The 55,629-nt window shown below is 68.3% G+C and carries 61 protein-coding genes, 2 tRNA genes and 1 pseudogene (1 of these 64 only partly in view); 32 read left to right on the top strand and 32 right to left on the bottom strand.

Annotated features, from left to right (window positions below):
- The 3 genes from ABZU75_RS17910 to ABZU75_RS17900 all read left to right on the top strand — a co-directional run.
- A protein-coding gene (locus ABZU75_RS17910; protein ID WP_355555211.1) for a PLP-dependent aminotransferase family protein crosses the window boundary here: on the top strand, positions 1–138 show its 3' portion. The gene continues 1,095 nt to the left of window position 1, outside the view; only the last 138 of its 1,233 coding nucleotides appear in the window; its start codon lies off the left edge, out of view; it ends in the stop codon at positions 136–138.
- Positions 139–326: 188 nt separating this feature from the next.
- Positions 327–1,280 carry a D-alanine--D-alanine ligase gene (locus tag ABZU75_RS17905; RefSeq protein ID WP_350913709.1) on the top strand — a complete coding sequence of 318 codons (954 nt, stop codon included), beginning with the start codon at positions 327–329 and terminating at the stop codon, positions 1,278–1,280.
- Positions 1,281–1,526: 246 nt separating this feature from the next.
- Positions 1,527–2,585 carry a beta-eliminating lyase-related protein gene (locus ABZU75_RS17900; protein ID WP_355555198.1) on the top strand — a complete coding sequence of 353 codons (1,059 nt, stop codon included), beginning with the start codon at positions 1,527–1,529 and terminating at the stop codon, positions 2,583–2,585.
- Between the two features lie 456 nt (positions 2,586–3,041).
- On the opposite strand, the gene ABZU75_RS17895 is transcribed toward ABZU75_RS17900, so the two are convergent.
- From ABZU75_RS17895 to rpmH, 8 genes are all read right to left on the bottom strand, one after another.
- A complete protein-coding gene (locus ABZU75_RS17895; RefSeq protein ID WP_350913713.1) occupies positions 3,042–4,016 on the bottom strand; it encodes a ParB/RepB/Spo0J family partition protein in 975 nt (324 codons plus the stop codon).
- A 42-nt stretch (positions 4,017–4,058) separates the two neighbouring features.
- Complete coding sequence (locus tag ABZU75_RS17890) at positions 4,059–4,982, bottom strand: ParA family protein (protein ID WP_350913716.1); 924 nt, start codon at positions 4,980–4,982, stop codon at positions 4,059–4,061.
- Positions 4,983–5,178: 196 nt separating this feature from the next.
- The gene (gene rsmG / locus ABZU75_RS17885) at positions 5,179–5,874 is read right to left on the bottom strand and encodes a 16S rRNA (guanine(527)-N(7))-methyltransferase RsmG (RefSeq protein WP_350913718.1); all 696 of its coding nucleotides are present in this window, start codon (positions 5,872–5,874) and stop codon (positions 5,179–5,181) included.
- Positions 5,875–6,066: 192 nt separating this feature from the next.
- Complete coding sequence (locus ABZU75_RS17880) at positions 6,067–6,570, bottom strand: R3H domain-containing nucleic acid-binding protein (protein WP_355555194.1); 504 nt, start codon at positions 6,568–6,570, stop codon at positions 6,067–6,069.
- Positions 6,571–6,605: 35 nt separating this feature from the next.
- Positions 6,606–7,556: a membrane protein insertase YidC gene (gene yidC / locus ABZU75_RS17875; RefSeq protein WP_355555192.1), complete on the bottom strand. Its 951-nt coding sequence runs from the start codon at positions 7,554–7,556 to the stop codon at positions 6,606–6,608.
- A gap of 4 nt (positions 7,557–7,560) precedes the next feature.
- Positions 7,561–7,836: a membrane protein insertion efficiency factor YidD gene (gene yidD, locus ABZU75_RS17870; protein ID WP_343970413.1), complete on the bottom strand. Its 276-nt coding sequence runs from the start codon at positions 7,834–7,836 to the stop codon at positions 7,561–7,563.
- Complete coding sequence (gene rnpA, locus ABZU75_RS17865) at positions 7,833–8,255, bottom strand: ribonuclease P protein component (RefSeq protein WP_350956037.1); 423 nt, start codon at positions 8,253–8,255, stop codon at positions 7,833–7,835. Before rnpA ends, yidD begins: the two co-directional genes overlap by 4 nt.
- A 61-nt stretch (positions 8,256–8,316) precedes the next feature.
- Complete coding sequence (rpmH, locus tag ABZU75_RS17860) at positions 8,317–8,454, bottom strand: 50S ribosomal protein L34 (protein WP_010849920.1); 138 nt, start codon at positions 8,452–8,454, stop codon at positions 8,317–8,319.
- Between the two features lie 533 nt (positions 8,455–8,987).
- Here rpmH and dnaA point away from each other — a divergent pair.
- The 10 genes from dnaA (at position 8,988) to ABZU75_RS17810 (ending at position 21,879) form a co-directional block, all read left to right on the top strand.
- On the top strand, positions 8,988–10,718 hold the full coding sequence (gene dnaA / locus ABZU75_RS17855; RefSeq protein ID WP_355555188.1) for a chromosomal replication initiator protein DnaA: 1,731 nt from the start codon (positions 8,988–8,990) through the stop codon (positions 10,716–10,718).
- 571 nt (positions 10,719–11,289) lie between these two features.
- Complete coding sequence (gene dnaN, locus ABZU75_RS17850) at positions 11,290–12,429, top strand: DNA polymerase III subunit beta (protein ID WP_355555186.1); 1,140 nt, start codon at positions 11,290–11,292, stop codon at positions 12,427–12,429.
- Complete coding sequence (locus ABZU75_RS17845; protein WP_355555184.1) at positions 12,429–13,184, top strand: 3-keto-5-aminohexanoate cleavage protein; 756 nt, start codon at positions 12,429–12,431, stop codon at positions 13,182–13,184. Before dnaN ends, ABZU75_RS17845 begins: the two co-directional genes overlap by 1 nt.
- A 32-nt stretch (positions 13,185–13,216) precedes the next feature.
- Entirely contained in the window at positions 13,217–14,161 is a 945-nt protein-coding gene (gene gnd / locus ABZU75_RS17840; RefSeq protein ID WP_350913738.1) for a phosphogluconate dehydrogenase (NAD(+)-dependent, decarboxylating), read from the top strand.
- Positions 14,162–14,346: 185 nt separating this feature from the next.
- Positions 14,347–15,522, top strand: a complete 1,176-nt coding sequence (recF, locus tag ABZU75_RS17835; RefSeq protein ID WP_355555182.1) for a DNA replication/repair protein RecF — start codon at positions 14,347–14,349, stop codon at positions 15,520–15,522.
- Complete coding sequence (locus tag ABZU75_RS17830; protein ID WP_355555180.1) at positions 15,512–16,066, top strand: DciA family protein; 555 nt, start codon at positions 15,512–15,514, stop codon at positions 16,064–16,066. The genes recF and ABZU75_RS17830 overlap by 11 nt, the downstream gene beginning before the upstream one ends.
- 299 nt (positions 16,067–16,365) lie before the next feature.
- Complete coding sequence (gene gyrB, locus ABZU75_RS17825) at positions 16,366–18,312, top strand: DNA topoisomerase (ATP-hydrolyzing) subunit B (protein WP_355555178.1); 1,947 nt, start codon at positions 16,366–16,368, stop codon at positions 18,310–18,312.
- A gap of 31 nt (positions 18,313–18,343) precedes the next feature.
- A complete protein-coding gene (gyrA, locus tag ABZU75_RS17820) occupies positions 18,344–20,875 on the top strand; it encodes a DNA gyrase subunit A (RefSeq protein WP_355555176.1) in 2,532 nt (843 codons plus the stop codon).
- On the top strand, positions 20,872–21,666 hold the full coding sequence (locus tag ABZU75_RS17815) for a DUF3566 domain-containing protein (protein ID WP_355555175.1): 795 nt from the start codon (positions 20,872–20,874) through the stop codon (positions 21,664–21,666). The genes gyrA and ABZU75_RS17815 overlap by 4 nt, the downstream gene beginning before the upstream one ends.
- A 139-nt stretch (positions 21,667–21,805) precedes the next feature.
- Positions 21,806–21,879, top strand: a tRNA-Ile gene (locus ABZU75_RS17810).
- Between the two features lie 69 nt (positions 21,880–21,948).
- Here ABZU75_RS17810 and ABZU75_RS17805 read toward each other — a convergent pair.
- The 3 genes from ABZU75_RS17805 to ABZU75_RS17795 form a co-directional block, all read right to left on the bottom strand.
- Complete coding sequence (locus tag ABZU75_RS17805) at positions 21,949–23,115, bottom strand: site-specific integrase (protein WP_355555173.1); 1,167 nt, start codon at positions 23,113–23,115, stop codon at positions 21,949–21,951.
- A 607-nt stretch (positions 23,116–23,722) separates the two neighbouring features.
- On the bottom strand, positions 23,723–24,007 hold the full coding sequence (locus ABZU75_RS17800) for a hypothetical protein (protein WP_355555171.1): 285 nt from the start codon (positions 24,005–24,007) through the stop codon (positions 23,723–23,725).
- Positions 24,007–24,351, bottom strand: a complete 345-nt coding sequence (locus tag ABZU75_RS17795) for a hypothetical protein (RefSeq protein WP_355555169.1) — start codon at positions 24,349–24,351, stop codon at positions 24,007–24,009. The genes ABZU75_RS17800 and ABZU75_RS17795 overlap by 1 nt, the downstream gene beginning before the upstream one ends.
- A 189-nt stretch (positions 24,352–24,540) precedes the next feature.
- Here ABZU75_RS17795 and ABZU75_RS17790 point away from each other — a divergent pair, with 189 nt between their 5' ends.
- Both ABZU75_RS17790 and ABZU75_RS17785 read left to right on the top strand, forming a co-directional pair.
- Positions 24,541–25,290 carry a DUF5919 domain-containing protein gene (locus tag ABZU75_RS17790; protein ID WP_355555167.1) on the top strand — a complete coding sequence of 250 codons (750 nt, stop codon included), beginning with the start codon at positions 24,541–24,543 and terminating at the stop codon, positions 25,288–25,290.
- Positions 25,291–25,761, top strand: a complete 471-nt coding sequence (locus tag ABZU75_RS17785) for an NUDIX domain-containing protein (RefSeq protein WP_355555165.1) — start codon at positions 25,291–25,293, stop codon at positions 25,759–25,761.
- Between the two features lie 953 nt (positions 25,762–26,714).
- Here the strand turns inward: ABZU75_RS17785 and ABZU75_RS17780 are convergent.
- On the bottom strand, positions 26,715–27,437 hold the full coding sequence (locus ABZU75_RS17780; protein ID WP_355555163.1) for a leucine-rich repeat domain-containing protein: 723 nt from the start codon (positions 27,435–27,437) through the stop codon (positions 26,715–26,717).
- A 321-nt stretch (positions 27,438–27,758) separates the two neighbouring features.
- Between ABZU75_RS17780 and ABZU75_RS17775 the strand changes: the two genes are divergently transcribed.
- Complete coding sequence (locus ABZU75_RS17775; RefSeq protein WP_355555161.1) at positions 27,759–28,199, top strand: hypothetical protein; 441 nt, start codon at positions 27,759–27,761, stop codon at positions 28,197–28,199.
- A gap of 148 nt (positions 28,200–28,347) precedes the next feature.
- On the opposite strand, the gene ABZU75_RS17770 is transcribed toward ABZU75_RS17775, so the two are convergent.
- The gene (locus ABZU75_RS17770) at positions 28,348–29,172 is read right to left on the bottom strand and encodes an SDR family oxidoreductase (protein ID WP_355555159.1); all 825 of its coding nucleotides are present in this window, start codon (positions 29,170–29,172) and stop codon (positions 28,348–28,350) included.
- 303 nt (positions 29,173–29,475) lie between these two features.
- Positions 29,476–29,853, bottom strand: coding sequence for a signal peptidase I (locus ABZU75_RS17765; RefSeq protein WP_350964975.1), 378 nt, complete (start codon positions 29,851–29,853; stop codon positions 29,476–29,478).
- Positions 29,854–30,184: 331 nt separating this feature from the next.
- On the opposite strand from ABZU75_RS17765, the gene ABZU75_RS17760 reads away from it, so the two are divergent.
- The gene (locus ABZU75_RS17760; RefSeq protein WP_355555156.1) at positions 30,185–30,934 is read left to right on the top strand and encodes a TetR/AcrR family transcriptional regulator C-terminal domain-containing protein; all 750 of its coding nucleotides are present in this window, start codon (positions 30,185–30,187) and stop codon (positions 30,932–30,934) included.
- 157 nt (positions 30,935–31,091) lie between these two features.
- Here ABZU75_RS17760 and ABZU75_RS17755 read toward each other — a convergent pair whose 3' ends face one another.
- Positions 31,092–31,859: an IclR family transcriptional regulator gene (locus ABZU75_RS17755; RefSeq protein WP_355555155.1), complete on the bottom strand. Its 768-nt coding sequence runs from the start codon at positions 31,857–31,859 to the stop codon at positions 31,092–31,094.
- 123 nt (positions 31,860–31,982) lie between these two features.
- Between ABZU75_RS17755 and ABZU75_RS17750 the strand changes: the two genes are divergently transcribed.
- The 3 genes from ABZU75_RS17750 (at position 31,983) to ABZU75_RS17740 (ending at position 35,446) form a co-directional block, all read left to right on the top strand.
- Positions 31,983–34,190 carry an FAD-dependent monooxygenase gene (locus ABZU75_RS17750; protein ID WP_355555154.1) on the top strand — a complete coding sequence of 736 codons (2,208 nt, stop codon included), beginning with the start codon at positions 31,983–31,985 and terminating at the stop codon, positions 34,188–34,190.
- Positions 34,191–34,219: 29 nt separating this feature from the next.
- Positions 34,220–34,525, top strand: coding sequence for a Dabb family protein (locus tag ABZU75_RS17745; RefSeq protein ID WP_355555152.1), 306 nt, complete (start codon positions 34,220–34,222; stop codon positions 34,523–34,525).
- A 135-nt stretch (positions 34,526–34,660) separates the two neighbouring features.
- Complete coding sequence (locus tag ABZU75_RS17740) at positions 34,661–35,446, top strand: DUF72 domain-containing protein (protein ID WP_355555209.1); 786 nt, start codon at positions 34,661–34,663, stop codon at positions 35,444–35,446.
- 72 nt (positions 35,447–35,518) lie between these two features.
- Here ABZU75_RS17740 and ABZU75_RS17735 read toward each other — a convergent pair whose 3' ends face one another.
- Positions 35,519–36,733, bottom strand: a complete 1,215-nt coding sequence (locus ABZU75_RS17735) for a HAMP domain-containing sensor histidine kinase (RefSeq protein ID WP_355555150.1) — start codon at positions 36,731–36,733, stop codon at positions 35,519–35,521.
- A complete protein-coding gene (locus ABZU75_RS17730; RefSeq protein WP_350913772.1) occupies positions 36,730–37,386 on the bottom strand; it encodes a response regulator transcription factor in 657 nt (218 codons plus the stop codon). Before ABZU75_RS17730 ends, ABZU75_RS17735 begins: the two co-directional genes overlap by 4 nt.
- Positions 37,387–37,522: 136 nt before the next feature.
- Here ABZU75_RS17730 and ABZU75_RS17725 point away from each other — a divergent pair, with 136 nt between their 5' ends.
- The 4 genes from ABZU75_RS17725 to ABZU75_RS17710 are packed head-to-tail and all read left to right on the top strand — an operon-like array spanning position 37,523 to position 41,068.
- Complete coding sequence (locus tag ABZU75_RS17725; RefSeq protein WP_355555147.1) at positions 37,523–38,044, top strand: hypothetical protein; 522 nt, start codon at positions 37,523–37,525, stop codon at positions 38,042–38,044.
- Positions 38,041–39,138 (top strand): peptidoglycan-binding domain-containing protein, encoded by a 1,098-nt coding sequence (locus ABZU75_RS17720; RefSeq protein WP_355555145.1) that lies wholly within the window; start codon positions 38,041–38,043, stop codon positions 39,136–39,138. Before ABZU75_RS17725 ends, ABZU75_RS17720 begins: the two co-directional genes overlap by 4 nt.
- Positions 39,135–39,830 (top strand): ABC transporter ATP-binding protein, encoded by a 696-nt coding sequence (locus ABZU75_RS17715; RefSeq protein ID WP_355555143.1) that lies wholly within the window; start codon positions 39,135–39,137, stop codon positions 39,828–39,830. The genes ABZU75_RS17720 and ABZU75_RS17715 overlap by 4 nt, the downstream gene beginning before the upstream one ends.
- On the top strand, positions 39,827–41,068 hold the full coding sequence (locus ABZU75_RS17710; protein ID WP_355555141.1) for an ABC transporter permease: 1,242 nt from the start codon (positions 39,827–39,829) through the stop codon (positions 41,066–41,068). Before ABZU75_RS17715 ends, ABZU75_RS17710 begins: the two co-directional genes overlap by 4 nt.
- A gap of 10 nt (positions 41,069–41,078) precedes the next feature.
- Here the strand turns inward: ABZU75_RS17710 and ABZU75_RS17705 are convergent, their stop codons facing one another.
- A complete protein-coding gene (locus ABZU75_RS17705; RefSeq protein WP_355555139.1) occupies positions 41,079–41,390 on the bottom strand; it encodes an HAD-IA family hydrolase in 312 nt (103 codons plus the stop codon).
- Positions 41,359–41,493 carry a hypothetical protein gene (locus ABZU75_RS17700; protein WP_355555137.1) on the bottom strand — a complete coding sequence of 45 codons (135 nt, stop codon included), beginning with the start codon at positions 41,491–41,493 and terminating at the stop codon, positions 41,359–41,361. The genes ABZU75_RS17705 and ABZU75_RS17700 overlap by 32 nt, the downstream gene beginning before the upstream one ends.
- 96 nt (positions 41,494–41,589) lie before the next feature.
- Between ABZU75_RS17700 and ABZU75_RS17695 the strand changes: the two genes are divergently transcribed.
- The gene (locus tag ABZU75_RS17695) at positions 41,590–42,270 is read left to right on the top strand and encodes a hypothetical protein (protein WP_355555135.1); all 681 of its coding nucleotides are present in this window, start codon (positions 41,590–41,592) and stop codon (positions 42,268–42,270) included.
- 138 nt (positions 42,271–42,408) lie between these two features.
- On the opposite strand, the pseudogene ABZU75_RS17690 reads toward ABZU75_RS17695, so the two are convergent.
- Positions 42,409–43,674: pseudogene (locus ABZU75_RS17690) on the bottom strand (serine hydrolase domain-containing protein).
- 241 nt (positions 43,675–43,915) lie between these two features.
- On the opposite strand from ABZU75_RS17690, the gene ABZU75_RS17685 reads away from it, so the two are divergent.
- A complete protein-coding gene (locus ABZU75_RS17685; protein ID WP_355555207.1) occupies positions 43,916–44,098 on the top strand; it encodes a pectinesterase family protein in 183 nt (60 codons plus the stop codon).
- Between the two features lie 10 nt (positions 44,099–44,108).
- Here the strand turns inward: ABZU75_RS17685 and ABZU75_RS17680 are convergent, their stop codons facing one another.
- Entirely contained in the window at positions 44,109–44,438 is a 330-nt protein-coding gene (locus ABZU75_RS17680) for a putative quinol monooxygenase (protein ID WP_350913790.1), read from the bottom strand.
- A gap of 284 nt (positions 44,439–44,722) precedes the next feature.
- Between ABZU75_RS17680 and ABZU75_RS17675 the strand changes: the two genes are divergently transcribed.
- A complete protein-coding gene (locus ABZU75_RS17675; protein ID WP_355555132.1) occupies positions 44,723–45,436 on the top strand; it encodes a DUF2071 domain-containing protein in 714 nt (237 codons plus the stop codon).
- Positions 45,437–45,443: 7 nt separating this feature from the next.
- On the opposite strand, the gene ABZU75_RS17670 is transcribed toward ABZU75_RS17675, so the two are convergent.
- From ABZU75_RS17670 to ABZU75_RS17645, 6 genes are all read right to left on the bottom strand, one after another.
- A complete protein-coding gene (locus ABZU75_RS17670) occupies positions 45,444–46,664 on the bottom strand; it encodes a cytochrome P450 (protein WP_355555130.1) in 1,221 nt (406 codons plus the stop codon).
- Positions 46,665–46,692: 28 nt separating this feature from the next.
- A complete protein-coding gene (locus ABZU75_RS17665) occupies positions 46,693–48,078 on the bottom strand; it encodes an FAD/NAD(P)-binding oxidoreductase (RefSeq protein WP_355555128.1) in 1,386 nt (461 codons plus the stop codon).
- Positions 48,075–48,275 (bottom strand): ferredoxin, encoded by a 201-nt coding sequence (locus ABZU75_RS17660; protein WP_350913799.1) that lies wholly within the window; start codon positions 48,273–48,275, stop codon positions 48,075–48,077. The genes ABZU75_RS17665 and ABZU75_RS17660 overlap by 4 nt, the downstream gene beginning before the upstream one ends.
- Before the next feature lie 622 nt (positions 48,276–48,897).
- A complete protein-coding gene (locus tag ABZU75_RS17655; RefSeq protein WP_355555125.1) occupies positions 48,898–49,350 on the bottom strand; it encodes an ATP-binding protein in 453 nt (150 codons plus the stop codon).
- A 127-nt stretch (positions 49,351–49,477) separates the two neighbouring features.
- Positions 49,478–49,867, bottom strand: a complete 390-nt coding sequence (locus ABZU75_RS17650) for an STAS domain-containing protein (protein ID WP_355555123.1) — start codon at positions 49,865–49,867, stop codon at positions 49,478–49,480.
- A 151-nt stretch (positions 49,868–50,018) separates the two neighbouring features.
- Positions 50,019–50,372, bottom strand: a complete 354-nt coding sequence (locus ABZU75_RS17645) for an STAS domain-containing protein (RefSeq protein WP_355555121.1) — start codon at positions 50,370–50,372, stop codon at positions 50,019–50,021.
- Between the two features lie 280 nt (positions 50,373–50,652).
- On the opposite strand from ABZU75_RS17645, the gene ABZU75_RS17640 reads away from it, so the two are divergent.
- The 4 genes from ABZU75_RS17640 (at position 50,653) to ABZU75_RS17625 (ending at position 52,423) form a co-directional block, all read left to right on the top strand.
- Entirely contained in the window at positions 50,653–50,937 is a 285-nt protein-coding gene (locus tag ABZU75_RS17640) for a GNAT family N-acetyltransferase (RefSeq protein ID WP_355555119.1), read from the top strand.
- A gap of 385 nt (positions 50,938–51,322) precedes the next feature.
- On the top strand, positions 51,323–51,442 hold the full coding sequence (locus tag ABZU75_RS17635; protein WP_211264163.1) for a DLW-39 family protein: 120 nt from the start codon (positions 51,323–51,325) through the stop codon (positions 51,440–51,442).
- Between the two features lie 29 nt (positions 51,443–51,471).
- Entirely contained in the window at positions 51,472–52,209 is a 738-nt protein-coding gene (locus tag ABZU75_RS17630; protein ID WP_355555117.1) for an HAD family hydrolase, read from the top strand.
- 138 nt (positions 52,210–52,347) lie between these two features.
- Positions 52,348–52,423: transfer RNA gene (locus tag ABZU75_RS17625), tRNA-Ala, on the top strand.
- 102 nt (positions 52,424–52,525) lie between these two features.
- On the opposite strand, the gene ABZU75_RS17620 is transcribed toward ABZU75_RS17625, so the two are convergent.
- From ABZU75_RS17620 to ABZU75_RS17610, 3 genes are all read right to left on the bottom strand, one after another.
- Positions 52,526–52,984 (bottom strand): hypothetical protein, encoded by a 459-nt coding sequence (locus ABZU75_RS17620; protein ID WP_355555115.1) that lies wholly within the window; start codon positions 52,982–52,984, stop codon positions 52,526–52,528.
- A gap of 46 nt (positions 52,985–53,030) precedes the next feature.
- Entirely contained in the window at positions 53,031–53,378 is a 348-nt protein-coding gene (locus ABZU75_RS17615; protein ID WP_355555113.1) for a hypothetical protein, read from the bottom strand.
- Positions 53,379–53,487: 109 nt separating this feature from the next.
- Positions 53,488–53,814, bottom strand: a complete 327-nt coding sequence (locus ABZU75_RS17610; protein ID WP_355555111.1) for a hypothetical protein — start codon at positions 53,812–53,814, stop codon at positions 53,488–53,490.
- Positions 53,815–53,942: 128 nt separating this feature from the next.
- On the opposite strand from ABZU75_RS17610, the gene ABZU75_RS17605 reads away from it, so the two are divergent.
- Positions 53,943–54,788 carry a hypothetical protein gene (locus ABZU75_RS17605; protein ID WP_355555109.1) on the top strand — a complete coding sequence of 282 codons (846 nt, stop codon included), beginning with the start codon at positions 53,943–53,945 and terminating at the stop codon, positions 54,786–54,788.
- A gap of 362 nt (positions 54,789–55,150) precedes the next feature.
- On the opposite strand, the gene ABZU75_RS17600 is transcribed toward ABZU75_RS17605, so the two are convergent.
- Both ABZU75_RS17600 and ABZU75_RS17595 read right to left on the bottom strand, forming a co-directional pair.
- Positions 55,151–55,411 carry a hypothetical protein gene (locus ABZU75_RS17600; RefSeq protein WP_355555107.1) on the bottom strand — a complete coding sequence of 87 codons (261 nt, stop codon included), beginning with the start codon at positions 55,409–55,411 and terminating at the stop codon, positions 55,151–55,153.
- Positions 55,408–55,629: hypothetical protein (locus tag ABZU75_RS17595; RefSeq protein ID WP_355555105.1), on the bottom strand; the 222-nt coding region annotated here is incomplete at its 5' end. The genes ABZU75_RS17595 and ABZU75_RS17600, both read right to left, overlap by 4 nt.

Here is a 55,629-nt window from a genome sequence, read left to right as displayed (position 1 = left end):
GAGCCCGACCGCATCCGCGAGGGCGTCCGCCGCCTGGCCGGGGTGATCGAGCAGGAGCTCCGTGTCCGCGACACGTTCGGAACCGGCTCGTCTCCGGACCGCGTCGGGGTCGACACCCCGGGCCCCGATCTCGCGTAACCATGCCGCACGGTAGGTGTCCCGTGACGACGGGACACCTACCGGCATGATCTCCTCCCACCCGGTACCGTACGGTGACTTCCTGTGCCGGTGCGCGGCGATAGATCCGGTCCGCCGGGAAGGCCGGGCCATGCGCGACGAGAGCGACAGAACAGGCTCGGAGCGGGCCTTGACGAGAGGTATGTCGGATGAGTGACCTGGGCCATGTGCTCGTCCTGGCGGGCGGACTCTCCTACGAGCGGGAGGTCTCACTGCGTTCGGGGCGACGGGTGAGTGAGGTGCTGCGAGGGGCCGGCATCTCCGTGGAGACCCGCGACACCGACGCGTCGCTGGTTCCCTCCGTGCTCGCGGACCCGCCGGACGCGGTCTTCGTCACCCTGCACGGCGGGGCGGGCGAGGACGGCGCCATCCGCACGGTGCTCGAACTCCTCTCCGTCCCGTACGTCGGTGCCGGCCCCGACGCCTGCCGGGTCGCCTACGACAAGCCCACCGCCAAGACCGTCGTCCGCTCCTTCGGTCTGCGCACCCCCGAATCGGTGACGCTGCCCAAGGAGACCTTTCATGACCTCGGCGCCTCCGCGGTGCTGGCCCGCATCGTGGAGCGCCTCGGCCTGCCCCTGTTCGTCAAGCCGTCCCGCGGTGGCTCCGCGCTCGGTGCGTCGATAGTCCGCAGCGCGGAGGAACTTCCCGCCGCCATGGTCGGCTGCTTCGCCTACGGCGACACCGCGCTGATCGAACGCTGCGTCGACGGCGTCGAGGTCGCCGTCTCCGTGGTCGACCTCGGGAACGGGCCGGTGGCCCTGCCTCCCGTGGAGATCGTCCCCGACGAGGGCGTGTACGACTACGCGGCCCGCTACACCGCCGGGCACACCGAGTTCTTCGCCCCTGCCCGCCTCTCGCCCGAGGTCTCCGCGGCCTGCGCCGAGATGGCCGTGACCGCGCACACCGCCCTCGGCCTCCGGGACATCTCCCGCACCGACCTGATCGTCGACGCGGACGGCCTGCCGCACTTCCTCGAAGTCAACGTCGCCCCCGGCATGACCGAGACGTCCCTCCTCCCCATGGCCGTGGAGGCCGCCGGCGACGACCTCGGCACCCTCTGCCGGATCCTCCTCGAACAGGCCGCCGCCCGCGGCGCCTGACCTCCGCTCGCTCCCCTGGGAATGGCCGAAGCGCGCGACAGGGGCCGGGCGGGGAGCCTGGAGCGCGGCCCTGGCGGGGACGCCGCCGGTCCGATCATCAGCCGATCGCGGGCCGGTAAGGGCCCGACGCGGGTGAGCGCGGCGGTTCGGTGGAGGGCCGCCGAGAGCCCCGGGGCCGGCGGGAAGCCGGCCGGAGCGGACCAGGGGGCGTACCCGGTGAGCGGACCGTCCCCCTACGCTGGCCGTGTGCTGACCTCCACCCCATTTCCCAAGAGCTTCGCCAGTGACAACCACGCGGGCGTGCACCCCGCGGTGCTCACCGCCGTCCTCGAAGCGAACACCGGAGACGCCCCCGCTTACGGCGAGGACGTCTGGACCGCCGCGATGGAAGACGCCTTCGGCGCCGAGTTCGGCCCCCAGGCGACCGTCTACCCGATGTTCAACGGCACCGGAGCCAACGTCGTGGGACTGGGACTCGCGCTGCGGCCGTACGACGCGGTGCTCTGCCCGGTCACCGCCCACATCAACACCAACGAGTGTGGCGCGGCCGAACGCGTGCTCGGTGTCAAGCTGGTCACCATCCCCACCGATGACGGCAAAATCTCCGTGGACGACATCCGGGGCCGGCTGTCCGTGCTGGGGGATGCGCACCACTCCCAGCCCAGGGTCATCTCCATCTCCCAGGTGACCGAGTGTGGCACCTGCTACACCGCCGACGAGGTCGCCGAGCTCGCGGAGTTCGCGCACGCGCACGGCCTCTTCCTGCACATGGACGGCGCCCGGCTGGCCAACGCGGCGGCCGAACTCGGCTGCTCGCTCCGCTCCCTCACCACGGACGCGGGCGTGGACCTGCTCAGCTTCGGCGGCACCAAGAACGGCGCCATGGGCGCCGAGGCGCTCGTGGTCCTCCGCCCCGAACTGGACGCCCCGACGCCGTTCCTACGCAAGCAGGGAATGCAGCTCGCTTCCAAGATGCGCTTCGTCTCCGCCCAGCTGACCGCGCTCCTCACCGATGACCTCTGGCGCGAGAACGCCGCCCACGCGAACGCCATGGCCCACCGCCTGGCCGAGGGCGTCGCCGACCTCCCCGGCGTCTCCCTGCGTTACCCGGTGCAGTCCAACGCGGTCTTTCCCGCCCTCCCGGAGAAGGTCATCGCGGAGTTGCAGCAGCGCTATCTCTTCCATGTCTGGGACGCGGCCGAGAACGTGGTCCGCTGGGTGACCTCCTTTGACACCACCCCCGAACATATCGACGCCTTCGTCGCCGACATCCGGCTCGCCGTCCAGGAGGCGGCCGGCTCCTGAGTGACGGCTGTTTCACGTGAAACAGCCGTCCGCGCGAGCCTGCCATCCCCGAATGCGAACCTCGGCGTTCCGGTACGGCACCCCTGCCCGCTCGATGTTTCACGTGAAACGGCGCCGTCTCCGTCGCGGCGACAGGGAGCCGCACCGGCCAACCTCGGCGCGCCGGCGTCAGGGGCGGAACACTTGGCAGCCGTACGGCCCTGAGGCCTCGCGTGCGCGTGCGGCAAGGCGCATTGAACCAGAGGGCTTCACTCGACCGTCGCGGCGGCGTACGACGGCCAAGGAGGGGTGTCGGACGAAGGCGGCGCCGGGAACATGAGAACGGCCTCCCTGTTTCACGTGAAACAGGGAGGCCGTTCGAGCGGAGAACCCTCCGGGAGAGGGGAGCAGGGTCCGGGATTCACCGGCTCACAACGGGGGCGCCATTGACCCCGCGTTCACGAGCCCTGCCGGAAATCATCCTTCCTGCACCTGCAGCGATCCCGGGGCCATCGTGCTGATGATGCGCTCCAGGTCGTCGATGGTCGCGAACTCCACCACGATGCGACCCTTACGGCGGCCGAAGTCGACCTTCACCCGGGTCTCGAAGCGGTCGGAGAGACGATCTGCCAGCTGCCGGAGGACGGGCTCCTCGGTGGGCTTCGCCCGAGGGGTTCGCGGGGCCGGTGCCGGAGCCGCCTTGGCGTCGCCCACGGCGACGATCTCCTCGACCGCGCGGACCGACAGCAGCTCGGCAACGATCCTGCGGGCGAGATGCTCCTGGGCGGCGGGGTCGTCCAAGCGGAGCAGGGCCCGCGCGTGACCCGCGCTGATCGTGCCGGCCGCGACGCTGAGCTGCACGCCGGGCGGCAACTTCAGCAGGCGGAGCGTGTTGGTCACGTGGGAGCGGGAGCGGCCGATGCGGGTGGCGAGCTGCTCGTGGGTCGCGCCGAAGTCGTCGAGCAGTTGCTGATAGGCCGCCGCCTCCTCCAGAGCGTTGAGCTGCTCGCGCTGGAGGTTCTCGATGAGCGCGTCAAGCAGGAGCTTGTCCTCCTGAGTGCTCCGCACGATCGCGGGGATCTCGGAGAGGCCGGCGAGCTTGGAAGCGCGCCAGCGGCGCTCGCCCATGACCAGCTCGTAGCGCCCCTCGCCTGTCGCGCGCACCACGACCGGCTGGAGCAGGCCGACCTCGCCGATCGAGGTGGCCAGCTCCTTCAGGGCCTCCTCGTCGAAGACGTCGCGGGGCTGGCGCGGGTTGGGCGCGATGTCGTCGACGGGGATCTCAAGGAAGTAGGCGCCCGCGACCGGCTTGGGGCCGGGCTGCTCCGGCACCGCCGGCTCCGGGGCGACCATCGTCACGGTCATCGACACGGGTGTCTCGGCGACGACGGCCGGGCCCGTCGGGATGAGGGCCCCCAGTCCCCTGCCCAGCCCTCTCGGCTGCTTACTCACTGCCCCTCCCGAGGCTCAAGATGCCGCCCTCATTCGCGGTACTCATACGGCCACACCGCGATAAGCGATCTCACGAGCGGCGTCCATATAGGCCATCGCGCCGCTGGAGCCCGGGTCGTACGTCATGACCGACTGACCGTAGCTCGGGGCCTCGGAGACGCGCACGCTCCGGGGGATCAACGTGCTCAACACCGTCGCGCCGAAGTGGGAGCGGACCTCGTCGGCCACCTGGGAGGCCAGGCGGGTGCGTCCGTCGTACATCGTCATGAGAATGGTGGAGAGGTCAAGCGTGGGGTTCAGATGGGCACGGACCAGATCCACGTTTCTCAACAGCTGCCCAAGACCCTCCAGCGCGTAGTACTCGCACTGGATGGGAATCAGCAACTCGTTTGCGGCCATCAACGCGTTGACGGTGAGCAGGCCGAGCGAGGGAGGGCAGTCAATGAGGATGTAGTCGAACTCAACGGCGTCGTACGCGGTCAGCGCGCGCTGCAGGCGAGCCTCACGGGCGACCATGGAGACCAACTCGATCTCGGCACCGGCCAGGTCGATCGTGGCGGGAGCACAGTAGAGCCCCGGCATGTCCGGGACCTCCTTCACCACCTCCGCGAGCGGCATGTCCTCCACGAGCACCTTGTACATGTCCGGTACGTCGCCGCGGTGCTCGACGGCCAGGGCCGTCGAGGCGTTGCCCTGGGGGTCGAGGTCGACCACGAGCACCCGCTGGCCATGCATGGACAGCGCTGCCGCCAGGTTGACCGACGTGGTGGTCTTACCGACGCCGCCCTTCTGGTTGGCGACGGTGAAGATCCGGGTTTTGGGAGGGCGGGGCCAATCTCCATCTCGGACCCCGGTGGAACCTCCGGGAGCGGCGGTCTTCCGGGTCGATGTTTCACGTGAAACCACTGAGCTGAGTGCCTCTCGTACCAGCGGCGAGTCGCCGGGATTAAGGGGGGTCTGGGTCACGGTCGTCGTCCTTTCAACCGGCCTGACTACGGCACCGGGAGCCGGTGCCGGCCAACCCAGACCGGAAAGGCGTCCATGTGGCAAAGCGGCCGGATCCTCGGGCCAGCCGAGACCGCTCGTCGCGCTGGCAATCGCACCTGTACGGTCGTCCACTGGCCTCGTACTCGCTTTGCTCGGTTTGTCTACTGGCCTCGCGCTACCTGCCTCGCGAGGCGCGATCCTTCCGGCGAGCGGTCTTCCGCGCTCCTTCTGGAGCTCGACCGGCGACCACCCGGATGAGAGTTGTGGGCGGCTCGACCTTACCGTGCCCGACCGATGTGAGCTCAGCGGTTTGAACCCCACTCGACCGCAATTGCCGTTCGGCGTCCGCCAATTCCTCCGCGGCACGCTCGCCCTTCATGGCCAGCAGTTCGCCCCCCTCGCGCAGCAGGGGAAGCGCCCACTTCAGCAGGCGGTCGAGCGGTGCCACCGCACGGGCGGAGGCGACGTCGAACTCCCGCCTGCCCGCGAACTCCTCCGCCCGGCCGCGCAACACCTCGACGTTGCCGAGCTTCAGCGACTCCACGCACTCCTCCAGGAAGACCGTCCGGCGAAGGAGCGGCTCCAGGAGGGTGACGGTGATGTCCGGCCGTACGATCGCCAGGACCAGGCCCGGCAGTCCGGCACCGGAACCGATGTCGACCAGGCGCGCGCCTGCGGGCACCGCCTCGGCGACCACCGCGCAGTTGAGCAGGTGGCGGTCCCAGATGCGCGGTACCTCCCGCGGACCGAGCAGCCCGCGCACCACCCCGGGGCCGGCCAGCAGTTCCGCGAACGCCTCCGCCCTGGCCCAGGCGTCACCGGCGAACACCTCGCGCGCGACCTCGGGCGGCTCAGGGATCTGGTCACTCACTCGACGCTCACTCTTCCCTCGGAAATGTCGGGGTCAGGCCGGTCTTAAGGCTAACGGCCCGCCTCGACGGCACCGCACGGCGCGGGCCCCGAACTCGTATGCCACCGCCGACATCGTACGGAACAGGCCGCGAAAAAGGCCGCCGCCCCTGGAAGAACCAGGGGCGGCGGCCTCTGCCCGTCCGCGCCGTCGCTAGACGGGGAGGACCACCACGAAACGGCGGGGCTCCTCGCCCTCGGACTCGCTCCGCAGGCCCGCCGCCGCGACGGCGTCATGCACGATCTTCCGCTCGAACGGGGTCATCGGCTGCAGCGACTTGGGCTCGCCATCCCGCTTGACGTCCGCAGCGATCTTGGTGCCGAGCTCGCTCAGCTCGCTCCGGCGGCGGTCGCGGTAGCCGCCGATGTCGAGCATCAGACGCGACCGCTCACCCGTCTGGCGGTGGACCGCGAGACGCGTCAATTCCTGGATGGCCTCCAGCACCTCGCCGTTGGGGCCGACCAGATCACCGCCCTTGATATCGACCACCGACACCACGGCGCGATCACCTTCGACATCCATGTCGATGTCACCGTCGATGTCGGCGATGTCGAGCAGACCCTCGACGTAATCCGCCGCGATCTCGCCTTCCTGCTCCAGGGCGGCGAGATCGGGAGCCGCCTTCGCGGGCTCCCTCTCGGCCTCGGCCTCGGTCACGTCCGGCCACTCCTTCGTGCTGTCGGGATGAGACGTCAGGACTTCTTGCTACCGGTCCGCTTGCTGCGGGGCTGGCGGGTGGGCTGCTGGCGAACCACCTTGGGCTCCGGCGCGGGCGGCGCCTCAGGCTCGGGGACGGTCTTCTTGACCTTGCTCAGCAGGCTCGGCTTGGGCTCGGGGGTCGTGACGTTGCCCTTCGCGTCGACCACCGGGGAGGGGTTGCGGCTGTAGAACCAGTGCTGCTGGCCGAGGGTCCAGAGGTTCGTGGTGACCCAGTAGAGGATCAGGCCCAGGGGGAAGTTCAGCGAGAAGATGGCGAACAGCGGCGAGACGTACATCAGGATCTTCTGCTGCTGCGCCATCGGGTTGTCCGGCATCTGGGCCATCGAGCGGGTCACGCTCTGCCGGACGGTAAGGAAGGTGGTCAGCGAGCTGATCGCCACGAAGACGGCGAGAACGACCTTGGTGACGATGGGGTCGGCATTCAGCGCGATGATGTCGTTCGCACTGGTGAAGAAGGTCGCCGGGATCGGCGCGCCGAAGATGTGGGCCGCCCTGGCGCTGTCCATCAGCTGCTGGGTCATGCCGAACTTGGGAACCGGGCTGTTGGCCATGGCCTGGAGCACGGTGAACATCGAGATGAAGATCGGGAACTGCGCCAGAATCGGCAGGCAGCCACCCAGCGGGTTGGCGCCCTGCCCCTGGTACAGCGCCATGACCTCCTGGTTCATCCGCTGCTTGTCGTTCTTGTAGCGTTTGCGGATCTCCTGGACCTTTGGCGCCAGTTCCTGCATCTTCTTCGAGGAGCGCATCTGCTTGAGGAAGAGCGGGAAGATCAACAGCCGCATCAGCACGGTGAGCGTGATGATGGTCAGCGCCCAGTTGAGCCCGCTGTTCCTCGGGATGAAGGTGCTGTAGCCCTCGTGAATCCAGGTGATCACTTGGGCGACGGCCGTGTAAAGCCAGTTCAGCCAGGACAGCTCCACCGAGCTAGCTCCCTTGCGTTTCGTCGGACCGGCCCGGGGGAACCGGGTCAAAGCCTCCGGGATGGAATGGGTGGCAACGCCCGATTCTCCGGATCGTCAACCATGTGCCGCGTAGCGCGCCGTGAACAGCTACGGCTTCGAGGCCATAGGCACTGCACGAGGGGTGGAAACGGCAACGGGGACCCAGCAAAGGGCTCACGAAGGCCCGGTAGAACCGGATCGGAGCCATCAGGATCCTGGCAGCCGGAGAAATCCCGGCGATCTGCTGCGCCGTCATCATCGCCCATCCATGCGAGCCCCCGGGGGCTCTAGCCGCCTGAGTAAACGATCCAGCGCGACGTCGAGTTCGGCGGCAATGCGCTCGCTTCGCGCGGACGCGGCCGGTGGATTGGCGCGTACAACAAGCAGGCTACCTCGCGGAAGCCGGTCGAGACGGTCTCGCATGAGGTGTCGCAACTGACGTTTGACCCGATTTCTGATGACCGCGCCTCCCACGGCGCGACTCACCACGAATCCGACCAGGGGGGGATCGTCAGTGTCAGGGCGCATGCCAAAGTGCGCGACCAGGGTGGGGCGGCCTGCTCGGCTTCCCCTTCTGATCGCGCCGGCGAAATCGTCGCCCCGGCGCATGCGGGACCCGGACGGCAACACGAGAGATCTTCGTGACCCTGGGCAGGTACGCCTGTCGCCCGTCGGCATCGCTGCCGACGGGCGACGGGCTCTGCTGCCTTGGCCCGGCGGACCGGGCGCAACGGATGCGTCAGGCGGAGAGCTCGGCGCGGCCCTTGCGACGGCGAGCGGCAAGAATGGCGCGGCCGGCGCGGGTGCGCATGCGGAGCCGGAAGCCGTGGGTCTTCGCACGACGGCGGTTGTTCGGCTGGAAAGTACGCTTGCTCACGAGTGGGCTCCAGGCTCAAGACGCATCCCCAGCACATGGGGACGCTCGACAGTGGCTGGCCTGCCGGATGCGGGGCATGCGAAATAGCCGCCGCGTGGCAAGCCGACCGTCGTACGTTACGGGGCAGGCGCGTCCCAGGTCAAACCGGAGAACATCCTGGAGCACGCGAATACAGGTTATCCACCTTTCCACAGGCACGTTTTCCACCGGCGCCCCGCCGTCCACAGGATGTGCACTCTGTCCCCCCCGTACTGCCACTAGGCTGTGGACAACGTCTTGTACACAGCTGTGGACAGGGCTACCCTCGGCCCTTCCAAACCCTCTCTCCACTGCGAGGACGCGTCGGACCGCGGGTAACAGACTGTGCACAGCCTGTGGATTCGGTGTGGATATCGAACGGTGCCCACGAAGGTGCCACGAGACGCCCGGCGTGTGGACAACGGCGAGATCCGGTGCTTCCGGCGGCCATCGATGTGGATAAACAGATCGCGGTAGGCCAGCGGGGGCCGCGTCGGGAGGAGGGGAGCCGAGCCATGGACGGAACGGACCTCAGCGCGGTCTGGGCGAGGGCGCTGGAGAACTCCCTGAACGAGAACGTCCCGTCTCAGCAGCGGGTCTGGCTCAACATGACCCGGCCCTTCGGCCTCATGAACGACACGGTGGTGCTCGCCGCACCCACGGATTTCGCCAGAGATGTTCTGGAGAACAAGCTTCGTCCGCTTATCAGTCACGCGCTCTCCCAGGAGTTCGGCCGCCCGATGCGGGTGGCGGTCATGGTCGACCCCAGCGCGGCGGGCCCCGAGCCTGGACTCCCCTCCCGCCAGGACCCTTATCCCCAGGCGCAACCGCAGGGTTATGCACAGGCCGGCGGGGCCCAGCAGGGTTATGCACAACCGGCCAATCCCCAGCACCACGGGGGTTCGGTGCCCCATCCCCCCTATCAGGGGGGTAACCCAGCCGCCCAGCCGTCCACCGAATATCCACAGGCCCAGCCGTTCTCCTACCCGTACCAGCAGGGCGAGGAATCCTCCCAGCCGTACCGCCCCTCGGAGCCGTCCCAGGCTCCCTCGCCGGGGGAACCGAGCCCCGGATACAACCGCGGCGGCTACACCGCGCCCTCGCCGCGTCCCGAGCCCGACTCCTTCGACCGCGGCGCGCCCGCGGTGCCCGGTGCGGGCGGCGTACCGAACAGGTGGGACAGCCGCGGGAGCCGGACGCAGGGCGAGCCCGCCCGGCTGAACCCGAAATACACCTTCGAGACCTTCGTCATCGGCTCCAGCAACCGTTTCGCCCACGCGGCCGCGGTCGCGGTGGCCGAGGCGCCCGCCAAGGCGTACAACCCGCTGTTCATCTACGGCGACTCGGGTCTGGGCAAGACCCACCTGCTGCACGCGATCGGCCACTACGCCCAGAGCCTGTACGACGGCGCGCGGGTGCGGTACGTGAGCTCCGAGGAGTTCACCAACGACTTCATCAACTCCATCCGCGACCACAAGGCCGACAACTTCCGGGGCCGCTACCGGGCCGTGGACATCCTGCTGGTGGACGACATCCAGTTCCTGGAGGGCAAGGAGCAGACGCAGGAGGAGTTCTTCCACACCTTCAACACCCTGCACAACTCCAACAAACAGATCGTCATCTCCAGCGACCGGGCGCCGAAACAGCTGGTCACGCTGGAGGACCGGCTCCGCAACCGGTTCGAGTGGGGCCTGATCACCGACGTCCAGCCGCCCGAGCTGGAGACACGCATCGCGATTCTGCGCAAGAAGGCGATCCAGGAGGGCCTGGCCGCGCCGCCCGAGGTGCTGGAGTACATCGCCAGCCGCATCTCCACCAACATCCGCGAGCTGGAGGGTGCCCTGATAAGGGTGACCGCGTTCGCCAGCCTCAACCGGCAGTCGGTCGATCTGCAGCTCACCGAGGTCGTGCTCAAGGACCTGATCACCGAGGACGCCGGGTCCGAGATAACGGTCGCCACGATCATGGCCTCCACCGCCGCCTACTTCGGCCTGTCGATCGACGACCTGTGCGGCGGGTCGCGTTCACGCGTCCTGGTCACCGCCCGCCAGATCGCCATGTACCTGTGCCGGGAGTTGACCGACATGTCGCTCCCGAAGATCGGTCAGCAGTTCGGCGGCCGCGACCACACCACGGTCATGCACGCCGACCGGAAGATCCGCTCCCTGATGGCCGAGCGCCGCTCGATCTACAACCAGGTCAACGAACTCACCACCAGGATCAAGCAGCAGTCCCGTAATGGCTGAGGTTTTTCACCCCGTGATGCACAGGCTGTGGAAAACCTTGTGGATCAACGATTCGCGAGGGCGGGGAAGGCTCCGGGGCGTCCACCCATGATCATCAGCAAACGAGCCGGTCCGAACCCTGTTCTGGGACTGTGGACAACTCTGGGGAGAAGTTGGGGACAACCTGTGGGTAACCCGTGGACAACCTGGGGACGCCCTGTGAACAGAGTTTTCCACAAGGACAAACCGACCTCATACCCGGTGGATAACCTGGGGAAACCTCGTGGATAACCGGTGGACAGAGCGCGCCGAATCTGGGGACGGCCTGTGGGTACTCCGCGGTTCTCCCCAGCCCCAAGAGTTGTCCACAGCGGGCGCCCACAGCCCCGGTGGATGAAAAAACCGCACTTGACCTGCGGAAACAATGGCTTTCCACAGTATCCACACCCCCTAATACGATGGCCACTTGTATCTCTACTAGGAAACCCAAGAGCCATAAGAGGGGTTCCGGGAGAGCTCAGGCTCCAGACAGTGAACACTTGAACCCCAGGCACCGAGCGGACGGCGCTCGATACACAGGAGGCAGATCCACGTGATGTTCCGGGTCGACCGAGACGTGCTCGCTGAGGCGGTCGCATGGACGGCGCGCAGCCTGCCGGCGCGTCCCTCCGTGCCGGTGCTGGCCGGCATGCGTCTTGAGGTCACTGAGGACGGGCAACTCAAGCTCTCGGGCTTCGACTACGAGGTCTCCGCCGAGGTGACCCTCGAACTGCAGACGGGAGAGGCGGGCGTGGTGCTCGTCTCGGGCAGGCTGCTCGCCGAGATCACCAGGGCGCTCCCCGCGCAGCCTGTGGACTTCGTCGTGGAGGGCGCCAAGGCGGTCGTCACCTGTGGCAGCGCCCGGTTCACCCTCCTGACCATGCCTGTGGAGGACTATCCCTCGCTGCCGACCATGCCACCGGCCGCCGGCCGGGTGGGCAGCGACGTGTTCGCCTCCGCCGTCGGCCAGGTCGCCGTGGCCGCGGGCAAGGACGACACCCTGCCGATGCTCACCGGCGTGCGCGTGGAGATCGAGGGGGACACCGTCACCCTCGCGGCGACCGACCGTTACCGCCTCGCCGTGCGGGAGCTGAAGTGGCAGCCGGACCAGCCCGACTTCTCGGCGATCGCGATGATCCCGGGCAGGACCCTCGCGGACACGGCCAAGGCCCTGGGGGGCACCGGCGCCGAGGTCGAGATCGCGATGAGCTCCGCGGGGGGCACCGGTGAGGGCATGATCGGCTTCTCCAGCGCGGGGCGCCGCACCACCACCAGGCTGCTCGACCCCGAGTTCCCCAAGTACCGCTCGCTGCTGCCCACCGAGTTCTCCGCCTGCGCGCAGCTGCCGACGGCGGCCTTCGTCGAGGCCGTCAAGCGCGTGGCCCTGGTCGCCGAGCGCAACACGCCGGTACGGCTCGCCTTCCGCGGCGACGAGGTCGTCCTGGAGGCGGGCAGCGGCGACGAGGCGCAGGCCGTCGAGGTGCTCCCCGTCGAGTTCGAGGGCGAGGACATCAACATCGCCTTCAACCACCAGTTCCTGCTGGAGGGCCTTGGCGCGATCGACTCCGACGTGGCCCGCCTGCAGATGACCACGTCCACCAAGCCGGCCATCCTCACCGGTGGCAAGCCTGTGGACGACGGAGAGGTTCCCGACTACCGCTACCTGATCATGCCCATCCGGCTCTCCAGCTGATGGCGGGGGCGTCCCGCTCGGGCGCGCTGTGGCTCAAGGCGTGCCTGAACGGTGCCAGGAGGCCCGGCGACCACCCGGCCCTCCCCCTGGCCCCTCTGGAGCTCGCTGAGGCGGCCTGTGAGGCCCGTGAGGCGGGTGCGGACGCTGTTCACATGCATCCGCGCGACGAGGGCGGCAGCGAGTCGCTCAGCGCCGTCCACATCGGGGCGGCGGTGCGCGCGGTACGCGAGGCGTGCCCCGGGCTCCCCGTGGGGGTGAGCACGGGGTTGTGGATAACCGGCGGGGATGTGGACGCACGGCGCGCGGCCGTCCGAGGCTGGGCCGCGCTCGCCCCCGGCGACCTGCCGGACTTCGCGTCCGTGAATCTCTCGGAACCCGGCTTCCGGGACCTGTGGCATGATCTGCGGCGGCTCGGAGTGGACGTGGAGGCCGGGGTCTGGTCCACAGACGACGCCGACGCGCTCGCCGCGAGCGGACTGGAGTGCGCCCGGGTGCTCGTCGAGATCCTCGGTGGCCCCGCGGACACGGCCGTCCGCCGGGCGCGCGCGATCCTGGACCGCCTCGCCGAGCTCGGTGTACCGGGACCTCGGCTGCTCCACGGGGAGGAGGAGCCGACCTGGATTCTCCTGGACTTCGCGGGGCAGTCGGGGCTGGCCACGCGCATCGGCCTGGAGGACGTCCTCCACGGTCCCACGGGTGAACCGGTAGGCGGGAACCCCGAGCTGGTAAGGCTTGCGCGGGCACGTCTGACGTAGGTGAACGATGGAACCCTGAAGGGGGTACTCGTATGCAGATCGGCATGGTCGGGCTGGGCAAGATGGGCGGCAGGATGGCTGAGCGCCTGCGCCGCGGCGGCCACGAGGTCGTCGGTTACGACCGCGATCCCGCGGTCAGCGACGTCTCCGGCCTGGAGGAGCTCGCGGAGCGGCTCCAGACGCCGCGAACGGTGTGGGTCATGGTGCCCTCAGGGGAACCGACCCGGGCGACGATCGAGGCGCTCGGCGAGGTACTGGCCCCCGGCGATCTCCTCATCGACGGAGGCAACTCGCACTACGTCGACGACCAGAGGCACGGCGCCGCGCTCGCCGCGAAGGGCATCGGGTTCGTCGACTGCGGCGTGAGCGGTGGAGTCTGGGGGCTGGAGAACGGCTACGCGCTCATGGTCGGCGGCGACAGGGCCGACGTCGAGCGGGCGATGCCGATCTTCGAGACCCTCAAGCCCGAGGGCGAGGACGGCTTCGTCCACGCGGGCAGGATCGGTGCCGGTCACTTCGCCAAGATGGTCCACAACGGCATCGAGTACGGCATGATGCAGGCCTTCGCCGAGGGCTGGGAACTGCTGGAGGCCGCCGACATCGTGACCGACGTGCCCGGCGCCTTCAAGAGCTGGCGGCAGGGCACCGTCATCCGCTCCTGGCTGCTCGACCTGATGGTCCGCGCACTTGAGGAGGACCCCGCTCTGGAGCAGCTCGAGGGCTACGCGCAGGACTCCGGCGAGGGCCGCTGGACGGTTCAGGCGGCCGTCGACCTCGCGGTCCCGCTGCCGGTCATCACCGCCGCCCTGTACGCCAGGTTCGCCTCCCGCCAGGACGACTCGCCGGCGATGAAGGTCGTCGCGGCCCTGCGCAACCAGTTCGGCGGCCACGCGGTCACCTCCAGGGCGGGCTCGGCGGCCAAGGGCGCCGACTCCCCCGGCGCCGACGTCACCCCCCCGGTCGAGGCGGCCGGCTAGCGCGGCGTTCCCCGTCCAAGGCGCGGACCCACCACCGCTCCCGGCTCGGCAGGGCCGCTCCGGCAGCCGCGGCCGCACGTTCGCGACCTCCGTCGTAGGGCTCGCGCCATACCTTTTCCACGGGGCGCGAGCCGTGCGGGCGCCGGAGGCCACGGTGATGGGCGGGGCCGACTAATCTTCCTGGGGTGCATGTCGCCCATCTCTCCCTGACCGACTTCCGGTCCTACGAAACCGTCGATCTCGGCATGGAGCCGGGGGTCACGGCCTTCGTCGGGCCCAACGGCATGGGAAAGACCAACCTGGTCGAGGCGCTGGGTTACGTGGCGACGCAGGCCAGCCACCGGGTCGCCGGCGACGGGCCGCTGGTCCGGCAGGGCGCGGCGCGGGCGATCGTACGCTCGGTGGTGGTCCGCGACGACCGGCGCGCGCTGATCGAGCTGGAGATCAACCCGGGCAGGGCCAACAGGGCCAGGCTGAACCGCTCGCCCGTCTCCCGCACGCGCGATGTCGTCGGCCTGCTGCGCACCGTCCTGTTCGCTCCTGAGGACCTCTCCATGGTCAAGGGCGACCCCTCCGAGCGGCGCCGGTTCCTCGACGATCTCCTGGTGGCCAGGGCGCCCAGGTTCGCGGGGGTGCGCGCCGACTACGACAGGGTGCTCAAGCAGCGCGGTGCCCTGCTGCGTACGGCCGCGCAGGCCCGGCGGGGGCGCGGCCGGAGCACCCGGCGGGCCGAGAGCGACGCGGCGTTCGCCGAGGCCGGGGCGGGGGACCCGCTGAGCACCCTTGAGGTCTGGGACGCCCACCTGGCCACGCACGGTGCCGAGCTGCTCGCGGCCAGGCTGGAACTGGTCGAGACGCTGCGCCCCCTGGTCGCCGCCTCGTACGCCTCTCTCGCGCCCGACTCCGCCCCCGCGAGGCTGGAGTACCGCGGCACCCTGCCCGCGGACGCCGGCACCGACCGCGCCGAGCTGGCGGAGCGGCTGCGGGCCGGCCTGCTGGAGGTTCGCGCCGCCGAGCTCGAACGTGGCGTCACCCTGGTCGGCCCGCACCGCGACGACCTGTTCCTCGGGCTGGGGGAGCTGCCCGCGCGCGGCTACGCCAGCCACGGTGAGTCGTGGTCGTACGCGCTGGCGCTCAGGCTGGCCGCCTACGACCTGCTCAGGGCCGACGGCGGCGACCCGGTCCTGATCCTGGACGACGTCTTCGCCGAGCTGGACAACAGGCGCCGGCGCCGCCTGGCCGAGATGGTCGCCCCCGCCGAGCAGGTGCTGATCACCGCCGCGGTCCCCGACGACGTGCCGAAGGAGCTGGCCGGAGGCCGGTTCGACGTGACAGAGGGAGGCGTGGTCCGTGCCCGATGACGCAGAGCCTGGATCGAGCGGTGGCGGGGCGGACGCCGCGGCTCCCGGGTCGGCGAGAAGCGCGGCCGCCAAGGGGGCGGCGATGGCCAGGGAGAAGCTGGCCCAGGCCAAGTCGGACGCCGCCAGGCGAGGGCAGCTCCCCCGCAGGGAGCCGCGCCGCAGGGCGTCCGGGCCGCGCAGGGACGCGGGTGATCCCCAGCTCTTCGGCAGGGCCATCGCCGACCTGCTCGCCGACCGGGGCTGGCAGCAGCCCGCCGCGATCGGCGGGGTCTTCGGCCGCTGGCACGAGATCGTCGGCCCGGACATGGCGGCCCACACCAGGCCGGAGACCTTCGCGGAGGGCGAGGTCGTGGTCGTCGCGGACTCCACCGCCTGGGCCACCCAGGTGCGTCTGCTGGCAAGGACCCTGGTGAGAAGGTTGAATGAGGAGCTAGGGGACGGAACGGTGCAAAGGGTCAAGGTCCGTGGACCGCAGAACGGCCCCCGCTCCAGCGGCGGTCTGCGCGTCACCGGAAGCCGCGGCCCGGGCGACACATACGGCTGACTCGGCGCTCAGAAACGGATCAGCAGCCTTTCTGGCGCGACGAACCCCGCCCCCGTAGGGGGATGTTCAAGACGATGATCGTCACGCGACAGGCCATTCCAGGGGCCGTCAATGCCACATGATGTGCTCTGAGCCGCTAGAATGAAATCGAATTCCGGACACGTCCGTTTGCGTGTCACCCCCGGCGTGTGTGCCGGCTCCCCTGGGTGGACGCATCGGGGCATTCACGACGGTGACGGGCACGGCGGGGCTACACGTTTGTCTCCCTGCCGCGTGTCCGCGGCAGGAGGATTTCGCACTTGTCCTACGACGCTAGCTCAATCACTGTTCTCGAAGGACTTGAGGCGGTCCGTAAGCGTCCCGGTATGTACATCGGCTCCACCGGTGAGCGCGGTCTCCATCATCTCGTCTACGAGGTCGTCGACAACTCCGTCGACGAGGCCCTGGCCGGGCACGCAGACCGGATCGAGGTCACCCTGCTCGCCGACAACGGCGTGCGGGTCGTCGACAACGGCCGAGGCATCCCGGTCGGCAACGTTCCCGGCGAGAACCGTCCCGCGGTCGAGGTCGTGCTGACCGTGCTGCACGCGGGCGGCAAGTTCGACGACAAGTCGTACGCGGTCTCCGGAGGACTGCACGGCGTGGGCGTCTCCGTCGTCAACGCGCTGTCCAGCAGGCTTGAGGTGGAGATCCGCACCGACGGCCACCACTGGCGGCAGACCTACGTCGACACCCGGCCCACCACCTCCCTGATCAAGGGCGAGGAGACCGGCGAGACCGGCACCTCGATCACCTTCTGGGCCGACGGGACCATCTTCGAGACCACGACCTGGCACTTCGAGACTCTCGCGCGCCGCTTCCAGGAGATGGCCTTCCTCAACAAGGGCCTGACGATCTCCATCAGGGACGAACGCCCCGACTTCACCGACGGCGAAGGCGCCAAAGAGGTCACCTACCACTACGAGGGCGGCCTGTCCGACTTCGTCGAGCACCTCAACTCCAAGAAGGACCCCGCCCACGTCTCGGTGATCGACTTCGAGGAGCACGGCGACGGCATCGCGGTCGAGATCGCGATGCAGTGGAACAACTCGTACAGCGAGTCGGTCTACACCTTCGCCAACACGATCAACACCGCCGAGGGTGGCACCCACGAGGAGGGCTTCCGTGCCGCGCTGACGTCCATCGTCAACCGCTACGCGCGCGAGCAGAAGTTCCTCAAGGAGGGCAAGGACGACAACCTCGCCGGTGAGGACATCCGTGAGGGCCTCACCGCGATCATCTCGGTGAAGCTGGCCGACCCGCAGTTCGAGGGCCAGACCAAGACCAAGCTGGGCAACACCGAGGCCAAGTCGTTCGTCCAGAAGGCTTGCAACGACCACCTGCGCGACTGGTTCGAGCGCAACCCCGGCGAGGCCAAGGACATCATCACCAAGTCCCTGCAGGCCTCCCGGGCCCGCCTCGCGGCTCGTCAGGCCCGTGACCTGACCCGGCGCAAGTCGCTGCTGGAGTCGGGTTCCGGTCTGCCGGGCAAGCTGGCCGACTGCCAGTGGAGCGATCCGGAGAAGTGCGAGCTGTACATCGTCGAGGGTGACTCGGCGGGTGGCTCGGCCAAGGGCGGGCGCGACTCCAAGTTCCAGGCGATCCTCCCGATCCGCGGCAAGATCCTCAACGTGGAGAAGGCCCGGATCGACAAGGTCCTGCAGAACCAGGAGGTCCAGGCGCTGATCACGGCCATGGGCACCGGTGTGCACGACGAGTTCGACATCACCAAGCTCCGCTACCACAAGCTCATCCTGATGGCGGACGCCGACGTCGACGGCCAGCACATCACGACCCTGCTGCTGACCCTGCTGTTCCGTTTCATGCGGCCGCTGATCGAGGCGGGGCACGTCTACCTCTCCCAGCCGCCGCTCTACAAGATCAAATGGGACAGGAAGGGCGACGACGCCTCCTACGCCTACTCCGACCGGGAGCGCGACGCGGTCATCCAGGCCGGCATCGACGCGGGCAAGCCCGATCCCCGGCCCCGTGACAACGTGCAGCGCTTCAAGGGTCTGGGCGAGATGAACGCCGCCCAGCTCTGGGACACGACCATGAACCCCGACACCCGCCTGCTCCTGCAGGTCACCCTCGACGACGCAGCCCAGGCCGACGAGCTGTTCAGCGTGCTGATGGGTGAGGACGTCGAGGCGCGCCGCTCCTTCATCATCAGGAACGCCAGGGACGTCCGTTTCCTCGACGTGTAGCGGTAGCCGTACCAGAAAAGGATCTTGACCTGTGACGGAAGTCAATACTCCGCCCGGCCCTCCGGTAGACCGCGTCGAGCCGGTCGACATCCAGTCCGAGATGCAGCGCAGCTACATGGACTACGCGATGTCGGTCATCGTCTCGCGCGCGCTGCCGGACGTCCGCGACGGCATGAAGCCGGTGCACCGCCGGGTGCTGTACGCCATGTACGACGGCGGCTACCGGCCCGACCGCGGTTATTTCAAGTGCTCCCGCGTCGTCGGTGACGTCATGGGCTCCTACCACCCGCACGGCGACGCGTCGATCTACGCCACCGTGGTGCGGATGGCCCAGCACTGGGCGCTGCGCTACACGCTGGTCGACGGGCAGGGCAACTTCGGCTCGCCGGGCAACGACCCGCCCGCGGCGATGCGTTACACCGAGTGCAAGCTCGCGCCCATCGCCATGGAGATGCTGCGCGACATCGACAAGGACACCGTCGATCTCATCCCCAACTACGACGGGCGCTCCCAGGAGCCGACGGTCCTGCCCTCGCGCTTCCCCAACCTGCTGGTCAACGGGTCGGCGGGCATCGCGGTCGGCATGGCCACCAACATCCCGCCGCACAACCTGCGGGAGGTGGCCTCGGGCATCGTCTGGTCCCTGCAGAACCCCGAGGCGACGGACGAGGAGCTCCTCGAAGCACTGATCGCCCGGGTCAAGGGCCCCGACTTCCCCACCGGAGCGCTGATCGTCGGCCGGCGCGGCATCGACGACGCCTACCGGACCGGCCGCGGTTCGATCACCATGCGGGCGGTCGTCGAGGTCGAGGAGGACGCCAAGGGCCGCCAGTGCCTGGTCGTCACCGAGCTGCCCTACCAGGTCAACCCGGACAACCTCGCGCTGACCATCGCCGAGTCGGTGAAGGACGGCCGGATCACCGGCATCGCCGACGTCCGCGACGAGAGCTCCTCGCGCGTCGGCCAGCGCCTGGTGATCGTGCTCAAGCGCGACGCGGTCGCCAAGGTCGTGCTGAACAACCTCTACAAGCACACCCAGCTGCAGACCACCTTCGGCGCCAACATGCTGGCCCTGGTCGACGGCGTGCCGCGCACGCTCAGGCTCGACCAGTTCGTCCGCTACTACGTGGCCCACCAGATCGAGGTCGTGGTCCGCCGGACCCGCTACCTGCTGCGCAAGGCCGAGGAGCGGGCGCACATCCTGCGCGCGCTGCTCAAGGCACTCGACCGGATGGACGAGGTCATCGCGCTGATCCGGCGGTCGCCCTCGGCGTCCGCCGCGCAGGGCGGCCTGATGACGCTTCTGGAGATCGACGAGATCCAGGCGCAGGCCATCCTCGACATGCAGCTGCGCAAGCTGGCCGCTCTGGAGCGCCAGCAGATCACCGACGAGTACGACGCGCTGATGGCGCAGATCACCGAGTACCAGGCGATCCTCGCCTCGCCCGAGCGGCAGCGCACGATCGTCCAGGACGAGCTCTCCGAGCTCACCGCGCGGTACGGCGACGAGCGCAGGACCGAGATCATCGCCTACGAGGGCGACATGTCCATCGAAGACCTCCTCGCCGAGGAGGACATGGTCGTCACGATCACCCGCGGTGGCTACGCCAAGCGAACCAACACAGATCTTTACCGGGCGCAGAAGCGCGGCGGCAAGGGTGTGCGGGGTGCGCAGCTGCGCCAGGACGACATCGTCGACCACTTCTTCGTCACCACGACACACCACTGGCTGCTGTTCTTCACGAACAAGGGCCGCGTCTACCGGGTCAAGGCGTACGAGCTCCCCGACTCGGGCCGCGACGCGCGCGGGCAGCACCTGGCGAACCTGCTGGCCATGCAGCCGGACGAGGTCGTCATGGAGGTCCTGGACCTGCGTGACTACGACGTCGCCCCCTACCTCGTGCTGGCCACCCGCAGCGGCCTGGTGAAGAAGACGCGCCTGTCCGAGTACGACTCGCCGCGCACGGGTGGCCTCATCGCGATCAACCTGCGCGAAGATGACGAGGTGATCGCCGCCAGGCTCGTGTCGGAGGAGGACGACCTCCTGCTCGTCTCCCGTGGCGCCCAGTCCATCCGCTTCACGGCCTCCGACGAGGCCATGCGCCCGATGGGCAGGGCGACCAGCGGTGTGATCGGCATGCGCTTCCTTGAGGGCGACGAGCTCCTGGCGATGAACCGGATCGCCGACGGTGACAACGTGCTCATCGCCACCGAGGGCGGATACGCCAAGCGCACCCCCGTGGATCAGTACCCGATCCAGGGAAGGGGTGGAAAGGGCGTCCTGACCGCCAAGATCGTTAGTGCCCGTGGCAAGCTGGTTGGCGCGGTCATGGTCAGGCCCGAGGACGAGGTTTTCGCGATCACGTCCGCCGGAGGGGTTATCCGGACGAGCGCCGGGGAGATCAAGCAGTCGGGCCGCCAGACGATGGGGGTTCGACTGATGAATCTCGCAGAGGGGGACAGCGTCGTGGCTCTGGCCCGCAACGCGGAGTCGTTGGAGACCGAGGAAAACGCCGAGGTACCGGTGGAGACCGAGGGGAACGGGGAAGGAGATAACCCGTGAGTTCTCAGGGCGAGCCGGGCTCGCGCCCCGCCTCCTCGTCGACACGCGACCAGGTGACGGAGAAAATAGACAAGACCGCTGAAACGAAAGACGTCGAGGCGGCCTCGTCACCGGTTAACGGTAGCGCGCCCGCGCCGGAAACCGATGAATCGGTAGCCGACGACCCCAAGGGCAGGAAAAAAGTGACGACCACAGAGGATGGCAAGCAGGCCGAGACCACGGTGCGGATCCGTCCAGGATCTCCACCTCCATCCGCGCCGCCGTTACAGTCACCCTCATCGCCTCCGCCGGCGGCGGGGCAGCAGAACCGTCCACCGGCGGGGCAGCAGCCCTGGTCGCCCGGAAGCCTGTCGTCGCCCCAACCGCCGCTGGACGCGCCTGGCAGGAAGTCCTCGGACATCCCCGCTCCCAGATCGCCCCGTAAGGCGCACCTGGTGCTGCGCAGGGTCGAGCCGTGGTCGGCCATGAAGTTCAGCTTCGTGGTGTCACTGGTCTGCTTCGTGGTGCTGTTCATCGCGGTCGCGGTGCTCTACATGGTGCTGTCGGGGCTGGGGGTGTTCGACAACATCATCCAGACGGTCAACCAGCTGACGACCGCCGACGGCAAGGCCACCAGTGGCGTCGACGTCGCCTCCTGGTTCGAGCCGGTCCGCATCCTGGGCTACACCGCCCTGATCGGCGCGGTGAACGTCGTGCTGATCACCGCACTCTCCACCCTCGGTGCGGTGATCTACAACGTCGCCTCCGACCTGGTCGGAGGCGTGGAGGTCACTTTCAGCGAGGCCGAGTAACCGATCTTGAGTCATGTCCCCGTCCTTCCGCGGTCGGGGACATGGCGCAAGCAGGTGCCGGAACAGGGTAAGCTTTTCCCAGTTCGAACGGACGGGTTCGCCTCCGCGAAGCGGGTGCGGGGCCGTTCGTGCGCGCTGAGGGGCTATAGCTCAGACGGTTAGAGCGCTTCCCTGATAAGGAAGAGGTCCCAGGTTCAAGTCCTGGTAGCCCCACCCAGCTCAGAGGCCATTTCCCAGCAGGGAAGTGGCCTTTTTTGATCTTCCGGGTGACCAAGTGAGTGACTACGCTCCCTTGACCTCAATGGGGAAGATCATGTCCATCGCCTCGGCCCCATCGAGCAGCACAGGCCGGAGCTGCTTGCGGTAGACCTTCTCCGTCACCACGGTCCCCTTGTGGCCGACCAGGCGGGAGATGTTCTCCAGGGCCATGCCGGAGTCGGAGAGTAGCGAGACGAAGCTGTGCCGCATCTCCCGAGGCGTCCACTCGTCCTCGTTGAGATCGGTTCTCTTGAGGATCACCCGGAAGGCCCGGCGGACATTGGCCGCGTCCAGTTCGGTCCCGTGTCTGCTCGCGAAGACGAGATCGTTCTCCTGCCACAGATCCCCCGCCTTCTCCCGTGCGAGCGCCTGCCGCTCACGGTGCCCGCGCAGCGCGTCCACGCACAGCCTGGGGAGAGCGAGGGTTCTCCGGGACTTCTCGGTCTTGGTGTCTCCCCCGGCTCGCACCGAACGCCACACCATGATCGACGGAGGTATCGGGGGATCGGCGTCCGGCTGGCCGTTCAGGTCAACATGCGCCCAGGTGAGAGCCCGTAACTCCTCAGTTCTGGCTCCGATGAGAAGCGACACCACGACATAGGCGTACAGGATCGCCCCCTCGGCCGCTTTGAGCACCGACGCCGCCTGGTCGAGCGTCAGCGACTTCGAGGGACGTCCCTCCTGCCCCTTGGGGATCTCGCACAGCATCACCACGTTGCGCTTGACCTTGTCGCGTGCCTGAGCACGGGCGATGGACCGCTTGAGAACCGAGTGGATCTTACGCAGGGTCTCCGTGCTCAGGATCTTCGACTTGGCTGCCAGCCACCGGTCCACATCGTCGGCGGACAGCTCACGGAGCTTGCGAGCACCCAGTGCGGGAATCACATGCTGCTCCGCCAGGATGCGACGGTTCGTGATCGTGGAGGCTTCCCGCCCGTTGAGCCCGAACTCCAGCCAGTCGCGTACGGCGTCGCCCACGGTGTAGTTGTGCGCGGCTGTAGTCAGGCCGTCGTCGTAGTCGCGGATGATCTCTTTGAGCTTGGCCTTGGCTTCGGTCTTGCTCTTGCCGCTGGCCTTCTTGACGATGCGCTTTCCGGCAGGGGTGTAGCCGACGGTCACCGAGGCGATCCAGCGTTCGCGGGTCTCGTCCCAGTGCAGGCCGCCGTCTCCCCGGCTGCGCCGTGTGGTCATGATGCCTCGCTTCCTGTCCGAGAAATGCCACGTAGTCGGGGATTGGCTCAGAGTTTCTTTACTGGTTCAAGACGGCAGCGCTCCGCGCCGCCGCACGGCGCGGCACGCCCGCCCGCACCGGACGGACATCGGGATCGGGCATGCGGCCTGGGGGCCGGTCCCGTCCCGCGCCCGCCCGGCGCGAACGGCCGGACCCCGCCGCCCGCCGCACCGAACGCACTCGCCGCCCCTGGTGCGCGCTGCCGCCTGCCGCTGCGACCGCCGGCCCAACCGCTTCGCGGCCCCTTCGGGGTGCCTTCGGCATTGCGCCGGCCGTCTCCGCTCCCGCTGAACAGTTTTCAGGGTTGCGGGCCGTGACTCCCCCGCCCCCGCTGCCGGAGTGTTCGTGTCCCTCGGTCGGCGTCAACTCCGTCTGTACCTGTTGGGTGAGGGTTGCTGTGCACGTCGGGGCGGACGGACACGCGAAGACGGAGTTGACCCCTCGGTCGGGACACACGATCTGGCAGCTATCGGGGGCGGGGGAGGAATGGGCCAGGAGCCGTGCATGGTGGCCCCTGGCAGGCGTGGCGACGCCGTCCCTCCGAAGCACACGCCGCCACGCCCGTCTCTACCGGGCCTTCCCGGACAACAGCGCTGTCCAGGTCGCCCGAGCCTCAGCGATCGACCAGCGGTGACTCTCGTCCACCTGGTGGCCGCTGTCGAGTTGCGTGGTGCGTCGGATGAACGCCCGCCCGCCGCCCTCGCACAGTTCATAGACCGTGGCACGGCACACGCAGGTCCACGCCACCGGCCGCACCCGCTCCAATGTGTGGTGCGGCTTGTGCCAGTCGAGCCGGACGTGATCACGTTGCGCCATGCCCAGGTGCGGGCTCACGCACGTCTCAAGCACCATCACAACGGCGCCGCCCCTGCCTTTGGCGCTCTCAGTGGAGGCGCGGGGTGCGTCGTGCGGAGATCGGCGTAGCGGGCGGCGATTCGGCGAGCGGCCGTCGCAGGGTTGTCCACCGGGTACGCCGCGTACTTCCTGCGGCCCGTCCGCGCGGAGTACTCCCCGTTCCACCACATGAAGCGGAAGCCGTCAGACCAGACGAGCAGGTCCACCCACACACTCAGCAAGGCCGCACCGTGTCCCTGGTGAACGTCGGAGGCTATCCCGAGACCATCGAGAGCGGCGCGGAGCTGTTCGGCCGCGTGAGAGGAACGGGCGGCTTTTGTGATCACTGCGTTGCGGGTCATCGCTTCTCCGGGAGGTCTCGGATGGTCGTGACGAGGCGGTGGAACGGGTGGTCGCACCTCATGCCCGCCCTGTGGTGACGGGACGTTTTTTGAGGCTTGATACGTCCCTAAGCATGCTGACCAGCGCCGGGACGGGAAACTTCGTTTGCGGACGGTGACGGGACGTCTTGGGAGGCGTATAAACGTCCCATGGCACCCAACGAGCGCCTACGGTCCGCGTTGTTCAACGCGGGCATCAGTGTCCAGCAACTGGCCGAGGCGGTGGGAGTCGATCCCAAGACCGCCGAACGATGGGTCAACACCGGCCGCACACCACACCCCGGCATCGCCCACCGAGCCGCGATCGTGCTTCGGGAAGACCTTGCCCACCTGTGGCCCGCGATCGAGCAGGGGCGGCGACGTCATCGAGGGAGTGGTGAACTGATCGCCGCCTATCCCACCCGCGCCTCCGCCCCCCTCGACATGTGGCGGACCCTGTTCGAGCGCGCGGAGCAGCGCATCGGCATCCTGGTCTACGCCGCGAACTTCCTGCATGAGTCGTGGCCGAACCTCAAGGATCTTCTTGCGTCGAAGGCGCGGGAGGGCTGTCGGGTGCGCATCCTTCTCGGTGACGCCGACTCGCCCGTCATCCGGGGCCGGGGAGCTGAGGAGTTGTTCGGGCACGGCATCGAGTCACGGTGCCGGGTGGCGCTCATGCACTACCGGCCCCTGGCGGAGTCGTCGAACGTCGAGCTGCGCGTGCACGACACCACGCTCTACAACTCCCTGTTCGTGGGCGATGACCGCATGATCGTCAACGCGCACGTCTTCGGCATGAACGCCTACGGCGCACCGGTCTACCACCTGCGCCACATGCGTGAGGAAGGGCTGTTCGACACCTACGCCACCAGCTTCGAAGCCGTGTGGAAACAGTCCCGACTCCCTGGCGAGGAGCAGTAAGTGGCCCGTACCGAGTACTACGACGACCCCGACGCTCCCGAGCCGAACAGCCTGGTCGTGGGGGTGTCCGCTGTGGTCGTCGACGACCGGGGACGCATCCTCATGCAAAGGCGCACCGACAACGGGCTGTGGGCGCTACCCGGAGGCGGGATGGATCTCACCGAGTCGGTGCCTCAGGCCGCCGTACGGGAGGTGAAGGAGGAGACCGGCTACGACGTCGAGGTGACCGGCATGGTCGGCCTCTACACCGATGCCCGGCACATCATCGCCTACAGCGACGGAGAGGTACGCCGCCAGTTCAACGTCTGCCTCACAGCCCGCGTCATCGGCGGAGCACTCGCGATCAGCGACGAGTCGACCGACGTCCGCTGGATCAGCAGGGAAGAGATCGACACGTTGTCGATGCACGACACCCAGCGACTCCGGATCGGGCACTTTCTCGACGGGGCGGCCTCGCCGTACATCGGCTGAATCGCGAAGTCCCTGAGTGACCAACTGAGTGACAACGACCACGGACGAGGCTGGACGTCGGTGGATCACTGTGGACCGTATGCGCAGGTGGGAGCGGGTATAACCTATGGCCCCGCCCTCATCCGCCTTGCCTGATAAGGAAGAGGTCCCAGGTTCAAGTCCTGGTAGCCCCACATCGATAAACACCCCGAAGCGGCCAAGCTTCGGGGCTTTTTGCTGCAACGGGTACTGCAACGGCCTCATTCGAACAGTCCGTTTACCTTTTTTGATGGCGTCCTGGTGGCTCTCACCGTTCCCATGCGTGTAGATCTACATCGCGTCACGCGGCGCGACCCCCAGCTTCTTGAGCAGCGACGTGGGGTGTACCGCAGGTCGTGAACGCGGATCGTCCGCAGCTTGTTCGCCGCCACGATCCGGGCGAAGGACCGGGTGAGGTTACGCGGCTCGATTGGCCGCCCCGACTTGGTGGTGAACACGAGTCCGGTGTCCACCCAGTTCTTGCCCGCCTCCTCTTCGCGGATCTTCTGCCCGCCCCGCTGGATCTCCAACGCTTCGCGTACGACACCGAGGAGAGGCAGTGAGCGATTTCCCGCCCTGGTCTTCACCGGCCTGTGGTGTGGCTCCGTGCCCACCCGGATGAGCCGGTGGCGGATGTTGACGTGCCCCTCCGAAGTCCGCATCCACCCAGCGGAAGGCCGTACAGCAGCAGGAGCGAGTGACGGGCAACGTCGTTGAGCCAGTAGTCAAGGCGGCGCCCGCCGGCCGTCCGGGCATGCGGCCTGGGGGCGGGTCCCGGACGGCGGCGGGACTCAGGGCCCGCCGTATCCGACCATCGGCCACTGCGCGGGGGCCGCACTACCGCCCGTGAAAGATCCGACGGGTCAGCCGGTGGTTCTCTTCCCAGAGGCTGTCAGGACGGGCTCGTCAATGGTTGAGGTTGGCCGGGAACGGTGCTACCGCGGAGTCTTGGCGCGACGGCGCAGCGGTTTGGGAAGGCTGGTCAGCAGGTTGCTCTCCAGGTGGAACCAGGTGAGGGCGGTGAGATTGCTCAGCGAGTCAGGGAGACAGGCAAGCTGATTCCCTTGCAGGTAGAGGCTTCTGAGGGCGGTGAGATTGCCCAGCGAGTCGGGAAGGCTGGTCAGCCGGTTGTACCGCAGGAAGAGGTGCTGGAGGGCGGTGAGGTTGCCCAGTGAGTCAGGGACCTCGGTCAGCTGGTTGTTTTCCAGGACGAGCGAAGTGAGGGCGGTGAGGTTGCCCAGCGAGTCGGGGAGGCTGGTCAGCCGGTTGATTCCCAAGTAGAGGCGTTGGAGGGCGGTGAGGTTGCCCAGTGAGTCAGGGACCTCGGTCAGCCGGTTCTTGCTCAAGATGAGCTCGGTGAGGGCGGTGAGATTGCCCAGCGAGTCAGGGAGGCCGGCAAGCTGATTCCCTTGCAGGTAGAGGCTTCTGAGGGCGGTGAGGTTGCCCAGCCACTCAGGGACCTCGGTCAGCTGGTTGCCGTACAGGTCGAGCGAGGTGAGGGTGGTGAGGTTGCCCAGCGAGTCTGGGAGGCTGGTCAGCTCACCATCCAGGCGGAGATGGGTGAGGGCGGTGAGGTCGCTCAGCCCCTCAGGGATTCTGGTGAGGTTCAGGCGGAGCTCTCGCAGGTGGGTCAGTTCACGCAGTTGCCCAGGCAACACTTCTAGGGGTATACCGCTCAGATCGAGCACGTCTGATTCGTTTCGCAAGCACTTGTTGATCCGCAGTACAGCGGCCCTTGGGAGCTTCTTGTCCCCCATCATGACTCCTCTTCCCGAGATCACCGGCGTGACTCGACTCGGTCGGCCGTCGATGCCGGACCCGGTGGCCGACGATCACTCTAGGCAGAGGCACTAAAGGCTGACTTGTGGATCACTGGCACTGCCCGCGGGCCACCCTTCATGACCTGATGAGCCCTGCCTGGAACCACGTCGTCCAACAGATCGCCGAGTTCCCGATCTCCCACTGTGTGTGAAGTCCTGGTGAAGTACCGTGCGTTGTTGTGCTGGATGAGCGCCGTCCTCCTGTCGGTTCTTCCTCACTGGGCGTCGTTACAGGTGGATTCGGAGATCAGTGTCTGCGCCTATCTGAACACCGAAGGCGGGTACACCGTTCGCGATGTGCTCGGCCTGGGCTTCGGCGCCATGGCTGCATTTCTTCCCCTCCTCCTGGTGGTGTCGGCGGTGGCCGCATGGCGATCACCACGCCGGAGGCGCCGGCTTCTGGCTTGGACGGGGGCGGGCGGAGCGCTCGTGACAGCCGCTTACTACGCACTCTCGACCATCGCCTTCTTTTCCCCCTACTGTCCCTCTCCGGGGTCGCCGGGAATCTGGCTCGTGCTCCCGCTTTACGGGGCCATCGCGATACTCGTCCTGATCGCCGGTGTGCTCCGAGCCGAAGACCGGACCGGGCCACGGTCATGAACAGCGCTTGATCCTGCGAGAAGATCCGATCCAAGGTGATCATTTTTCGTTGGTCCCCGCGCCGGGGAAGGACATGCCCAGCACGCTCTCTGAAACCCGAACCGGGTACCGGACCCGACCGCGAGAGGGCTGACCGGTGAGGGCGCGCTCAGGACATGCGGATGAGCTGCCCGGTGATGTAACGGGCCTGGTGCGAGGCCAGGAAGACGATGACCTCGGCGACCTCCTCCGGCCAGCCGACGTGCCGCAGCGGGCTGTTCGCGCGGACCGCCTCCTCGACGACCGGGGTGATCCAGCCGGTGTCGGTGGCGGGTGGGTGGACCATGTTCGCGGTGACGCCGTGGCGACCGAGTTCGGCGGCGGCGGACATCGTGTAGTTCTCCTGGGCCGCCTTGGCCGCGCCGTACGAGACCTCCTCGGGGAAGCCGCCGGAGCTTCCGGAGGTGAGACCGATGATCCGGCCCCAGGTGGCGCCGCGCCCTACGTGGCGGCGGGCGAACTCGGCGATCAGCAGGGCCGGGGCGCGCACGTCCACCGCGAACTGCCGGTCATGGGAGTCGGCGTCGACGGGGCGCAGCGCGCGCCCGAAGCGGTCGCGCGCGTTGGGCAGGAAGGTGTCGGCCAGCCAGCCACTGGCGTTGTTGATCAGGATCTCCACCGGCCCGAAGGCCGCCTGTGCCCGGTCGAACAGCAGGCTCGCGACGTCCGGCTCCGCCAGGTCGGCCTCGATGGCCTCGGCCCGGCCGCCGCCGGCCCGGATCCGGGCCACGACCTCGTCGGCGCTCTGTGCCCGCAGCCTGCCGTAGGCGTCGGGGAAGGCCGGATCGTCGACGTGCTCGGCCGGGTCCAGTCGTTTGTAGGTGAGCAGCACCGCCGCTCCGCACGCGGCCAGCGCGATGGCGGCCGCCGCGCCGATGCCCTGGTTCGCGCCGGTGACCAGTGCCACCCGGCCGGTCAGCCGAGGATCGATCATGGCCGCATCCTGGCACCCGCAGAGGCGGACCGGCCACCGGTTTTCCCCACCGCCCGCCCGGACGGGGAGCGGTCACGGCAGTGGGTACGCCCGTCGGGGATGCTCGCCACGCTCGATCGCCGGTGCCCCGTCCAGCCGGCGCCGCTGCTCTTCGGCCGGCAGCGGCAGCGTCTTGGCGAAGTCCACTTCGTCCTTGGGGCGTCGGTCTCTGACCTTGGAGAGAAAAGCCTCTCGAAATGATGTGAACACGGCGCGGGTGGCCGTCTCCGTTCGCCGTCGGCCACGCCGCTCCGGTCTGATCGGCTATCCGATTTCCCGGTCAGGGACCGCGTAACCCGGAACGGACGGCCAGCGGACGGTGAGCACCACCGATTCCTCCTCTGCGTACCAGGAGTGATCGACACCATGACCCCACACGACGTAGTCACCTCGCTTGGCCAACAGCACGCTACGTCCTGGCAGTTCCACCCGGAAACGGCCACTGATCAACATGAGCAGCGCCGTACGCTTCTCGCCGGTGACCCATTGCGCACGCTCGTCGCCACGCGGATGGACGCCCCACTTGATCTCGACATCACCGCTGTGCCGGACGTCATCGGTCGGTTTGAAATGTCCGAGCAGCCAACCGCGGTCATCGGCCGCATCCACATCCGCACTACCCACGTACACGTTCTCCAGCACGGAGCGTGACGCTAGCACGGCACCCGTCTTTCCACTCGGGAAACGGCTCCGGCTCCGGGGCGATCAGAGGCGGATCATCAGGGCCCCAAGCGGGGCAGGCCGCCGCCCGTGGTGATCGTTCTTGTGCCGGCGGGTCGCGGGCGGCGCCGTCGCGCTGAACCCTACGCCCGCGGAGGTTGATCGATGTCGGGGTCCGCTTGCGTGACTAATCTACGTATGGGGTACAGCATATGTTGTACAGAGTGCGTGGTTCTACACTTGGGTCACGTTACCAACGGATCATCGAATTCGACTCGCAGCGGGCAACCGGGCGAGGAGGAACGGAGGCGTCATGGCAGAGGAGCGTGTGCTGCCCCCCGTCGTGGCGCGGATGTGGGGGCGTGAGGCCGTGTCACGCCACGGGCCGCGACCGAGCCTCGACGCGGCCAGGATCATCGCCGCCGCGATCGAGATCGCCGACACCGAGGGGTTGCCGGGCGTCCGGATGAGCAGCGTCGCCTCCCGCGTGGGGGTGGCGACGATGTCCCTGTATCGCTATGTCGGCAGCAAGGAGGAGTTGCTGACGGCCATGGTCGACGCCGCGGTCCCCGAACCCCCCGAACTCGGCGGGCTGCCGTGGCGGGACTACCTCGTGACATGGACCCGCGCCAACCGTGACTTCTTCCTCGCCAGGCCGTGGATGCTGCTCGTCGCCCGCCTCACCCCGCCCATGGGTCCGCGGAGTCTACGCTGGCTCGACCGGGCGCTGGCCGCACTCGCCGACACGGGGTTGGACGCGGGCGAGAGGGTCAACGTCGCGAGCACCCTCGGCGGGTACGCCCTCAGCGAGGCCACGTTCGTGCACGGGATGAGCAGCGAGCGGGAGGTCGGTGGTGACGCCGGAGTCGCGGGAATGGCGGAGTACAGCGAGGTCCTCGCCGAGGTCATCGACCCGGAGGGTTATCCCGAGCTGTTCGCCGCGATCCACTCCAATGCCTTCGGAGACGCCGCCGAATGGGTCGGCGACGACGACTTCACCTTCGGCCTCGACCTCCTGCTCGACGGTGTCGAAACGCTCATCGCGCGCCGGACCACGGCCTGAAGGACCGCGCTCCCACCGGTCGGCCATGGCGATTTCCCACGCCGCTCGGCTGAACTCGTACAAGGAGCCCAAGGCTGACATATGGGCGAACATGGCCCTACCTTCCTCGGGTCGAATCCGTATCAGGGGTGGGAATCCCTCCGCGGGAGCGAGCGGTTCAGTCGGCGGAGAGCGTCAGCGAGATCTCCGACGCGGCGGCGCGAATGACCTCGATCATGCGGTCGCGACGTGCCTGATCCGTTCGGAACATCGGGGCTGCGGTGCCGATCGACGCGACCACGGCTCCATGAGAGGTGATCGCGGCCGCGGTGCCCCAGATGCCCTCGTCCACCTCCTCGAAGCTCTCGGTCCAGCCGTGCAGATGAGTCCGGTCCAGTTCCTCGTCCGACAGGAGGGCGGCTCGGGCCGGTGACAGGCCGGGTAGTACTCCGGCGAGGACGGAGGCGCGCTCGGCGCGGCTCATCGAGGCGAGCAGGATCCGTGACATCGAGCCGGCGTGGAGCGGCATCGGCTGCCCCTTGTCGAACTGCAGCCGCACCGGGCGGCGCGACTCCGCGCGCTCGACACAGTAGGCCGCCTCGCCCCCGGAACGGGCGATCAGGACCGTCTCGTCGATCTCATCGCGTACCCGGGTGATGACGGGCAGGGCGGCCTCGGTGAGCGGCGCCCGCGCGGCCTCACAGGCCCGTCCCAGATTCAGTGCCAGGTCCGTGACCCGGTACGACTTTCCGGAGGCGCGGTCGAGCAGCCCGACCTCCCTCAGCAGGGCGACGTACCGATAGGTGGAGGTCGTGGCGAGGCCGAGCTCCGCGGCCAGGTCCGCCACCGTCCAGGTCGGGTGCGCCTCGGTGAAGCAGAGCAACGTCTGGAGCAGCTTCCGGCCGCTACCCGCGCCCGCGACCCGGTGCGCCGACTCCTCTGTCATGCACTCTCCTCGGGGCTGAGGCGGCCTGTTTTCACCATGCGAGACGGTGGGTCGTCATATTGACGTATCTGCAGGCCGCTTATTAGGGTTTATCCCACAATATGGTGAGGATGTTACCACATTATGGAAATAACCGGCTCCTCTGTTGTCGGCGAGCGGGTCCCCCAGGGCTCGTCCGCCAACGACATGAACACCGTCGTGGTCGCCGGTATGGGGCCGGTCGGCATGGTCGCCGCGTTGAAACTGGCCCAGCTCGGCCATCAGGTGCTCGTGCTGGAGGCCGGACCCGACCTCGCCGAGGAGTCCCGGGCGTCGACCTTCCACCCGTCCTCCCTGGAACTGCTCGAACAGCTCGGTGTGGTGGACGAGCTGCACGAGGTCGGCCTCAAGGCGCCCGTCTTCCAGTACCGGGAGCGGACCGGCGCCGTCCTCTCCGAGATGGACATGTCCCTGCTGGCCGATGAGACGAGATACCCGTACCGCCTGCAGAGCGAGCAGAACAACCTCACCCGGATCATCCGCGACAGGCTCCTGCCGATGCCGAACGTGACCCTGCGGTTCTCCAGCCCGGTCCAGCGGGTCGAGCAGGGCGACCGGCACGCCCGGATCTTCCTGCCGGACACCGACCGCGACCACCCGATCCTCGCCCGCTGGCTGGTCGCGGCGGACGGCGCGCAGTCCAGCATTCGCAGGTCGCTGGGCATCTCCTTCGAGGGACGCACCTACGACGAGCGCTTCCTGGTCCTGTCGACCACCCACGACTTCCGCGCGGACTTCCCGGACCTGGCGTACGTGTCGTACATCTCGGATCCACAGGAGTGGGGTGTGCTGCTGCGCACCCCCGGCCACTGGCGCGCGCTGTTCCCGGTGCGGGACGCGGAGAGCGACGAGCACGCTCTGTCCGCGGCGGCGACGCAGGACCGGTTGCAGCGGATCGCGGCCAGGCCGGAGCCGTACGACATTCCGCACGCCTCGATCTACAAGGTCAACATGCGGGCCGCCGCGACGTTCGCGGTCGGGCGGATCCTGCTGGCCGGTGACGCCGCCCATGTGAACAACCCGCTCGGCGGCATGGGCATGAACAGTGGCATCCACGACGCGTGGGCCGCGGCGCTCTGTATCGACGCCGCGCTCGGCGGAACCGACGCCGACCATGTCACCCGGCTCTACAGCGAGCTGCGCCGGGACGCCGCGCTCAACCACGTACAGGCCGCCGCGCAGCGGGACTACGACTCGATGCGCGAGGACGACGACGCCGAGCGTGAGGTGCGCGCCGAGTCGCTGTCCGCCATGGACCGGGACCTGCTCGACAAACGGCGGCATCTCCGCCGGTCGGCGATGTTCACCTCGTTGCGCATCACCCTCGGCCGCCTCGCGCGTGAACTGCACGCGGTACGCGAAGGGGACCGTCCCGCAGGCCGCCGGCTCTCCGAGCTGCTGTGCCACGGACCGGTTCTCGCGCCCGGCGCCTACGACGGTGTGACGGTCAGGGCGGTGCAGAAGGCCGGCTTCGCGGCCGCGTACGTCTCCGGTTCCGCGGTGTCGGCGGTCGCCCTCGGCCAGCCCGATCTCGGCTACCTCGGCCTGGCCGAGATGGCGGAGCAGGTACGCCGGATGGCCTCGATCAGCGACCTCCCGCTGATCGTGGACGGCGACACCGGCTACGGCGGCGTGCTGCAGGTTGGTGCGGCCGTCACCAGGCTCGAACACGCGGGTGCCGCGGCGGTCCAGTTCGAGGACCAGATCGCGCCGAAGCGCTGCGGGCAGCTGAGCGGCCGCCAGGTCGTCCCGATCGAGGAGATGGTCGCCAAAATCGAGATGGCCGTCACCCGCCGGCGCTCCACCCTGGTCATCGCCCGTACGGACGCGCTGGCCGTGGAGGGCCTCGAATCCGCGCTCGCGCGGGTGCGCGCCTACGCCGCCGCCGGTGCGGATCTCGTCTTCGTCGAGGGCGCCTACACCGAGGAGTCGCTGCGCACCATCCGCGCCGCCGTCCCGGGCACTCCACTGATGATCAATCTCAGTGAGGCGGGTGATCATTCCGCACTGCCGCCGACCCGGATTCTCCAGGAGTGCGGGGTCGGTCTGCTGATCTATCCCGTCGCGCCGATCCTCGCCTCCGCGCAGGCCGCGGCCCAGACCTACCAGGCCATCCGGAGCACCGGCAGGTCCGACCGGACCGGTACGGAGTGGTCACGCTTCACCGACCTGCTCGGCCTGCCCGAGCAACTCGCGGAGGCCGAACTCCTCGCCGCGCTCGCCACATCCACGCAGACCGGCGCTCCGGAAGGGAGCCACGCAGGCGGTGGATCTCCGCCGGAGCGCCTCTGATCTCATCACCCACCCCCAAGGAAGCCGTCATGTTCTTGCACGTCGGGATGCTGACCCTCACCGGCGAGGCCACCGCCGCGCACCGGACCGCCATCGTTGAGGCGCTGAGCGCGCTGCCCGGCCGGATCCCCGGGCTGCTGAGCGCGAAGGTCTCCACCGACGCCGGTCTGACCTCCGGCAACGCGCACCTGATGGTCACGATGACCTTCGACTCCCAGGACTCCTGGAGGGCGTACGGTTCCCATCCCGCGCACGTCGCGGTGGTCACCGAGCACATCAAGCCGTTCCTGGCCTCGAAGACGTTCGTGCAGATCGACGAGACCTCCGTGTCATGAGCGGATCGGGGGAACTTGTGGCGCGGGTCGAGCAAGCCTACGGAAGGGAAGGTGGGCGGCGGCCCGTGTGGGGGCCGCGGTGGCGGGCAGGTTCTGCTGGTGGAGGGCCGGAATCGACGGGGCTGAGCTGTCATGATGCTGGTGGGGACGTCTGGCTGGCAGTATGCCGACTGGCGCGGGGGGCTCTACCCGCCCGGCCTGCCCCAGCGGCTGTGGCTGGAGCGGTATGCCGAGTGCTTCGAGACGACCGAGAACAACAACACCTTCTACCGGCTGCCGGCGCGCGAGACGTTCGAGAAGTGGCGGGACCGCACCCCGGACACGTTCGTCATGGCGATCAAGGCGAGCCGCTTCCTCACCCATGTCAGACGGCTGAAGGATCCCGAGGAGCCCGTCGAGCGCCTGCTGGCGGCGGCCGAGGGGTTGGGAGCCAAGCTCGGGCCGATCCTCCTGCAGCTTCCGCCGACGTTGCCGGCCGATCCCGGCAGGCTCGCCGCGTGCCTTCGCTGCTTTCCCGCCCATGTGCGGGTCGCCGTCGAGTTCCGGCACGTGTCATGGTGGAGCGATTCCGTCCGCGAGGCACTGTCAGCCCACGGTGCGGCCCTGTGCTGGGCCGACCGGCTCGGCCGCCCGCAGACACCCCTGTGGCGGACCACCGACTGGGCCTACCTGCGCTTCCACGAGGGCCGGGCACACCCCTGGCCCGCGTACGGCGACGGCGCGCTCCGTTCCTGGCTGCGCCGCCTGGGCCGGGAATGGGGTGAGCGCTGCGATGTCCATGTGTACTTCAACAACGATCCGGGCGGCGCCGCGGTGCGCAACGCCGTCCGATACGCGGAACTCGCGCGCGCCGAGGGGTGGCCGGTGAGTCGCACGCCGGCCCGGATCCCGGCACCCGAGGAAACGGCGCTCGCCCGGTGACGCTCCCGCTACCGGAATGCGGGCCAGTGCTTCGGCCTTCAGACCGGGGAGGACGTCAAGGCACACGGAGAATCAGCCAGGCTCGCCACCGCCCGGCAGGGTGACGGTCACCACCAGGCCGCCGCCGGCCCGCGGGCGGGCGGCGACCTCACCCCCGTGCGCGCGGGCCACCGAGCGCACGATGGACAGGCCCAGCCCCGCCCCCTTGGCGGTGACCATGCGCTCGGCGCCCAGTCGCCGGAACGGCTCGAACAGCGCGGGAAGCTCGTACGGCGGCACCGTCGGCCCGCTGTTGCTCACCTCGACCTCGGCCCTGCCGTCGGCTCTGACACGGCTGGTCGCCCGCACCCAACCGCCCTCCTTGGCGTTGTGCCGCACTCCGTTCTCCACCAGGTTGTGCACCATCCGCTCAAGCAGCAGGGCATCCCCCAGCGTGAGCGCCTCCCCCGCGTGCTCGGTGATCTCGATCCCGGCCTGCCCGGCCTCGGGCGCGCACTGCGCCACGACATGGCTGAGCACGTCGGCCAGATCGACGGGAAGCCGCTCGGTGATCTCGTTCTCCGATCCGGCCAGCAGCAGCAGCCCGACGATGAGCCGCTCGTGCCTGGTGTTGATCTCCAGCAGGTTCTCGCCAAGCTGCTTGACGTCCTCGGAGGCCGACTTGCGGTGCATGGCCAGCTCGACCAGCGCCCGGCCCAGGGTGAGCGGGGTGCGCAGCTCGTGGGAGGCGTTGGCGACGAAGCGCCGCTGCCCGTCGAAGGAGCGGTCCAGCCGCTCGACCATGACGTCGAAGGTGTCGGCCAGATCCTTGACCTCGTCGTCGGGCCCGCGCAGGGCGATCCGCTCGTGCAGTCCCCGGTCGGCGGCGGGGGCCGCGGCGATCCGCCTGGCGGTCTCGGTCACCTGGTGCAGGGGTGCCAGGACCCGGCCGGTGACCAGCCAGCCGAAACCCGCCGCGGCACCGCCGACGACCACCAGCGCGATGCCGCCCAGGGTGAGCATCGAGGTGGTGGCGGCCTCGTGCAGGGTGCTCTGCTGCTGCTTCATCCACTGCTCCGTCTGCTCCGCGTCGAGCCGGGTGGCCGACGGCGGGCCGTACATGACGTCGGCGGTGGGCGTCGAGCGTCCGATGGTGATGACCTTCGTCCTGGAGGTGAGCTGCTGGCTGAAGAGTGTGTAGGTGGCGCCGAGCAGCACGATCCCGGCCACCAGGAACAGCCCGCCGTAGATCAGGGTCAGCCGGGCCCGCAGCGTGATGCGGCGCGGCAGCAGTGTCCGGGACCTCACGGGATGCGATACCCCACTCCGGTGACGGTCTCGATGACCGGGGGGTCGGCGAGCTTGCGGCGCAGCTTGAGGATGGTGAGCCTGACGGCACCGGTGAACGGGTCGGCGTACTCGTCCCACGCCTTCTCCAGCAGGTACTCGGCGGGAACCACTGCGCCGTCGGCGCGCAGCAGCTCGGCCAGCACGGCGAACTCCTTCTTGGCCAGCGGCACGTAGCGGCTGTCGCGGAACACCTCGCGGCGTGCGGGGTCCAGGGTGATGCCCGCGCGGCGCAGCACCGGCGGCGTGGCGGGGCGGCACCGGCGCCCGAGCGCCAGCACGCGGGCGGCCAGTTCGGGGAAGGCGAACGGCTTGCTGAGATAGTCGTCGGCGCCCAGCGACAGGCCCTCGACCCGGTCGGTGATCTCGGCGGCCGCGGTCAGCATCAGCACCCGCGCGCCGGTCCCCGCCTCGACCAGTTCCCGGCAGACCTCGTCGCCGTGTACGGCCGGCAGGTCCCTGTCCAGCACGACCACGTCGTAGTCGTTGACGCCCGCCCGCTCCAGCGCCGCCGCTCCGTCGAGGGCGACGTCGACCGCGTGGGTCTCCTCGCGCAGCCACTCCGCGATCGCCTCGGCGAGCAACGGCTCGTCCTCCACCACCAGAACTCGCATGCCTCCATGGTGGCCGCCCCGGTGTTTCCTCCACGTTAGCGATCGTTCCTGGAAACGCCGGGGAAACACCGCACCCGCTTGCATCACCTCCCGAAGGGCCGGAAACGCTCCGGCCGCGACCAGAGGAGACGACACCATGCGACTGCGGACGCACCATGCGCTGGCGGCACTGCTACTGGCCCTGACCGTGACCGGATGCGGTGCCGCGCCCGAAACCGGCACGGTGGCCTCGGCCGACGGCGGGGCCAAGCAGGCGGGCGGCAGCGCCGCCCCGACCCTGAGCCAGGAGGAGAAGGGCGTGAGGTTCGCCCAGTGCATGCGGGAGAACGGCGTGCCCATGGAGGACCCGGAGGGTGGCCGCATCCAGCTCAAGTTCGACAAGAACAGCGGCGTCGACAGGTCCACGGTGGACAAGGCCATGCAGGCATGTCAGGAGTTCAACCCGCAGGGCGACAGGTCCGGGGCCGCCGACCCCAAGGCGGAGGAGCGAGGCCGCGCCTACGCGGCCTGCATGCGCGAGAACGGCCTGGAGAGCTTCCCCGATCCCAAGCCGGGCCAGCGCGGCATCATGATCACCCCCGAGATCGGTGAGGACCCCGACTTCCCCGCCGCCCAGCAGAAGTGCCAGGACATCATGACGGCCGGCGGCCCGCAGTGACCACCGAGGAGACCCGCCCACGACGCCGCGCGCGCCGCGGTGGAAAGATCGTCCTGGCGATCGTCGCCATGGCCGTGGGCGGCGCGGCCGCCGCCGGCGTGCTGGGCATGGGCGACGGCACCGCGGCCGACGCCCCCGCCACCCGGCTGCCGCCCAAGACCGTCCCGGTGACCAGGCAGACGCTCACCGACACGCACACCGCCGACGGCGCGCTCGGCTACGGCACCACCAGCACCGCCACCAACCGGCTGCCCGGCACCCTCACCCACCTGCCGGGCACCGGCGACCGTGTCACCCGCGGCCGAGCGCTGTACCAGGTGGACGACAGGCCGGTCGTGCTGATGTACGGCACGCTGCCCGCCTACCGGACGATGCGGATCGGCGACGAGGGCCCCGACGTCAAGCAACTGGAGAGGAATCTGAAGGCGCTGGGCTACACCGGCTTCACGGTCGACGACGAGTACACCTACTCCACCGCCGAGGCCGTCAGGCAGTGGCAGGAGGGCCGGGGGCTGGAGGAGAGCGGCGAGGTCGAACTCGGCCGGGTGATGTTCGCCCCCGGAGCGATCCGCGTCGACAGCCTCCAGGCGGGAGAGGGCGACCCGACGGGCCCGGGACGCAAGGTGCTGACCTACTCCGGCACGGCCAAGGCCGTCACCGTCGAACTCGACGCCTCTGAGCAGCGACTGGCCAAAAAGGGCGGCAAGGTCACCGTCACGCTCCCCGACGACACCACCATCGGCGGCCGCGTCAAGGAGGTGTCCACCGTGATCAAGCCGGGCGGCCAGGGCCAGAGCCCCACGACCAGCGTGGAGGTGGTCGTCGAGCTGCGCGGTGGGAAGGCGCAGAAGGCGGCCGCCGCCTACGCCATGGCCTCGGTCGATGTCACCTTCACCGCGGGCAGGCGCAAGGACGTGCTGACCGTCCCGGTCGCCGCGCTGCTGGCGCTGCGGGAGGGCGGCTTCGGCGTCGAGATCGTCAACGGTTCGACGTCCTCCTACGTCCCGGTCACGACGGGCCTGTTCGCGGCCGGCCGGGTGGAGATCTCCGGTGACGGGATCACCGAGGGAGTCGTCGTGGGGATGCCGAAGTGATCTCGCTGAGCGATGTGACGAAGGTCTATCCCGGCGGCGTCACCGCGCTGGCCGGCGTCTCACTGGACATCGGCGCCGGCGAGCTCGTCGCCATCGTGGGCCCCTCGGGCTCGGGCAAGTCCACCATGCTCAACGTGCTCGGCACCCTGGACCGACCCACCACGGGCAGCGTGCGCATCGACGGCTACGAGGTGGGCAGGCTCGGTGACGCCGGGTTGTCGGCGCTGCGGGCCACCCGGATCGGCTTCGTCTTCCAGCAGTTCCACCTCGCCGCGCGCGTCACGGCGCTGGACAACGTGGCCGACGGGCTGCTCTACTCCGGCCTGCGGCCGGGCGAGCGGCGGCGCAGGGCGGCGGCGGCGCTGGAGCGGGTCGGGCTGGGCCACCGGATGGACCATGAGCCGCACGAGCTGTCCGGCGGCGAGCGCCAGCGCGTCGCGGTGGCGCGGGCGGTGGCGGGCGACCCCCCGCTCCTGCTGGCCGACGAGCCGACCGGCAACCTCGACTCCGCCTCGGGGGCCGGGGTGATGGAGCTGATGCGCGGCCTGCACGCGGGAGGCACCACCGTGGTGATCATCACGCACGACCGGGAGATCGCCGAGTCACTGCCCCGCCGGGTGCGGATGCGCGACGGCCGCGTGACCTTCGACAGCGCGCGGCCCGAGGCCGCGGTCTCGGAGGTGGGTCGATGACCGCCGAGATGTTGCGACCGGCACCGCGACCGGCACCGCGACCGGCGCTGCGACCGGCCAGGATGTGGCCGCGTGATGTGCTCAAGGTGGGCGTGGTGGGTCTGCGCACCCGGCCGATGCGGGCGTTCCTGTCCGCGCTGGGGATCGCCATCGGCATCTCCGCGATGGTCGCCGTGGTCGGCATCTCGTCCTCCTCGCGTGCCGATCTGGACCGCACCCTGTCCGAGCTGGGCACCAACCTGCTGACCGTCTCGCCCGGCACGACGATGACCGGCGAGCAGGCCAGGCTGCCGGCCGAAGCCGAGGCGATGGTGGGCAGGATCGCTCCGGTGGAGTCGGTCTCGGCCATCGGGCGGGTGGCCGACGCCGACGTCTACCGCACCGGAAAGATCCCCAAGGCGGAGACGAACGGGATCGCGACCTACGCCACGCGGACCGAACTGCCCGCCACCGTCGGGGCCGAGATCCGTAGCGGTACCTGGCTCAACGCCGCCACCGCCTCCTATCCGGCGACGGTGCTGGGCGCGGTCACCGCGCAACGCCTCGGGATCGGCCACGCGGGGCCCGACACCCAGGTAATGGTCGGCGGGGTGTGGTTCACCGTTGTCGGCATCCTGGCCCCGGCGCCGCTGGCGCCCGAACTGGACACCGCGGCACTGGTCGGCTGGCCGGTGGCCGAGTCCAGGCTGGGCTTCGACGGCCGCCCGACCGTCGTCTACACCCGCTCGCGGGACGCGGAGGTGGAGGCGGTGGCTCAGGTGCTCGGCGCCACCGCCAATCCGGAGGCCCCCAACGAGGTCGACGTGTCGCGTCCCTCCGACGCGCTGGCCGCCAAGCAGGCCGCCGACGCGGCCTTCACCGGGCTGCTGCTCGGCGTGGGCGGGGTGGCGCTGCTGGTCGGCGGGGTCGGGGTGGCCAACACCATGGTCATCTCGGTGCTGGAACGGCGCGGCGAGATCGGCCTGCGCCGCTCCCTGGGGGCGACCAAGGGGCAGATCCGCACCCAGTTCCTCGCCGAGTCGCTGCTGCTGTCGGCGCTGGGCGGGATCGCGGGCGCGCTGCTGGGCGTGGCGGTCACGGCGGGATACGTCACCTCGGTGTCGTGGCCCGTGGTGATCCCGGCGTGGGCGGTGCTCGGCGGGATGGGCGCCACGCTGGTCATCGGCGTGCTGGCCGGCCTTTACCCGGCGATCCGCGCCTCCCGCCTGTCGCCCACCGAGGCGCTGACGCAGCCGTAGCGGCGCTCGACTACGACGGGGAGACCGGCCCGTGGCCGCCGTCGAGCAGCGGGGCAAGAGCCTCATGGAGATCGTCGGGGCTCCGGAAGTGCACGGCCGTCATCCCCAGTTTCCGAGCGGCCTCGACGTTCTCCAGCCGGTCGTCGGTGAACAGGCATCGGTCCATCGGCACACCGGCGTGTTCGGCGGCGATCTCGTAGATCCGCCGATCGGGCTTCGCCACCCCGACCCGGGCGCTGCTGACCACGGCGTCGAAGGCGTAGCGCAGGCCGAGTAGGTCGAGGTCGTCCTCAGATATTCTCCAGCCGCGCCCGCTCGGCACCGTCGTGCAGGCGTAGCACTCCGTCGAAATCGCACAGCACCGCGTCGTACGGGAGCCGCCGCAGGTCGTTCACGTCACGCGAGGTCCGGGAGTCAGAAGACATTTCGTCATGATGCCGGGTCTGTCTCCCCAGAAGCACGGAAATTTCCAAACATGACCCCATGGCGAACCATCGCGGGGAGGGGTACGTCATGAGGGCATGAGACATCGGCTACTCGTCGTTCTGCTTCTGCTGACCGGGATCCTCGTGATCGCTCCCGGTACGGCATGCGCCTGCTCCTGCGCTCTCCTCGAACCGGCCGAGCAGGTGAAGGGGGCGGCGACCGTCTTCACCGGGACGGTGGTGGCCGCTCGCCGGGTCGAAGGAGACCCGCTCGGTCCCCCACCGCCGGTCGTCTACACCTTCCGGGCCGACCAGATCTACAAGGGGAAGGCGAGCGCCGAGTTCGAGGTGGCCACCAACGCCGACAGCGCCGCGTGCGGATACAACTTCGTCACCGGGTCGCGGTACCTGGTGTTCGCCGCCGCCGGCCAGTCGGGCCTGCTCACGGTCGATCCGGGGGTGGCACTGAACACCTCGCTCTGTGCCGGTAACCTGCTGGTCAGCCCGGGTGATGCCGCGTTGCGTGCCGGGGACGACCTGCCGAGCGGGGAGTCGCTCGCCGCGGAACTCGTCACCGCTCTCGGTACGGCGACCCCACCCCCGGCGACCCCGCCCTCGACTGCCGTCGCCACTCCTGCACCGGACGCCTCCGGCAGCGGCGGCCAGCCGATCCCGATCTGGATCTACGCGGGGGTGGCCGTGACGGGCGCCGGCCTCACCTTCACCGGGTGGCGGTTCTCCCGGCGGCGCGGACGGAACAGGCGCCTGCCGGACTAGGCGTACGACCGGGCGGGCCGGTGACGCGACCGAAGGACGCCTCGCGACGGACGGGAAGATCCACAGAACACCATGCGGTCGTCATGGTGCGGGCCGCCTCCCTGGGATACGGGCTCGCCCGGGGAGGCGGCACAGGGCTCAGAGGCCGTAGGTGGAGAACAGGTTGGTGGTCGGCCAGGTGGTGACCGCGTTCGCGGCCTTGTGCAGCAGGGAGTCGATGTCGCCGTAGCCGAGGCCCGAGGGGTCGTCACGCTGGTCGAACAGCACCACCCAGCTCAGCCCGTCGTACCTGCGGACCATGAGGGTCGAGGTGCCGGGCAGCGACCCGGTGTGCCAGGTGTTCATGCCGCCGGTGACCGGGCGCACCTGCCAGCCCAGACCGTAGTACCAGCCGTCCGCGTTGACCCCGATGGACGGCTTGGCGAACGTCCTGGTGATGGACGCCGCGGTGAGCGGTCCCGCGCCGTCGAAGATCGTGCTGAACTTCGCCAGGTCGACGGCGGAGGAGAGCCAGCCGCCGTGCGCGGCCATGTTCTCGATGTTGAAGCTCCCGTAAGGGGCGGGCACCACGGTGCCGGAGGTGTCGAGCACCGTCGCCCCGGTCTTCCCGGAGAAGTACGGAGCCTCCGTCGACCGCCTCTGGCTCTTCGCGGATCTGCCGAGCGCCATCCGCTTGATCTTGACGGCGCCGAGGACCTTCTACTGTACATAGTCGGCGTACGACAGGCCGCTGACCTTTTCGATGATCTTCTCAAGCAGCAGGTAGCCGTAGTTCGAGTAGGCGTACCTCGTTCCGGGGGCGTGGTCGAGCGGGCGCCTGCTCGACCACTCGATGACGTTGGCCTGGCTCACGGGCAGGGACATCCCGAGCAGCTTCGCGACGGCCCGGTCCTGGAACATCGGGTCCGAGGAGATCGCGCTGTCCCAGCCGCCCAGGTGCTGCAGCAGGTGGAGCACGGTGACGGCGCCGAGCCGGGCGTCGGCGGCGGTGCTCAGGCCGAGCAGTGGCGCCACCCGGGCGGACAGGCTCAGTTTCCCGTCCTGGACGAGCTTCGTCACCGCGGTCGCGGTGACCGGCTTGCTGAGGCTGGCGACGCGGAACAGCGAGGTGGGGCCCGCCTGGAACGTGGTGTCCGCGGTCCAGTTGTAGCCACGGGCCAGCATCAGCTTGCCCTTGCGCACCACGGCCAGGGACGCGTGCGGGATGGCACGTGCCTGCATGAAACTTTTCAGGGTGCTGTCGAAGGACGCCAGCCCCGAGGTGCTCTTCCCGGTGACCGTCCATACGGGGGCGGTCGTCTGGCCTGACGTGGTGGCGGCGAATCCCGGATGAGCCTGCGTGGCGGCGACTCCGGCCACCGCGGTGCCCGTGATCAGCCTGAACGTGTCCCTACGGGTCAACATCCCAGATCCCCCGATCTTTGAGGTCATGACAAGATCGGGATCTTACGGGAAAACAGCCCATCTTGGTTGTAGGTAGGGCGGATAGCCCCGAACTCCCGCTGTTGACATCGTTGTCAAGCCTCTCTAACTTTCAGATGGTCTTGTACGCGGAAGCTGTTCACATGTGTGACCATGTCGCCCTAGAGTCCGTTGTTCGGCCGACGTCAGATGCCGGCCGGGACCGCCGCCCTCCCACCCGGAGATCACCGCGACGCAGGCGGTCGCGGTGAAGGTGATGGGCGACCGTTCGTTCTTTGAGGCGTGCCGTTTCCTCGGTCATCAGGACACGCTGTACGCCGACACCCTCAGCCTGGCCGCCTTCGCCAGGCAGTACTACCGGCGCTGCTACGTCGAAGGTGACGTCGACTTCGTCAACGGTCGATGATCATCTCTGGTCAGCTCTGGGCCGGTGACAGTTCCGCCATCTGCGACCAGCCCTCGCCGGGCACCTCGACGTTGATGATCTCCGGCGTCTTCGTGATCAGCTCGGGCATCCAGGCCATGGCGGTCCTGAAGTGCTCCGAGTTCACGTGCGCCTCGCCTGCCGCGGGCGAGGCGAACGCCTCCAGCAGGACGAACTGGCCGGGCACCTCGACGCTCCTGGACCATTCGAAGAAGACGTTCCCGGGCTCGCTGCGGGTGGCCTGGGTGAAGTCGTCGACGAGCGAGAGCCACTCCTCGGCCCGCTCGGGACGGACCGTGAACTTGACGGCGATGAAGATCATGAGTTGTTCCCTGTCGAGAGTCGAGGCGAGTCTTCCTCGCCTGCGGTCATGGCGTGAGGCAGGTGTGCGGCGCCATGGCCAAGATAAGCGAGTGGATGCCGGGGCGGAGGAACCCACTCGCCGTGAGCCCGCCTCGGTCGGCGGCGGGATCGCCGCGCAGCGCATGCGCGGGTCCCAACCGGGAAGACCGGCACATGACGGGCGACGAGACCTGGCTCAGGAACCTCACCGTCCCGGACGCCGCCGTCACGTGAGCACCGTCGTCACTCGACAAGGAGCAGACCATGCAGGCTCCTCCGTCCCTGCGCGTGGCCCGGCCGGTCATGTACCACCGCTGGTCCGAGATGACCTTCATGCACTGGCGGTACCCACCCGCCGAGATCCAGCGGCTGCTGCCGGCCGGACTCACGGTGGACACCTTCGACGGCGCCGCCTGGGTCGGCCTCACCACCTTCCTGATGGAGGACGTACGGGCGCCGCACTCGCCGGCCCTGCCGTGGCTGTCGCGATTCCCCGAGACCAACGTGCGCACGTACGTACGAGATGACCGGGGGCGCGACGGCGTCTGGTTCCTGTCGCTGGACGCCGGGCGCCTGCTCGCGGTGCTCGGCGCGCGGGTCGTCTACCGGCTGCCCTACTTCTGGTCCGGCATGTCCGTCCGCGCGGACGGTGAGCGGCGCGGTTACCGCTGCCGCCGCCGGGCCGGGCCGGCGGGCGCGCGATGCGACGCGGACGTGGAGATCGGTCCGCCGCTCGCGGAGCCGGAGCGCGACGAGTTGGCGCACTTCCTGACCGCCCGCTACCGGCTGTTCACCACGGTCGCGGGCCGGACGGCCCACGCCGAGATCGAGCACCCCGACTGGCCGCTGCGCCACGCCCGGCTGATCCGCCTGGAGGAGGACCTCCTCCAGGCGGGCGGGCTCACCGCCCCGGACGGCGCCCCCGTACTGCACGCCTCATCCGGGGTGCCGGTGAGGATCGGGATGTGGAGCCGGTGACCACCCGTCATCCCTGCCTGACCAGCAGGTGGCGCGGGCCGCGCAGGACCGCGCTCTGCCGGTACGGGGGCGGGTCGGCGACGAGCCGGGGATTCTCCAGGTGGCGTACCAGCCCGTTCAGTGCGATCTGCGTCTCCAACCGGGCCAGGGGGGCGCCGAAGCACAGATGGATGCCGCTGCCGAAACCGAGGTGCCGGTTGTCCTGCCGGTCGGGGTCGAACCGGTCGGGGTCACGGAAGTACGCGGGGTCGCGGTTGCCGGAGGCGAGCATGAGCGTGATCCGCGAGCCCTTCGGGATGGTGACGCCCGCGACGGTGAGGTCGCTGTAGGCGGCCCGCCAGGGGATGATGTGCACCGGAGGTTCGTAGCGCAGCAGTTCCTCGACCGTCCGGATGATCATCTCAGGCTCACGGCGCAGGCGCTCCAGCACATCGGGGTGGCGCAGCAGGGTCAGCACGCCGTTGGTGATCAGATTGACCGTCGTCTCGTGACCCGCGATGAGCAGCAGGTTGGCGGTGCTGACGATCTCCTCGTCCGTCATGCGCCCGTCGGGGCCCTCGTCGCTCGCCAGCCGGGACAGCAGGTCGTCGCCCGGTGGCCGGCCGCGGCGGCTCTCCAGGAGCTCGGCGAGATAGTGCCTGAGGTCCTTGCGGGCCTGCACGCCCTCCCGCAGGCGTTCCTGAGGGTCCGTCGCGGGGTCGAAGTCGAGCAGCGCGACGATCGCCTCGACCCACCGGTGGAATCGCGGCTCGTCCTCGCGGGGCACGCCGAGCAGGTGGCAGATCACGGTGACCGGGAAGGGATAGGCGAAGTCGTCCACGACGTCGATCTGGTCCCTGCCCGCCAGGTTCTCGATCAGGCCGGTGACGATGGCGGCCAGGTCGGGTCGCATGTCGTCTATCAGCGTGGGTGAGTGCGGGGGGCCGAAGTGCCGCATCGCCATGCGGCGCAGCCGGTCGTGCTGCGGCGGGTCGAGGCCGATGAACGCCGGCGGGTCCCCGCGCTCGGCGAGGGCGGGCCCCGGGTGTTCGAGGCTGTGCGCGTCGGAGCTGAGGTGCGGGTCGTGCAGCAACGTGCTGATCTCCCGGTAGGTGCTGACAACGTAGTCGCCGTCCTCCTGCCGGGCCACCGGCCTCCTGCGCAGCTCCGCGTAGAGCGGGTACGGGTCGGCCCGGTTGGAGTAGTCGAGGATCCGCTGGAGAGTGCTGGGCGCCTGAGCGACTGTCATGACCGCTCCTCCTAAGGTTTGCCCGGGTTCAACGGCCCGGCCGTGCGAACGCCACGCGCCGCTCGCTCGGCTCGTGGCCGGTGACCATGACGGTGGCTCCGTGGGTGATGATGAGGGGATCCGGGAAGCGGGCGGGGACCGGCTTCATGTCGGCGGGCTGGTCGGGGGTGGGGCAGGAGGGCGGGAAGGGGGCCGCCGTCTCGATCAGCTGCCGGTAGTGGTCGAGCCATTTGGCGTTGTCGAAGCTGACGGCCGCGATGACCCTGCCGCGGTACCCGTAGGCCGCGACAAACCGGCGCTCCTCCACCGCCCCCTGGGTGACGGTGATTTCGTCCGCCATGATCGGAACACCGACGGACTTGATGTTGACGCCGAACTGCATGGACCAGAACGTCGGCATGGACAGGTGCGGCCAGCGGTCGGTCGGAGGGCTGACCATGTTGTGCGCCGCGACCTGGGCCTGCTCCACCGCGTTGGCCCAGTGCTCCAGCGACAGGAACCGGTACTCGTAGACCGGGTGCGGGCAGCGTGCCACGTCCCCGGCGACGAAGACGTCATCGGTGACCAGGCCGTTGATGTCGAACGCCCGGCACCCCGAGTCACAGGCCACCCCCCAGCGGCCGGCGGCCAGCCCCGAGTCCCGCAGCCACTCGGTGTTGCGCACACCGCCGAGCGCGACCACCACCACGTCGGCGTCGATCGCCTCTCCATCGGAGAAGTGAGCGCGGCGCACCCGCCCGTCGCCCTCCAGCCGGGTGACCCTGACACCGCAGCGCAGGTCGACGCCGTGCGCACGCTGGAGGTCCGCGGCGATCGAGCCGATCATGCTGCCGAGTGCTCCCACCAGCGGGGCCTCGGCGACCTCGGCGACGGTCACCGGTATACCGCGCTCGCGGCAGACGGAGGCGATCTCGGAACCGGCGAATCCGGCCCCGATGACGAGCACCCGGCCGGGCCCGGCGTCCAGCCGCTCCCGCAGGCGACCGGAGTCGTCGCGGGTGCGGACCACGAACACGCCGTCCAGTGCGGCCTCGGCCTCGTCGGGCCAGGACCTGGCACGTACCCCGGTGGTGATCAGCAACCTGTCGTAGGGAACCTCCCGCCCGTCCGCGAGCCACACCCGTTTGCCGGCGAGGTCCAGCCCCGAGGCGGCCACGCCGAGCAGCCACTCCGCGCCGATCTCGCGGCGCCGGGGTAGCGCGGTGCCGTCCGCGGGTACCCAGCCGGTCAGGACCTGCTTGGAGAGCGGAGGCCGGTCGTAGGGCTCGCACGCCTCGTCCCCGATGAGGGTCAGCGATCCGGTGAAGCCCTCGTCGCGCAGCGCCTCCGCGGCTCTCAGCCCCGCGAGGGAGGCGCCGACGATCACGATGCGGCCGTCACGCCTGAACGCCTTCAGGCTCTGCTCGCTGCTCATGACGGTCCAGGTGTCTCGACCAGGATCGCCTGGACCGGGCAGGCGGCGGCCGCACGCAGGACCTGGTCCCGCTGCGCGTCGTCGGGGCTGGAGTGGAACGCGAGTGCTTCCTCACCCTGCATCCGGAACGCGTCCGGGGCCAGGAAGGCGCACTGGGCATACCCCTGGCAGCGCGCCAGGTCGACGACAACCCTCATAAGGACCATCCCTTCCGAGCCCGAACACGGTTGAGTAAGGCGCGAGGGGAGCCAGGACGGTTTTCCGTGGGTCGGGCCTACCGTGAACCCGGCCCGGGGCGATGCCGCGGCACGTCCTCACATGCCGTCGGCGGCCGCCACGGTTCCGCGGAGAACGGTCAGGGAAAACAGCGAGGTAATGCGCTGACCTGGCTAAACGAGCGTATCGCGGACATCGGGACGGAGCATCGCCCTTCTGCCAGCGGGTGGTCAAGGATTGCGTACGAGCCGACCTCTCCGGTTCGGCCGGAACGCTCAGGATGGCTGACGGTCGTGAGGACGGTCCCGGTGCGCCCCCCAACGCGTCGGTGACCCCTTTGCGGGCGGTGATGCCCGGTTGGTCGGCGGCCTGGGATCGGGGCCGTCAGCAGGTCCAGACCCGTCTGCCAGAGGTAGAGGTGTTTAGCCCAGCACACTCCGGTAGTGCCAGGTGACCATTCCTGGGGATCGTTTCCGGACACGCACATCTTCCGGAGAGACGAGAAAAGGCCCGGCGGTGATCGGCCGGACCCTGACGAGGGGCCGTGGCGGGTTTCCGGTGGACCCTCGCGTCACGGGGCTTGGGGCCCATGACGATCGAGGCTCAGAACGCGGCCCGGACCTCTTCCTGACCGGGGTCTTCGTGGCTGAGCGCCCCGATCCGCGCCGATGGGGAGCGCAGGTCCATCCGCAGGCGGACCCGGGAGCCTCCGGCGACCTGCTCGATGGTGAACTCGTCGCACAGCTGGGTCATCAGCCACAGGCCGAAACCTCGAACGGTGCCCGCGGGGCGTTTCGCCGGGATGTGCTCGGTGGCCAGGAGCCCCACGGTGTCGGTGACGTCGATGGTCAGGTGGCTCTCGTCCTGCCAGACGTCCACGGTGCCCTTGCCACCGCCGTGCTCCAGGACGTTGATGACCGCCTCGTTGGTGGCGAGGAGGAGGTCGTTCAGGCGTTCGCCCCGTAGGCCGGCCTGGGTGGCGTGATGGTGGAGACGTTCTCGCAACGCGCTGAGATCCTCGTCGATCGGCCAGTGCTGACCGTGGTCGCCGATCACGACACCCCCTTGACGTCGCCTTGTCTGGCAGTCACCGGGGGACGAGCCGACTTGCTCCAGAATCAGGGCGTTGCAGATGAGTTACACGATGCTAGACACCTGCCCGATCGTTGCCAACTTACGACGGTCATCCACCGTGAATATCCGGGGCGGACTGCTGTGGTCGCAATGCCTTGACGGCGTCGGCGACGGTGGGCTGGATGCCGAAGGCCTGGGCGAGTCCGGTCAGGTGGAGGATTCGTTTCAGGCGGGGGTGCGGATTGGCCAGGACGATGCTGCCTCCGCGGTCCTGGACGATCTTGCGGGTGTTCAGGAATTGCTGGATTCCCGTGGAGTCGCAGAAGGTCAGATCGGTCAGGTCTATGACAAGGTCACCCCGGTCCTGGCCGATGGCCTGGTGCAGGTCGTGACGGAACCGCTCGGCATTGGTGTAGTCGAGCTCGCCGGCCAGGCTCAGCAGGACCATCTCCTTTACCGAGGGGTCGGACACATCGGTCACGCGGACGGCAGCGCTCACGGGTACACCTCTGTGGACGGTCGAGGGGGAGGGAAAGGCGGCCGGATGCCGCCGCCAGGTCGCGGTTGCCTCAAGTCTGGAGCCGGCCGGTGCTCAGCTTGAGATCCTCCGAATTTCTCTAGAGGACTTTTACGCTACAGCCGAGGAGTGATCAGTTGTTATCCCACTGACGGATACGTTCTCCGGACCTGCTGTCGAGCACCTCCGCCCAGCCACAGAGCTCGGCGATCCGCCACGCGTGCGGCTGGAGACCCCTGACGACCAGCCTGCGGTCGCCCGCCATCCCGAACGCGATCTCCGCCAGCACCCGCAGACCGCCCACGTCGACGAAGTCGACACCCTGGAGATCGGCATACAGATCGCCGCGGGTGCGCTCCGCCGCCATGGCGAGGGCCTGCACCAGGACGTGCCGCGTACAGAGGTCGATCTCTCCCTCGCAGCGTAGGCCGACCGGCAGATCGGTGAAGAGAACGCGCAGTGAGCCGTGGCTGACCTCACCTACCATTGTGATCACCTTCTGGGTGGGGCATGAGGGTCAGTCAACGTCTGTCGTGACGGCGCAGGTGTGTCGGCTGATCGCCATGAGGCATCGGCGGTGCCGGTACCTGCTCTCATCATCCTTCAGCTGGGCGCCTTTTGGTATGGTTTGCCGGTTTCGTGTTTCAGTGCGCAGAAACCAGTCGGCCATCGCGTCCGCCGAAGATCCGCACACATGGGAATGAACGTCTCGCGGAATCGGCTGAAGAGGGAACCGTCGTACGGCGGTCTGGCAAAGGAGAACCTCCATGCAGGTGGATGTCAAGCTCTCCCCCGGTGGCGATTCCTTCGTGGCGACGGTGGACGGCAGGCGCGCGGGGCGGCTGGAGCTCGTCCGGCGTGACGGGGTCATCGTCTATCCCCACACCAAGGTCGAGCCGGAGTACGAGGGCAACGGGGTGGGATCCGCACTCGTCCGCACCGCGTTGGACGCGGCCCGCGCCGAAGAGGCCAAGGTCGCGCCTCTCTGCTGGTTCGTCAGGGAATGGATAGATCGTCACCCCGACTACGCCGATCTTGTTCAGGGCGCCTGACCGATCCATAGCGAGAGGGTTTGGGACATTCGCGCCCCCCGGTAATCGCGCCGGAGCGAGCGGACATGCTGGTCACCGCGATGTCCGGGCAGAAACCTTCCTGGCGGCCGGTGACCGGAACTTTCGGGCGGATGGAGCGGCCCGCTCCGGGGGTTATCGTAAGAACGCGGGCGGTTTTGCAACAGGATTCATGGCAGATTGTGATCATCGGATCGCGAGTCGTGCGGGATGATAGTGACAATTACCCGGTTAGCGTAGATCGGCTGTGACGCTTGTCATGCGGACCAGGTCATGGCCCGATCCCTTGCTAGGCTGCAGGGAACCGTTCGAACCGGGCGTTGTCTCACCCCGGCAGGTGAGACTTCTCAAGAAGTGGGGTCACACCGTGAAGAAGTTGCTCGTTCTGGCGCTCGTCGCCCTCGGGGGGCTGCTGGTCTGGCGCAAGGTGCAGGCCGACCGCGCCGAGCTCGACCTGTGGACCGAGGCCACCGGCAGCGAGAACTGACAGACGCGGCTACCGATTCGGGTGCTTTCATGGTCCTTGCCCAAGATGGAGTAAAGCCCATCAGGCTTGTCTGCCTGGATCTGCCAGGCACCACGATCGGTGACGTCGCCATGGTCGAGCGGGCGTTCGCCGAGGCGATCGCCACGCAGGGCATCGTGCCCGGGACCGGTGCGTACGCTCGTGCCATGGTGCACGTGCACCGGTCCCGGGGATGTTCCAAGATCGATGTCTTCCGGGGGATCTTCCCGGACAACGAGGCCCAGGCCCAGGCGGCCAATCTGACCTTCGAGCGCTCCTACGAGGGCGCCATCGGACGCGCGGGCCTGGTTCCACTGCCCGGAATCGTCGAGGCGCTCGACAAGCTCCGCGGTGCCGACGTCAAGGTCTGCCTCACCACCGGCTTCAGCCGTGTCACGCTCGGCCGCGTGCTGGCTGCCCTGAGCTGGTCCGACAGGCTCGATCTGGCCCTGTGCCCCGAGGACACCGGCCGTGGCCGTCCGATGCCCGACCTGGTGCTCGCCACGGTCATGCGACTCGGTATCGAGGACGTACGCCAGGTCGCCGTCGTCGGGGACTCCGAGAGCGAGATGCTCTGCGGCCGCCGTGCCGGCGCGGCGGTGGTCGGCGGCGTCCTGACCGGCGTCCACAGCAGGGAACGCCTCCTCAACGGGGGAGCCACTCACATCCTCGACTCCATCGCGGATCTCCCCGGACTTCTCCTTGACAGCGCGCCCGCCGAGTCCCCCCTGGCCACCGCCGCCCACTGATCCTCGTCCCGCTCGAAGCCCGTTCGCTCGGAGCCATCCGACACGACGCCGCGCACGGATTCAATTGGCGTAGGAGCGGTTTCTGTTGCTACGGTGTACGACTGAAGCAGGTCGTCTCCAGGCGCCGGCTTGAATCTCGGGGCCTTAGCTCAGTTGGCAGAGCGCCTGCTTTGCAAGCAGGAAGTCAGGAGTTCGAATCTCCTAGGCTCCACCACAGGTCAAAGGCCACCTCCCATGATCGAGAAGTGGCCTTTTCGCTTCCGTACAGCAGCGAAATACAGCAACGACTCAGATGGCTGGCTGGCACGCGGACCCATCAGTTCCAGAACTGGACTCTGTACAACTCCACCCGGGCGATCACCTGTGGGAAGCCGGCCTCTTGTTCAGTCTGAAGGATCTTGGTGGTCACCCGTGCCGACCAGGTCGTGTCGCGCTGCCCCAGGTCGAACTCCACATCGGGTGAACGCTCGGCGTACTCCCAGCTCATGACGCAGACCACTCCGGACTTCAACAGGAACTGCCCGGCCCAAAGCTCTTCCCAGGTGTCCACCGGTGGACACCCGTTCCACAGCTCGAATCGGACATGAACCGTATGGTCGGTGTACCTCGCCTGGATGACGAACCCGTCGGTGCCCACGGCGATCTGATCATCTGGTGGTTCGATGTCCCCTTTAGCCGCCGATCCCGCCAATTGTCCGTCGATGACCTCGGCCATGATGAAGAGTCCGTAGTCGGGACTCACCTCGCCTGTGACCGCGCGGAGGAGGCTGATCATGCTTTGGCCTTTCTCGTGAATGCCCTCGTCTGGAGTGATCGCTCAGTTATGCGTTCGGTTCTGAGGGGAGAGAGTCGACGAATGCTTCGGCTTCGGGCTGGCTCATGCCCTCTTTGCTCCGTACAAGGAACACGGCTTCCTTCCGGCGGCCGGCGGAGACCAGGTTGCGAGCCCTGGTGGGAAGGTCACCTTCCCAGGGCATCGGGAAGTCCGGCAGGACATGACCGGCTTGCAGGGCCTTCGCCACATCTTCCGCTTCGTCTTGAGATACCTGGCTTTCCTCACTGATCAGCTTGACGGCGTCCGTGAACCTGCCCGCCTCGATGAGGTCATGCGCTCGGACTTGTACCCCGATAGGAGTGATAAGGCCCAGGTCGATGTGGACTCGTACCACGTTACGTCTTGCTCTCCATTGAGGATCCCGAGTCCAACGATCACAAGGAGCATGTCTAGTCCCAGGAGATGCCTGACGTTTCTGTCCCAGGACATGGACAACAGGTGATCTAGGAAACATGGTCGACCTTGCGGGGCCGATGTGCTTTGACGTTGCGGATCGGAAGGTCGGTGGTGCGGTGCATGGTGCGCGGGCCTTCGTCCAGGTCGATGGTCAGCGTGCTGTCGCTGACATGGACAGCGACGACGTGACCGGCGTGCAGGCGGCCGAGGCAGATGGTCTGCCGGGCCACCATGATGACGCCGAAGGCGTTGGCGCGGCGCGCGGCTCTCCGGCCAGTCCGGGCCAGCGCCGCCCACGCGCCACAGCCCTCAAAAAGCGGCGGTGCCGCCTTATGACCACGCCGAACGCGGACTTTGCAGGTGAACGTAGGCAAGCTGAGCGACTAACTGTGTGGCGGAATGTGACGTGAGGTGGCAGACGGTGCATCGCCACCCTTTTGCGTCTATTTGATCCTATGATCAGGTTCGACATGTCTGCTTCCCGGCAAGGAGTGAACCATAGATGGAGGACTGGATCGATGAGCCAATTGTGGATCCGATCGTTTCGGAACTAGATCGGCAGAAGATCATCAGTATGCCCGTCCTCCTACACAGATCCTCCGAGCTTTCCTCACGAACAAGGCGCTTTTTTACCGTCAGTGGATCCATTGCCGGAGTGATCGGAGCATTTCTAGCTGGCGTGGCTATTCAGTCCGATTCCCAGCCTGCGGCCTTTGTGTCCGTTCTGGCCTTTATCATCGCTGGCCTCTTTGTCAACACCGGACGCCCCAGCCTAACCACGCGACTGCAACATCTCTATGGGGACTGCTACATAATTCCAGCGGATCTAGATGACAATGCTTTAGGTCTGATCCGTCGTGCGCGGAAAGCGATTGAGAGCGTGTCCACATCTAGAGTAAATCGCTTGGGGCTGCTTGACGACATAGCCAACGATGTCGTCCTTCCGGAAAAACTTTGGGACATCGCCCGCCTTCTCCGTGCCCAGGTGGCATTGCGGGCGGAGCAGGACGAGGCGATGAGCGAGGTGGTAACGCCCGAACTGGCGGCAGTCATCGCCCCGCAGCGGGAAGCTCTGGATCGCTCGATAACGTCAGTCACCAAGCAGGTTGTTGAACTCGAAGATTATGCCAATCGCGTTCAGGAGGCCGACGCGGCGCTTCGGGCTCATGAGCTGTTGAAGAGCAACGATAAGTATCGAGACCTCTTGGCCCAGACTGACGATGCTCAGGGCCTCCAGAATCTCACCGAACACGTCAATGTGCTCGAAAGCGCACTCGCTAAAAATTTGCGAGACGCGATTGACGCAGGCCAGACCCTAGCAACCCCAGGAGACATCGCCGCAGTATGAATCAAGGCATATGTTCTTCCTTTTCAATGCGATGATCTGGTTGCCGTAGCTCACCGCTGCCCACATCTAGCCGTCCCCGGCAATCACATATCATCTGCCGCTGCGACCGCCGGCCCAACCGCTTCGCGGCCCCTTCGGGGTGCCATTCGGCATTGCGCCGGCCGTCTCCACTCGGTGGTCATCAGGAACGCCTCAATGGCGAGGAGCAAAGGCTCTGCCGCCCTGCTTCCGGTGCGCGGGCCTGGCGGCCCTGTGCTCCGGGTCAGGTTGCCGCCGGATGACATGGCCACCTGCTCACGGTCATCGCCGGTCAGGTACGGCAACGCGGCTACGGGGAAGGTGTCGCCGCACCTGACCAGTGATCATTTAGTGTCGTCGGTTTTCGGCACGTGTTTCCCGCGCCCGCCCGGAGTGCGGTGGTGGAGCTGGAGGCGGGTCATCGCGGCATCGACCAGGCGGCCGAGGTTGCCCAGTTCGTACAGCATTCGGTGGCGTTCAGCGTCCTCCCAGGCCCTGATGGCCACCCCGATGTCACCCGACTTACCGGCTGCGATGACGACCTCTTGGCCGTTGACTCTCTTCGTGGCCGCATCGCCCAGGATGATCCAGCCGTACACGGTCACGACCCCCGAGCAGCCAGGATCAGCTCTACCACCCGTTGAGGATGCTCACTCCGCACTACCTGGAGACCGGAGCCGTCGCGCAGGGAGACCAGGTAGCTGCCCGAGCGCGGTCCCATGGTCACCGTGGCTACGCACCAGCCCTGCGGACCCTTCACGGTCAGCTCCGGCGGGTGCCGCTCCATCCACGACCGAAGAGGCGGCTGATCGGGCCAGGCAGC

It is taken from the genome of Streptosporangium sp. NPDC005286, assembly GCF_040607515.1.
Classification (GTDB): domain Bacteria; phylum Actinomycetota; class Actinomycetes; order Streptosporangiales; family Streptosporangiaceae; genus Streptosporangium.
The sequence above is the reverse complement of the archived record's forward strand: the minus strand, read 5'-3'. Positions and strand labels throughout refer to the sequence as shown.

Excerpts from the sequence above, each read along its gene's own strand:
- ABZU75_RS17905 (WP_350913709.1), top strand. The coding sequence starts at position 327 with ATGAGTGACCTGGGCCATGTGCTCGTCCTGGCGGGCGGACTCTCCTAC.
- yidD (WP_343970413.1), bottom strand. The coding sequence starts at position 7,836 with ATGATGACGGCGCAGCAGATCGCCGGGATTTCTCCGGCTGCCAGGATC.
- rnpA (WP_350956037.1), bottom strand. The coding sequence starts at position 8,255 with ATGCCGACGGGCGACAGGCGTACCTGCCCAGGGTCACGAAGATCTCTC.
- dnaA (WP_355555188.1), top strand. The coding sequence starts at position 8,988 with ATGGACGGAACGGACCTCAGCGCGGTCTGGGCGAGGGCGCTGGAGAAC.
- ABZU75_RS17845 (WP_355555184.1), top strand. The coding sequence starts at position 12,429 with ATGGCGGGGGCGTCCCGCTCGGGCGCGCTGTGGCTCAAGGCGTGCCTG.
- gnd (WP_350913738.1), top strand. The coding sequence starts at position 13,217 with ATGCAGATCGGCATGGTCGGGCTGGGCAAGATGGGCGGCAGGATGGCT.
- ABZU75_RS17805 (WP_355555173.1), bottom strand. The coding sequence starts at position 23,115 with ATGACCACACGGCGCAGCCGGGGAGACGGCGGCCTGCACTGGGACGAG.
- ABZU75_RS17800 (WP_355555171.1), bottom strand. The coding sequence starts at position 24,007 with ATGGTGCTTGAGACGTGCGTGAGCCCGCACCTGGGCATGGCGCAACGT.
- ABZU75_RS17795 (WP_355555169.1), bottom strand. The coding sequence starts at position 24,351 with ATGACCCGCAACGCAGTGATCACAAAAGCCGCCCGTTCCTCTCACGCG.
- ABZU75_RS17790 (WP_355555167.1), top strand. The coding sequence starts at position 24,541 with ATGGCACCCAACGAGCGCCTACGGTCCGCGTTGTTCAACGCGGGCATC.
- ABZU75_RS17770 (WP_355555159.1), bottom strand. The coding sequence starts at position 29,172 with ATGATCGATCCTCGGCTGACCGGCCGGGTGGCACTGGTCACCGGCGCG.
- ABZU75_RS17760 (WP_355555156.1), top strand. The coding sequence starts at position 30,185 with ATGGCAGAGGAGCGTGTGCTGCCCCCCGTCGTGGCGCGGATGTGGGGG.
- ABZU75_RS17755 (WP_355555155.1), bottom strand. The coding sequence starts at position 31,859 with ATGACAGAGGAGTCGGCGCACCGGGTCGCGGGCGCGGGTAGCGGCCGG.
- ABZU75_RS17750 (WP_355555154.1), top strand. The coding sequence starts at position 31,983 with ATGGAAATAACCGGCTCCTCTGTTGTCGGCGAGCGGGTCCCCCAGGGC.
- ABZU75_RS17745 (WP_355555152.1), top strand. The coding sequence starts at position 34,220 with ATGTTCTTGCACGTCGGGATGCTGACCCTCACCGGCGAGGCCACCGCC.
- ABZU75_RS17740 (WP_355555209.1), top strand. The coding sequence starts at position 34,661 with ATGCTGGTGGGGACGTCTGGCTGGCAGTATGCCGACTGGCGCGGGGGG.
- ABZU75_RS17730 (WP_350913772.1), bottom strand. The coding sequence starts at position 37,386 with ATGCGAGTTCTGGTGGTGGAGGACGAGCCGTTGCTCGCCGAGGCGATC.
- ABZU75_RS17725 (WP_355555147.1), top strand. The coding sequence starts at position 37,523 with ATGCGACTGCGGACGCACCATGCGCTGGCGGCACTGCTACTGGCCCTG.
- ABZU75_RS17710 (WP_355555141.1), top strand. The coding sequence starts at position 39,827 with ATGACCGCCGAGATGTTGCGACCGGCACCGCGACCGGCACCGCGACCG.
- ABZU75_RS17700 (WP_355555137.1), bottom strand. The coding sequence starts at position 41,493 with ATGTCTTCTGACTCCCGGACCTCGCGTGACGTGAACGACCTGCGGCGG.
- ABZU75_RS17695 (WP_355555135.1), top strand. The coding sequence starts at position 41,590 with ATGAGACATCGGCTACTCGTCGTTCTGCTTCTGCTGACCGGGATCCTC.
- ABZU75_RS17680 (WP_350913790.1), bottom strand. The coding sequence starts at position 44,438 with ATGATCTTCATCGCCGTCAAGTTCACGGTCCGTCCCGAGCGGGCCGAG.
- ABZU75_RS17675 (WP_355555132.1), top strand. The coding sequence starts at position 44,723 with ATGCAGGCTCCTCCGTCCCTGCGCGTGGCCCGGCCGGTCATGTACCAC.
- ABZU75_RS17670 (WP_355555130.1), bottom strand. The coding sequence starts at position 46,664 with ATGACAGTCGCTCAGGCGCCCAGCACTCTCCAGCGGATCCTCGACTAC.
- ABZU75_RS17665 (WP_355555128.1), bottom strand. The coding sequence starts at position 48,078 with ATGAGCAGCGAGCAGAGCCTGAAGGCGTTCAGGCGTGACGGCCGCATC.
- ABZU75_RS17660 (WP_350913799.1), bottom strand. The coding sequence starts at position 48,275 with ATGAGGGTTGTCGTCGACCTGGCGCGCTGCCAGGGGTATGCCCAGTGC.
- ABZU75_RS17645 (WP_355555121.1), bottom strand. The coding sequence starts at position 50,372 with ATGGTAGGTGAGGTCAGCCACGGCTCACTGCGCGTTCTCTTCACCGAT.
- ABZU75_RS17640 (WP_355555119.1), top strand. The coding sequence starts at position 50,653 with ATGCAGGTGGATGTCAAGCTCTCCCCCGGTGGCGATTCCTTCGTGGCG.
- ABZU75_RS17630 (WP_355555117.1), top strand. The coding sequence starts at position 51,472 with ATGGTCCTTGCCCAAGATGGAGTAAAGCCCATCAGGCTTGTCTGCCTG.
- ABZU75_RS17620 (WP_355555115.1), bottom strand. The coding sequence starts at position 52,984 with ATGATCAGCCTCCTCCGCGCGGTCACAGGCGAGGTGAGTCCCGACTAC.
- ABZU75_RS17605 (WP_355555109.1), top strand. The coding sequence starts at position 53,943 with ATGGAGGACTGGATCGATGAGCCAATTGTGGATCCGATCGTTTCGGAA.